Below are 57,282 nucleotides of genomic sequence, written 5' to 3'. Positions count from 1 at the left end.
AGGCTTGGACCCCAATATGTCAAAAACGGCATGCTCGGCACGGTCGTCTACACCGGCGACACGCACGGCGACCCACAACTATCGGTCCGTCTCGATAATGGCCGGGATGTCGTCATTAGCGAAGACAGCTATCGCAATGTCGATCACGGTTATGCTGCGACCATTCACAAGTCCCAAGGTGCGACCGTCGACAGGACATTCGTGCTCGCAACCAGCATGATGGATCAGCACCTGACATACGTGTCGATGACCCGCCATCGCGACCGGGCCGATCTTTATGCCGCTCGCGAGGACTTTGTGCCGAAGCCGGAATGGGGGAAAAGATCCCTGGTTGATCACGCCGCAGGCGTCACGGGCGAGCTGGTCGGAACCGGCAATGCGAAGTTCAGGCCGCAAGACGAGGATGCCGATAAAAGCCCCTACGCCGATGTGAAAACGGACGACGGAAGCGTGCATCGGCTCTGGGGCGTAAGCCTTCCGAACGCCCTGGAGGAGGCCGGCGTGTCGGAAGGCGACACGGTGACGCTGCGCAAGGACGGTGTCGAACGGGTGACGGTGATGGTGCCCGTCATCGACGAAAAAACGGGAAAGAAGAGGCTCGAGGAACGGACGGTCCATCGAAACGTCTGGACTGCCAAACGGATTGAAACGACAGAGGTTCGCCGGCAGCGCCTCGAGGAGGAGAGCCATCGGCCGGAACTGTTCAAGCAACTGGTGGAGCGTCTTGGCCGCTCCGGCGCCAAGACGACGACCCTCGATTTCGAGAGCGAGGCCGGCTACCGGGCGCACGCCCGCGATTTTGCCCAGCGTCGCGGTATCGATACGCTCTCTGGGGTCGCAGCCTGGATGGAGGACGGAGCGGCGCGGCAGCTGGCGTGGCTGGCGCAGAAGCGCGAGCAAGTGGCGAAGCTTTGGGAGCGGGCGAGCGTGGCGCTCGGCTTCGCGATCGAAAGCGAGAAGCGTGTTTCCTATAGTGAGGAACGAGCCGAAACCCGGACGGCAAAAATTCCGACGGATCGACAATATCTCATCCCGCCGAAAACATTGTTTTCCCGTAGTGTCGGCGAGGATGCCCGCCGAGCGCAGCTTCGCTCGGATCACTGGAAGGAACGCGACGCCATTCTTCGCCCAGTCTTGCAAAAGATCTATCGCGATCCCGAAGGTGCGCTTGCAAGACTGAACGCGCTTGCCTCCGACGCGCGGATTGCGCCCCGCGAGCTTGCCGACGATCTTGAGGCCTCGCCGCAGCGTCTCGGCCGTCTGCGTGGATCGAATCTTCTTGTCGATGGCCGCGCGGCCCGCTTCGAGCGCGATGCGGCGGTGTCGGCCTTGTCCGAATTGCTGCCGCTGGCGCGTTCCCATGCCACAGAGTTCCGCCGCCAGGTCGAACGCTTCGGCATGCGAGAGGAGCAACGGCGCGCGCATATGTCGTTGTCGATCCCGGCGCTTTCCAAACCGGCTATGGCGCGCCTTGCCGAAATCGAAGCCGTACGCGAGCGCGGTGGCAAGGATGCCTACAAGACGGCCTTCGCCTACGCGGCGGAGGATCGCCTTTTTGTTCAAGAGGTGAGGGGGGTCAACGACGCTCTCAACGCTCGCTTCGGCTGGTCCGCCTTCACCGACAAGGCAGACACTGTTGCCCAGCGCAACATGATCGAGCGCATGCCGGACGACCTTGACCTCGACCGGCGCGAAAAGCTCAATCGTCTTTTTGCCGCCATACGCCGCTTTGCCGAAGAACAGCATCTTGCCGAAAGGAAAGATCGCTCCAGGATCGTTACCGGCGCCAGCGTCCTGCCTGGGAAAGAGACGGTGCCGGTGTTGCCAATGCTTGCAGCTGTAACAGAGTTTGAAACCCCGATCGACCACGAGGCGCGGGAGAGGGCGCGAGCTGTTCCTCACTACAGTCAAAATCGCGCCGCCCTTGCGAACGCGGCAGCGCGTATCTGGCGCGATCCGGCAGGTGCTGTCGGAAAGATTGAAGATCTGATCCTGAAGGGCTTTGCCGGTGAGCGGATCGCTGCGGCCATCAGCAATGATCCCGCTGCCTACGGCGCGTTGCGAGGCTCCGGCCGTATCATGGACAAATTGCTCGCTGTCGGCCAGGAGCGGAAGGAGGCTTTCCGTGCCGTCCCGGAGGCGGCAAGCCGTGTGCGGTTATTGGCCACCTCATTTAGGGCCGCATTTGATGCAGAGAGGGAGGCGATCACTGAGGAGCGCCAGCGCATGAGCATTGCCATCCCGGGACTGTCGCCGTCCGCCGAAGATGCACTGAGAGAACTCTCAGTGGCGATGAAGAAAAAGAACTTCAGACTCGACGTCGCTGCCGGCTCGCTCGATCCCGCGATTAGTAAGGAGTTTGCAACCGTCAGCCGCGCCCTCGACGAGCGCTTCGGCCGCAATGCCATCCTGCGTGGAGAGCTGGATGTTATCAATCGCGTGCCGCCTGCTCAGCGCCGTGCGTTCGAGGTAATGCGGGAACAGTTGAAGGTGCTGCAGCAGGTTGTCCGCATGCAGGCAAGCCAGAACATCGTAGCAGAGCGCCAACGGCGTGTACTCGACCGCGCCCGCGGCGTTATCCTCTTTAACCAATGAATGGAAAGGAGATGAATATGGCTGGGAAGGAGATTTCTTACGACGCAATCGTCCGCGCTGAGGTCGGCGCCCAGGTGCGTCATATGCCTTGGTGGTACTCTGGATAGCCGCGATGCGTTGTTCAATTTCGACAAGCCGCGCCTCATCTGTCTCAATAGCAGGGTCGCCTTCAGCGCAGGCTTCGATCTGCGCCTGCAATTCATCGAAGGTCTCCCCAAGAGCCTAAAGCTCGGCCTGTTCTTCCTCTGTGAGCTCTCGTGTTTGCGGATAAATCTGCCCGTAGCCGTCTTCGGTGACACCGTCAACATCGCCGCGCGGCTTGAAGGAGTTGCTGAACCTGGAGGCATAGGTGTCTCGCGGTCCATCAGAGATCACGTCGTGAAGCAAAGAAAGCTAAAGTTTGAGGACGCTGGCTTTCAGTACGAGCCTTTCAAAACAATACGATTTCGGGATGGTCTTCTTCGCTGCGATCGGCGAAGTCTTGCTCATTGTGTTCGAAGGGAGAAGCGATTCCGATGCTTGGCTGACACCTGTGCTGAGCTTGTCCCTCATGCTGTTCGCTTGCGGCAATGCGTTGCGTGGCCGGAAGATGGTCAGCCGGCTCACGAGCGTCAACGACCGCGTCGCAAGCTGGGAGTTCTAATGTCAGTTATCTAACCCACTTTGATGGGTTGAATAAATTGAAAATATGCATTATTTGAACCATTGAAAGGGTTAATTAATGCGCCTAACGCTCCAAACCCATTTTTATGGCCAGTGGCATCACGCCGCGACGCTAGAACTTAAGGATGACGCGGCCGGCTTCCAGGGCGCGTCCATCGTCGATTACGATCTCGACTATTTCGTCACAATTGCATCTGCGGAGTTCGCGGGTGGAAAAACGGTTCGCGACCATCGCGCGTTATCTGTCCGATATCCCGTTGATCTCGAAAATCGATATAGCCGCAACTGGCCGCCCTTCCTCTTGGATCTCATGCCCCAGGGGCATGCGAGGCGAAAGCTTGCCGAGCATCTCAGTCTTGCTGAAGGCTCGCGCGCTTCTGATCTCCCGCTGCTTCTGCGATCGGCGGCGGGCGGCATAGGCAATATCCGGATCAAAGAAGCGGCGGAGGCCGAGACGGAACGGCTGCGCGGTGTTGAGCGCCAAGGCGTTACAGAAGCGGAAATCCTTGAGCGCTCGGATCGTTTCATGGAAGTCGCCGATCGCTTCGGAATGCTCGCCTCTGGCTCAAGCGGCCTGCAAGGCGAATGGCCTAAGGTCTCGATGACCCAAGCGAATGACGGTCTCTATTATCCCGACAGCTTCGTGACTGATGATGAAGCCGTGCGCCACGTCATTGTCAAGCTGGTCCGCAGCAACGAGCCCGTGGACCGCCTTATACTCGAAGGCGAAGCCCTCTATTCGCGGATCGCTCAAGAGATCGGCCTGAATGTGGACGAACCTTCGACCTATGCCGAAAGTGTCCTGATCATTCCTCGGTTCGACCGGAAGAAAAAAGAAGGTGGCGGAACCGTTAGGCTGGGCCAAGAAAGCCTGGTATCCGCGATCGGCGTTGCTGATTTCGGTCATGTCGGCTCGCACGAGGCCTACATCGACGTTTTGCGCCAATATTCTGCCAATCCCTTCGCGGACATTGTCGAATACCTGAAGCGGGACATCGCCAATTTGGCGCTCGGCAATCCCGATAATCACGGCCGAAATTCTGCACTGAGTAAGCACCAGGACGGCACGATCCGCCTGTCTCCGCTCTTTGATTTCGCGCCAATGCGGCTTGCCAAAGAGGGGATCGTTCGTTCCACCCGCTGGGCGATGATGCGGGACGTTGGTCGCGATCACCTTCCCGATTGGAAACGCATTTGCGCTGAACTGATCCCTGATCCTGATGAGCAGAATGCGCTCGCAGCTGACCTTTCCGTGTTTTCCGAATACCTCCGGCAAACACCGCCTATGGCGAAAGATATGGGTGGGTCTCCGGAAATTCTAGAGCGTGCAATGGGACGCTGCATTGAAATCGCGGAGAGCGTTCTGGCGGCGTGCCAGTGATGCCGGAGGACAGCTAAATGGCTCGATGGAGAAAGCCAACGAAAGAGGAAATTCTTGAGAACCGGCGAACACTGGCGGAACGCGCTCGGACTGGCGACTTGAGGTTACCTGAGGCTGTTGTTGAAATCCGAAGGGGGCTTGGTTTGACGCAGGACGAATTCGCCAAGACGCTATCGCTCACCAGGCGCCAAGTTGCTGAGATCGAAGCCGGGACGGCGAACCCAACGCTCGAAACTTTAGGGAAGATTGGCCGATTGTTCGGATTTACTGTGGGGTTTATTCCGAAGGCGCAATGATGGCTGAATTTTCTCGGAGGATGGGCGTTGGTACTAAGGGTCGAATAAGAGCAGTCCGAAATCGTACGATAAGGTAGATCGGAGCATGAACAACGTCGTAGGCTAGATCTTGCGCATTGGATCTTTGTGGATTGCCATTGACATACGCCAGTTTTCATTTTTCTGTCCGGCCCGACACGACAACGCGCAGCGCAGATTGGTCAGGGATGGAATCGGGCGATGGCAAAGCGCAAGCTTCTCAACGATCAATATCGACAGAAGCTTGTCGACATACCAGTCGACGAGGACAGCCTGATCCCACAAATTCGTTGTCATTGGCGGATCGCCTGGAGATCGAACTGCGGAGACGTGATCACAACCGGCAAGGCTTTGCCATTCCGCTATGTCTGATGCGATACCGCCGCTCTTGATTTCTCGCCTGCATCATTGCCCATGCCGTGTATCTTTTATCCCCGGAATCCGAAACGAAAACGAAAACGGCGAAGGAAACACATTCTTGCGACTAAGCGCAAACTATCCCATAAACATCATCTTGCATTTGGTCACTGGTCATCGTTCTGTTTCAGCTCATCGGTCTGACTTCATAAAATGACAGGCCCCGGTGAGGTGGACGGATGGATGTTGTTTGGCAGGAGTGACTTAAACTTGGGGCGACATTTTCGTAGAGTGGATAAACGCAACCCACATCATTGGTTGCATTTGCCGTCAGTCATAACACTCAGTCTGACGTTGCTCAATGCATGCGCCGGTCGCCCTACCGGTGTTCTTGAACCTGTGCCAGCCAGCCCGTCAGCCGCTCGTGTCGAAATGTTGGTCGCCACTACTCGAGATCGGGCGGCAACACCGGGCGAGATGTTCAGTGGCGAGCGAGCACGCACTCCAAAATTCGCAGACATCACGGTCTCTATTCCCCCTAAGACAGTTCGCAGGGTGGGTGAAGTCGATTGGCCGCGCAGGCTGCCGGCGAATCCGGCGACGGATTTTGCGACGCTCAAAGCCGACGAGATCGACCGTGACGCGGCGGAGGATTGGTTAGGTAGTCATGTGCGCAAGAGCTCTGACCGCAGCGTTCTCGTCTTTATCCATGGCTTCAATAACCATTTCGAGGATGCAGTATTCCGTTTCGCGCAAATTGTTCACGATTCGGGAACGGACAGTGTGCCGGTGCTCGCGACGTGGCCGTCACGCGGGAGCCTACTCGCTTATGGCTACGACCGCGAAAGCACCAACTATACTCGCAATGCAGTGGAACACTTGTTCCAGTCCTTGGCGCAAGATTCCGACATCAAGGAAGTATCGATACTGGCTCATTCAATGGGCAATTGGCTGGCGCTGGAGTCCTTGCGGCAGATGGCCATTCGAAACGATGGTCTACCGAAAAAGTTCAAGAATGTGATGTTGGCGGCGCCGGACGTCGACGTTGACGTATTCGGCTCGCAGATCGCCGACATGGGTAAACAACGGCCGCGTTTCACCCTCTTTGTCTCTCGCGACGACCGTGCGCTGGCCGTTTCCCGCCGAATCTGGGGAAATGTCTCCCGGCTGGGGGCCATCGATCCGGAGCAGTCACCTTATAGAGAAGAACTGGCAGCAAACGCGATCACCGTCATCGATCTCACTAAGGTCAAGGCCGGCGACAATCTACACCACTCCAAGTTTGCAGAATCGCCCGAAATCGTCCAGCTGATCGGTCGCCGCCTGTCCGACGGCCAGACTCTCACCGACAGTCGTCTTGGACTTGGTGATCATGTCGTCACGGCGACCGCCGGGGCGGCTCAAACCTTAGGAACCGCCGCGGGCCTGATCTTGTCGGCACCGGTGGCTATCGTCGATCGAAACACACGGGAGAATTATTCCCACCACGTTAAGACACTAGTCGGACTTTCCGACGGAGCAAGGCCGCGCAACGCCGCCACGACCCCCCTCGGTAAAGCAATACATGCGCACGGTGGCAGATCTGTTCGGAATTGACATGGTCCGGCCACTCTAAATAGCTTTGACGGTGGTCGTTGATAACTTGGTACGCCTTATCTTCACCGGGTTCCTTCAGTCAGCCATGCGCCATTGCCTGCGTTTCTAAACGTCGTGCTCACATTACCGCATTTTGGGCCAAATACGATCAGATGCACGCGTAGTACGATGTCGCTATTGGAAATAACATTCCTCATAATACGTAGTCTTTCAGTATGGACGGCGCAACTCAGAGGGAGTAATGCCCCAAGCGCGTTTCATCTGTGACGTCATGTGACTGTGGCTTGAAAAGCCAACCGCGGTCGCGATCTGATTCAGAGGTAAATCGCGACCAAGGATGAGTTTTCTTGCCTCATCAAGACGTGCGTTAAGTATGTATTGGTGAGGAGTCTGGCCCGTCGAATGTTTGAATGCGCGAATAAAATGACTGGGCGAAAGGGCTGCGACCGTGGCCAATTCTTCCGTTGTAAGAGTTCTTGTCTTATTCGCGTGGATAAAATCTCTAACCTTTCGCAGCGCCAACGGAGACAGTCCTCCGCTCGGAATTTTTCGTCCTGTCAGCGTCGAATAATTGCGAAGCACGTGGGTGTAAGAGACGGTGATTAATGCGTCCAGCAATTCTGGACTAAGAGCATCGCCGTCGTCGAGTTCCTTCAACATCCACAACGCAAGCGTATGGAGTTGTTTGTCGATGAAGCCAAATTGCGGGGGCTGAAGCTCAAATGAGCTATTGCTCAATTCCGCACCCGCCAACCGCTCAAGCCGCATGGGATCGATGTCAATACGGACGCCGTCGATTGTTCCCGTCCAAGTGCCCAAAACCTGACTGTTGCACGGGATTACGTCTACAGCTCCTGGCAAAATAGCGCCCGTATACTTTCGATCGGTATTTACCGCTAAGTTCCACCCCGAATCCGGCGACAGGTGTATAACCAACGCGTGTGCGTTCTGAATGTAGTTTATCTCATTGGAGCCGGTACGGGTATAGCATACGGCCGCACCGTTCAATACAATCTGAGGCCCCCAAGAGAGTGATCTACCCTTTAACATTGTTGTGCCCAAAATTTTTAGACGGCTACTAACGATAAACTCAGGGATTGGCCGGATTCGATATGGCAATGCGCTGCGGCTGGGCTGGCCATCTCGGCTTCGAGATACACTCCTAGCGCAACAATTACGACGATTACATCACCCCTCATCCTTCATACAACTCGATTTTGCGGATTATGTAAATATATCATTATGATACGGATCTCTACACAGAGCCAGCGCTATCAAGATTTTACCATTTTTCCACGTTCTTACCATTATCTGTTGCCCAACTCGCTCTGAGGGGATGATCCCTGACACTTTATGTGGTCTTTCTTATCCAAAAAATCGAAGCACCGCTTTGGCGGCTTGCATTCCTTTTTCCAGGGACAGTAGGAGAGAGCATGAGCAAAAGACAGGTTTGGTTGTCGAAAGTGAACATGTCTAATATTATCAGGCATGTTGGAAAACGAGCCAAGATCCTCGCTGTTAGTTTTGTCTGCCTGGGGCTTATGGTCCCATCTGCGTCAGCGGCGACCAAAGATTGTGATGGCGTCGAGCTTGAGCTAACAAAAGTGCGCAAGCAAGATTATGCCGCTGTGGTTGCATCGGCGGTCGATCACAAAGTCAAGCCTGTGCAGGTGGAATTCAATGCCATTCTGGAGAGTGACGACTGGGCTGCGGCGTATGTTTCCACGCCCATCGCCGACGACGGCATGATGTTTTTCCAGACCGTCAACGGAAAGAAGCAATTTCGAGACGTCTGGGCTGGATATGCTGACGATTCAGATAGGCCGGATCTGATTAAATGGGCGCGGAAACTTGGAGCTCCTGAGAAACTGGCCCGGTGTTTCGCCCAGATTGTTACTGACTGAACTTTCAGGAACCTGGTTCTCCTGCAGCCGCTGGCAGAGAAGTTGCGAGAAGTTTGCGTAGCGCCCTGGCCTTTATGTGAATTGGCAAAGTATTCGATAGGCGTTGGAAAGGCTTGGCCTGAAGTCGGGGATGCCCCCCCATCGTTGAAATCAAAGCGGTTAACGATCGATATCATTTCTGGGAGCAAGTCCAAATGTTCAGATACGCCCTGTTGGCGGCACTTTTTTTCGGTGCGCCGTTGACAAGTTTCGAGGCCAAGGCGCAATCGACGGTCGAGTGTCAGTCACGCAATTATCAATATGATGAATGCTGGGCAGGACCCCTCGCGAAACCTCAGCTAATTCACCAAGTTTCTGGTGCTCCTTGCATTTTAAACCGCACTTGGGGCTACAATCCCAAGTCGAAATACATTTGGGTAGCTCAAGGTTGTCAAGGCGTCTTTGCCGACGTCTCCGGCTACCACCATGGGCGGGGGGACACCTTCGATCAAAATGCGCGCATGTATGATCAGCGAGGACACGACGCGGGTGCCGTGGTTGGTGGCGCTATCCTTGGTGCTCTGATTGAAGGCATGACGGACGATTCAAAGCGTAAGCATCACCACACGACGAGCAACTACCGGGGAGACGATGGCTATAACGGCTGCCACGGCGTTGGCTGTATGGTCGACAACCCGGATCGAGCTGCCGATGATACGCCGCAATTTGACAACGAAGGTGAGCCGAATTTCGATACCCACGGCAACTATCAAGGATGCCATGGCGCCGGCTGCCTGGTTGATGATCCTGGAGATTCAGACAATTCGGAATGAGGCAAATTTAACGCGGTTCGTGCGGGTAGATACTTGCACTCCTTACACCTCGAGGGGCAGGACCTGCGTTGAAGTTTATCTTGGTTGAGTGAACCGATAGTCCCCTCCGCTGCACTCATCAATTTGGCAGTGGAGCTATCGCGCGTGGGCCTTCTATATTTGCGGCCACGTTGCTACGGGATTTGCATGGTTTTCAAGGGGAAATTATGAGCGCAGAAGTAGTGGAAGCAGTAAACAACTCCGGAGCACACGGTGGCCCGGACCTGATCGCGGTTGTGGTCTTGCTCGCAGCGGCGGTCATCGCTGTTCCTGTATTCCGGCGGCTCGGTCTTGGCTCAGTTCTTGGCTATTTGGCAGCGGGCCTTGCCATAGGTCCCTTTGGAATGGGGTTTTTCCACGAGGCGCAATCGATCCTCCATGTCGCGGAACTGGGAGTCGTCCTGTTTTTGTTCATCATCGGCCTTGAAATGCAACCTTCGCGACTGTGGGCTATGCGTGCTGATATCTTCGGGCTAGGGCTGCTACAGGTCGGAATAGCGATCGCGGCACTCGTCTGGGTCGGGTTGGCGCTCGGCTATCCAGTTGTTCCGAGCTTCGTCGCCGGCACAGGTTTCGTGCTCACCTCAACCGCGATCGTTATGCAGATGCTGACCGAGCGAAACTCGATGGCGCAGCCCAAGGGGCGGCGCATGGTGGCGATTTTGCTGCTTGAGGATCTGGCGATCGTCCCGCTCCTGGCGCTCGTGGCCTTCCTTGCTCCAGGTGGGGCGGAGGCGACGCTCTCGGACCGACTGACGAGCGTGGGTATCGGGCTCGCGGCGATTACAATTCTGGTCATTGCGGGACGTTATCTTCTTGATCCCATGTTCCGGCTTTTAGCCCGTTTCGGCGCGCGTGAGGTGATGACCGCCGCTGCGCTGCTGGTCGTGTTCGGTGCGGCGATTCTGATGCAGGCAGGCGGGTTGTCGATGGCCATGGGTGCGTTTTTGGCAGGGGTGCTCCTATCCGAAAGCAGCTTCCGCCATCAGCTCGAAGCAGATATCGAGCCGTTCCGGGGCTTGCTGCTGGGTTTGTTCTTTCTGAGCGTCGGCATGGTGTTGGATCTCGATACCATTGTGGCGAACTGGGGCGTAATCGCGATCAGCGTTCCGGCCTATATAGTGCTGAAAATGGGGGTCATATACGCCGTTGCAAGAGCGCTGAAAACCGAGAAATCGGAAGCGCTTGAGCGAGCCGTGCTAATGGCGCAGGGTGGCGAGTTCGCATTCGTCCTTTACGCGACAGCCACCCAGTTCGGAATTCTGACACCCGAATGGAATGCCAACCTGACGGCGGTGATCATCTGCTCAATGGCGTTGACCCCTCTAATGATCATCCTGCATGATCGGTTCGCGCCTAAACCAACGGGTTCGATGGACGGCGTAGACGCTGTGCGAGAGTTGTCCGGAAATGTCCTGTTAATCGGGTTCGGCCGGATGGGGCAGATTATCAGTCAGCCACTCCTGGCACGTGGGTACACCCTGTCGATAATCGATACTGATGCGCAGGCAATCCAAGATGCAAGCGTTATAGGTTTCAAGGTTTGGTACGGTGATGGGGCACGGCTCGACATCCTTCACGCGGCCGGGGCGGCGAACGCGAACCTGATCATTGCAGCGCCCAATGACAGGGCCGCTGTGACAAAAATTGTTGAATTGGCAAAGCATGAATTTCCGATGGTCCCCGTACTGGCGCGGGCTTATGACCGTCAGCATGCGCTGGAGCTTGTACAGGCCGGGGCGGAGTTTCAGCTACGCGAGACCCTTGAAAGTTCGTTTGCTATGGGGAAGCAGGCATTGCTGGCCCTCGGCGTCGATCCGAAGATTGTCGATGAGGTAATGGAGACGTTTCGCGAGCGGGATGTCGAACGTTTCGCTCTGGAATGCGTCGGAGGGATCTTCGCAGGGCGCGACCTAATCATCGGGAATAGCAAAACCCAGCACTGACAGGGGATCCTGTTGTGAACTGATCGAAACTTCAGAATGTCAAACGTGGATCGCGAGGTTTTCTTCATGGCCTGTTACGTTCGGGCCGCCACGTCCGTCTGTCTCGGGCCGCCATGATCGCACTCGAAGCAGGGGTTGCAGCCCGCCTGCCGCACGCACCACTCAAAAGGTCGCTCCGACTCCAGACGGCGCCGCTTGCTATGAAAGGTTTTAAAAATGAAACTTCGACTGTTGATGTTGGCCACTGCCGTGGTTTGGGCAACCCCGGGGTTCTCCTTTGCGGCAGACAAGTGCGCCAATGCCGAGGACCAGGCGACTTTGACCCAGTGTGCCGAAGCTTCGTTCAAGAAATCCGACAAAAAACTCAATAATCTTTACAAACAGATAGAAAGCCGCCTGAGCGACGACACAGATATCAAAAATCTTCTGGTTCAGACACAGCGTGACTGGGGGAAGTTTCGTGATGCCGAATGTGCTTTCCAAACCGCAGGGGCGGCCGGAGGGAGCATGATGCCAATGCTTGTGCTGATATGCCGGGATAGTTTGACGCAATCGCGCGTCAAGGACTTTGAAGGTTATCTGCAATGTCAGGAAGGGGACATGAGTTGCCCGGTTCCGGCAGCCAACTAAAAACTTCGAAATTTCTGAGGCCAAGATACCTGGAAAACAAGCACCCAGCACATTGGCTATTATGGTGCGGGATGCCTCGTCGCTGATCCGGGCGACACCGAGCAGTCGTATAAACGGTAAGCCTGCGGCTTTTGTTCAAGGAAAAAACAAATTGAAAAATATCGTGATTTATACGGCATTGTCTACACTGATCGTCCTCACGGGTTGCGTTAACAACGACAAGCCTTGGGTCAAGGATGAATCGGCCCGCTCCGAGACCGATCAGGCCATTGCTGAATGCAAGTACCAGGCCAAGGCCGCAACAATCGGGATCGGACAGGGCCAACAGTACAAATCTTTCGGTAGTGCAATCGCAGCCGGTATCGATGACGGTATAGAACAAGCCGTCGATCAGAAAGAACTTATTGCTGATTGCATGAAGGCCAAAGGCTTCAATCAGTAAGCGGGAAGTTTATGACAATGAAGATCAGGATAGGATTGCGCAGTGCTGCAACACGCCGACGGTGGAAACGATGAGAGAACAGAAGCGACCGACAGGACAGGCAGCATGTAATACCCTACCCGTCTTTTCGGGTATATCCCGCATCCGTTTTGTGCACCTCCTGCGTTCGCCTCCGCTTTGTGTGCTCATGTTCAAGTCATTCAATGCTGTGGTTGTGTTGATTGCAGGACTTGTAATCTTCCCGTTCATAACGTCGGCAGCCAGCGCACAAGCACAACTCTCCGAGGCACGTCTTGTTAACGTTGGTGTCTATGTCAGTCCGCCTTTCGTCGTCGCCGACAACAATAGATATGATGGTATGGCAACTGATTTGTGGGAAGCTGTTGCTAGTGACCTGAATCTGGCAACCCGTTATGTGGCCTATCCCACATTGCGTGAGCTCGTGGATGCGACGAGCAATGGCGAGGTGGACGCCGCTGTTACAAACCTCACTATCACCAGTGCCCGTGCTCAACTTCTGGCCTTCACTCAGCCTTGGTACGACGCCGGCTTGCGTCTCATGGTGCCGAGTGTGCGTTCATCCGGATTTGATCGCTTTCTGTCAGGGCTTTCAGATGCTGGCCATTTGCAGGCTTATGGCTGGCTTTTAGCTGTTATTGCTGCGGCGACGATTGGTTTTACATTGTTTGACCGGAAGTTCGATCCGGAATTTCCCAAGCGCTGGCATGAAGGTGCAGCGGAGAGTTTTCACCATGTCATATCGATCGCGACCAAGGGAAAGACAAGTGGCAGAAAAAATTTGTTCGGGTGGATCGGCCGTATCTGGCAAACGGTATGGATGCTCGTGGGCGTCGGTATAATCGCCTACGTAACGTCCTCAATCACAAGCGTCATGACGACGGTCGCCATCGAAAGAGGCATACATTCCGTCGCTGACCTGCCGGGAAAGACAGTTGGAGTGTTCAAGGGGAGCGCCTCCGAGGAGTTCATCGCTGCAACAGGGATCGTGTCCCGTTCTTACCAGGATATAGATGCAGCTGTGTCAGCAATGAACAAGGGAGAAATCGACGCTATCGTCGGTGATGCTCCGGTCCTCGAGTATTATGTACATTCCAGACCATTTGAAAACGTAGCAGCCGTCGGCAAAATCTTCCATCCGGACAAATACGGCTTTGCGTTTCGCGCCGACAGTGATCTCGTGCAACCGGTGACGTTGCAGCTGCTTAAACGCATGGAGGACGGTACTGTCGAAAAGCTGCGCAACCGATACTTTGGAAATACCGATTAACCCGGCCAGCGTTGATTGGCATGGAACGGAAAATCATATGATTCGTCTAGTTTTTCTTCTGCTTGGAGCACAGGCACTCAAACCTATCTGGCGTTTGTTGGCTGCGGCGGGCATCGTATGGATTCTCCTGGGCGTAGCTATCCTGTTTGACCTTAGCGATGGCGCTCTGTCAGTCGTACTTGATACTCTTGCCATATTCCTGATCGTCGAGGGATTGGTGGAGATCGCTGCAGCTGCCTCGCTTGGCCTTCGCCAACACTGGATCGATGCCATGCGTGGAGCAAGTTTTCTTGTTGCTGCATTTTTGGTGTTCAACGTTCCCTGGGATGACAATATCGGTGCAGCGATGGTGTTTGGCACTGCGTTTCTGATTGACGGGCTCTTTCGGATCGGCACAGCTTTCGTTGTCCATAGCCCGCGCTGGCGTGTCGGCATTGCAGCGGGCCTGATTGAAGTTGCACTGGCGACCGGAATTTTGATGTCATGGCCTGTGCCGCATCATCTTACAGTTCCGTTCTGTTTTGCGCTGTTGTTGCTGACCTCCGGCTATGGACTGGTGCGGTTGGCTCTTCCTTTGCGGCAATTGCCGGAAGGTGGCTCTGTAACATCACTGCCCCTTTATGCCGCGCGCAATTGGCAGGGAGGAGTTTCCCGGCCGGCTATTCCAGGAGGCGACGAGGCAGGGGATCTGAATAGCCATGCTTTGAATGTCTATGTCTGGACCGCAGTCGGTTCCATAAAGGATCCGGAGCGACGAATTCTGATAGACCGTTATATCGCAGCGGTCGACACGGATGGTGTAATCTCTACCGGACACGCGGCGCTTGAACTGGAGCCCGATCTTTATGTCAGTCACTATCCCGCTAGTGATATTGATCACAGTCCCGACGATTTTCGAGCTCTTCTTTCAGCAGGACATGAAAACGATGTTCCTGGAAAATTCAATGCATCGCTGGTTCAGGAAGCAGCCGACTGGTGCTTTCCGGATCAAAAAGTGACATTCCATAAATTCAATGCGACCGCGCTGCGTGCTTTTTGGGCGGCCTATTCGCAGGACAATACCTATAACTTGACAGCGCGTAATTGCTCGACGAGTGTCATCCAGGCACTTGATGCAGCTGTCGAGGGTGCCTCTTACACTGGCCATATTTGGCGGGACCTGTGGAAAATAACTAGTAATCCGCAATTTTGGTTACTCCGGATTGTCCGCGGCCGTGCCGAAGCCATGACGTGGACGCCCGGATTGGTTCTCGACTATGCACGCTTATTGCGCAGTACCGTGGAGCACAGCGACCGGCGCTGGCGAAGCAGACTTTCCGATGCCATTCACACGAGCCGGGATCTGGCCTCTGTAGCAGAAAGCAGCGAGAGCGAGGCCGTAGCCAAATGAGCGGATATATACGCACCACCAGTGTTGTCATTCTCACCGCAGCGATTTTCGGCCTGACGTACGGCCTCAGCGCCCCCCTCATCGCACTGGAACTGGCGGAAGCCGGCTACTCTGAAGGTTTTATCGGAGCCAACGGTGCCATGTACGCGATCGGCGTTCTTCTGGCAGCGCCCTATCTTCCGCACCTTGCACAACGATTGGGTTTCTCGGCCCTGGCAAAGGGTGCGCTGCTGGCATCGAGTGGCTTTCTTGTCTTGTTTCCTTTAGCTCCATTTTTGTGGATATGGTTTCCATTGCGTGCAGCGCTCGGAGCAGCATCCGAAACATTGTTTGTGGTTTCGGAAACCTGGCTGAACCAGCTCGTCGCGCAGAAAAACCGCGGTAGAATGATCGCCATCTACGTCACGGCTCTTTCGTGCGGGACTGCTCTGGGTCCTGCCATCTTGACCTTGGTGGGTCGACAGGAATCCCTCGCGTTCTTTATCGGCGCGGCAATCGCGCTTTTGGCCTGCGTCATTTTGTTTGTGGGTAAGCCAAAGGCAACGTCGCCCGCCCGAGAGGAAATGGGCAATCCATTCCGATATCTCAAGCTTGTGCCCGTGGCAGTGGCTTCTTCGGCACTCAATGCTGCGCTCGAAGCTGCCGGTCTCACCTTGCTACCACTTTATGCAATGCGGCTTGGCTGGACAGAGGATTCGGCGACGCTACTTCTGACCGTCCTGTTAATAGGAGCGATCACATTGCAATTGCCGATCGGATGGCTTGCTGACCGGCTGCCCCGCCAGCGCGTGTTAATCGTGCTGTCCATCGCATCTGTCATCGGGGCTCTTGTGTGGCCCATCGCGTTTTCCAACCCTTGGCTGGCCTATCCGCTGCTCTACTTCTGGGGCGGAGCCTTCGTTGGCATCTATACGACGACCATAGCCATTCTTGGCGACGCCTACAAGGATAACGAATTGCTTGGCATCTACGCCTTGCTGTCCGTCTTTTGGGGCATAGGTGCACTTTTGGGACCATTGGTTGGCGGGTTGGTAATGGAACTTTCTCCGCACGGCCTTCCCATCTTCGCAGCCGCCATCTGTGCCGCATTTACGTTGTTCTGCGCTTATCGCCAAAGAAAGAACAAGCTAGGCTCAGCGCGGCCGGGCATTTGACTGAAAACAGGAACGATTAAATGGAAACACCCGTCCCGCATCCTGAGGATTTTGCCCACGTTCGCATTATCATGGGAATGGTGCTTGGTCTCAGTCTCGCGCGTCTCGTCAATGGTCTGACGCGTTTTGTCCAGCACCCGGGAAGCATTCCAGTATACTCCGTACACATCGGCTGGGTGATATTCCTGCTGATCTCAATCATGCATTTCTGGTGGTATGAATTTCACCTGTCTTTCGTTCGTGCGTGGACATTCCCCATATATTTCTTCCTGATCGCCTATGCGATGATCTTTGCGGCTCTGACTGCGCTACTGTTCCCGGACCAGATGAATGAGTACAAAGGATTTGAAGACTATTTTGAATCCCGTAAACGCTGGTTTTTCGGGCTTCTATCCATCACGTTCCTCGTCGATCTCGTCGATACCTTCGTGAAAGGAGGCGATTACTTTCGCTCGCTCGGTGCCGAATATCCTATACGACAGGTGATATTTTTTGGGTTGGCCATTGTCGCGATGTTTCTTAAAAGCAAACGCCACCAGCTATGGCTAGTTGGTTTGGCTATTGTATATCAGGTGAGCTGGATTTTACGTACATACGATTTTCTACAGTAGCGTAGCATTTTGTTCAGAAGCGTACCCTCGATTCAACTGGAGCGCGGTGCAGAAATTTTGTTGACCGAATTTGAGCCGCCCAAACCGACGTGCGTGCAAATAGCGGCTCCGGGTGATCTGGGTCGCTGTCGCTCTGGGCATCGCGACGCCAGCCAAATAGCTGCGATGGACGAATTCCGATGCGATGTGCAATCGCTGAAACACAGGCACCCGGTTCCATCGCCTCTGAACCGCACCGGGTTGGCCGGAGGCTCCAACTTCTGAGAAAGTGGAGCCGACATGAGCAAGACAACAAACAAGTTTTCACCCGAAGTCCGCGAATGTGCCATCCGCATGGTGCTGGATCACGAGGCAGAGCATCCATCGCGATGGGCTACCGTTTCATCTATCGCGGCCAAGATCGGCTGCTCGGCAGCTACGCTGCACGAATGGGTGAAGAAGAGCGAGGTCGACAGCGGGCCTGCCGAGCGATGCGGCCGAGAAGATGAAGGCTCTTGAGCGGGAGAACCGTAAGCTTCGCCAAGCCAACGAGATTTTGCGCAAGGCATCTGCTTATTTCGCGATGGCGGAGCTTGTCTTATGGAATTCTTGGCTCCTGAGGCAAAAAGGAGCCGCTGCCCAGCACCGCAAATTGCGGGGCAGCGGCGGGGGCGGCGTCGTGCGGAGCTTGGTCTTGCAGGACCGCGGTCGAGTTTGACGAGCCCCCGTCTTTTCTAACGACCTGAACAGATACGTGGGCTGCGGGCCCGAACGACAAGCATAGGTAGGAAGAAAAGATGGCTAAGGATACCATCGGTATTGACGTTTCGAAAGACAGTCTTGACGCATTCTGGCATTCCCGGACGGAGGCGTGCTGCTTACCCAATACGCCTGAAGGCTTCAGGCAATTGTACGACTGGCTGGCAAATGAGGAAGACTTTCTCATCGTTTTCAAGGCGACCGGTGCCTATCACCGGGGGCTTGAGTGGTATCTCAGCTTGGCAGAACTGCCCTTCATCAAAGTCAATCCAAAGCAGGCGCGGCGCTTTGCGCAGGCCATCGGGCGACTGGCAAAGACCGACAGCGTCGACGCCAGAATGTTGGCGCGCATGGGCGTTGTGCTTGACCTGGCGCCTCAAGTCGCCGAGGGCGAAGATGTTCATGATCTCAGAGAGTTGCTGACTGCCCGCCGCGCTTTGGTCAAAGATCAGGTGACCGCGAAGACGCGGCTTGCTACTGCACTGAACCCGCTCGCGCGAGAGCAACTTGGTCGCCGCATTGAAGGCATCGGTGCCGATATCCAAGCGCTTGATGTGGTCATCGCCCAGATCGCCAAGCAGCGAGGTACACTTGAAGAGCGCATCTGCCGTTTGATGACCATCCTGGGGATTGGTCGGCCGACCGCGACCACCATGCTTATTGATATGCCAGAGCTTGGGCACCTCGACGGCAAGAAGATCACTGCTTTAGCAGGACTTGCGCCAATGACCAGCAATCGGGAAAGTGGCAGGGCAAGGAGAGGATCACCGGGCGTCGGTCATCAATTCGGCGCGCGATCTACATGCCCGCACTTGTCGCCATCCGCTTCAACCGGGACCTTCACGACAAGTATCAGCAACTACTAAAGGTCGGTAAAGCCAAGAAAGTCGCCATTACCGCCATCATGCGGCCCATCATCATCCTTGCAAACACCTTGCTGCGCGAAAGGCGAGATTGGTTGCCTGACCGCCCTTGACCAAGACAGATACTTGTCTTTCCGGGAGAGTTGAGAGGCTCCCTGATCCGAAGCCATCTTGTGTTATCCTCAGCGGGCGCTCCCTCCCTGGGGCCCCGTCACTCGAGTGTCTCGCCATCGGCGCGGTGCCATTCGAGCTCCGGGAGCATATGGGTAGCGACCTGAGAGAAGGTTGCCTGCAGCACGGACCGCATCCCGAGGAGTGTCAAAGGTTCCTCGGCCTCAATACGAAGGTGAAGGCCACCGACTGCGTGGGTGATGATGACGCGCCCGTCGTCAAAGGCAATAAGTGGTTCGGAATGATTGGTGGTGATTGAAAAAGACCAGCCGCGCAGGGTAGCGCACAGCAGATCGAGCGTCCGATCCGGATCCGGGATCGACACGAACGTTTCGGAAATGTGTTTGGCCATAAGAAATTCTCGGTGACGGGTCAGACAAATAGCAAAGCCGGAGCAGGGGCAGCGCGTGACGCGAATAGCGGTCGGCGATAAAGTGGCTCATACACTTGGAGTTTTCCGCAAATCGCAGCGAGGAGGCTGCATGAAACCTTTGATGCGACGCACCAGACGATCATAGGCACGGAAATAACCGTTTGACGTTCATTATTCCTTCCTGGATTCTTCATTCGGCACTCCACCAAGGCGCGGCTAGTGAACGACAGTGCTGCTAGCCGCCAAGGTTCACCACCAACATAAAGGTACTTTCGGAAAGCGCTTTAGCCCGGCATTATTCAGCCACGTCTTGCTCGGCAGTATCACGAGCGGCGTCTGCCTCAAGTGCCGATATATGGTCACGGCATACCTCGTCCACCAGACCGAGCAGTACCGTTGCTCGCTCGCCAATCCAATCAAGCGCCTCTTGGCTGATTTTGTAATGGCTTGAATAACGTGCCTTTACATATGCTTCGTTGATCGTATTGAACCATGCTCTCTCCCGATGGTGATCGCGAGGGAATGCCTCGATCAGTCGACGGTCCCGTTCTTCTGCGAATGATCGCAGGACTTTCAGGTTGTGGGACGCCGGCGTGTAGTTCGTCAGCGTCAAAAGAACGCTGGCATAGGCCTGCTCGATTGCCTGATGTAGGAGGAATGCAGCTTCACTGATCATTTCCTTTTGTAAAGCAGCGTCAGAAAGTGCCGCAAAGTTTCTTCCCGCGCCAAAACGCTTCTCAAAATGCTCTTTTGCCACTCGTAATTGTTCTTCCGGCGTCAACGTCTTGGGCTCTGCGAGCGGCTTGTCGTCCAGCTCGTAAAGCGTGATGCCTTCCTTGCGAATGTCGGAAAAGAAATGCTGGCTCTCCTGCAGAGATGTGTTCACTTCTCGCAGCGAGTGGACGATGATCTGCACGGGTCTCTTTATCATCTTGTCACGGATCAACCTGTCGGCAGCCTTGTACCAATACTCCGCAAAATCCGTCAGCTTGCGGTTGTTGACGATCACAAGAAGATCGAAATCAGATTTATACCCCTTGGATGTGAACGGTTCGTCCACCTGCGTACCCCTGGCATAGGATCCGAAGAGGATGATCTTCAGGATGCGGCCACGCTTTTTGAATTTCGCCGTGCCGCCCTCCAGGGCATCCTCGAATTCTTCGTGAATAATCTCCAGCGCGCGCTGGAGCTCCGTTTGTATTTGCGGAGGAATATGATCGAGCGATGTTTTCATGGTCGGCAAATGTCTTCTCTTCTCCGCAACAGGCTGGATTCGTCCGCCTCAATCTGTAGTTTACATCACACTTTGCTGGCAACAAATGTTGCTATCCGCAAAACCCGCCGCTCATTCTCTTCGCAAGACCGGCCTTCTGAGCGACTACAGCCTGATGCGGACTTACGATATTGCCTGGTCATCCATGATCTCTGACAGAGCTGCGCAAAGTCCCGTGATTTCCTCAGGTGTATGGTCCGAGGTGACACAAACGCGAATGCCGGCCTTCCCCTTCGCAACTGTCGGGAAGAAGATCGCCGAGCCGTAAATTCCCCGATCGAGCAGCGCCCGGGTCCCATTGACGGCACGCTCTTCGGTGCCAAGGTTCACCGTCCGAATTGGCAATGGAGCTCCGCTTTGCTCTGTCACCAACATCGAGTCCAAAAGTTCGATATTGGAACTGAGAGCCAGCTGTCTTCGCAAAAGCTCGTCGCTGCGGTGTATTGTCAACGAACCTGAAACTGCACCAATTGCCGCAACATTCAATGACGCAGAAAAAGCGTGCGCGACAGCAAAACGACGGAATAGTTCTTCCTGACGCGCCGTACCAAGCATCAACATTCCGCCCGAGGCGCCAAAACCCTTTCCGAGCGACGCGGCTATGATAGTTCGCTCGCCGAGTTCGTTTCCGTATTGTGACCTCACAAATCCTTCACCGTTCTTACCGCAGATTGATACGCCGTGGGCGTCATCGATATAGAGAAACAGACCGTATCGATCCTGCAAGTAGCGCAGATCCCGAATGGGCGCATTTCCACCCATCGAGTAGACGCCGTCGCAAACGTAAGCCACGGCCCTGTTGGACCGGCACAACTCCTCTAATGCATCTAGATCATTATGGGCCAACGTACGGACCTGCGTTTCCAGAGCAATTGTGCCCTTGTGGAAGGCGAGTGTTGCGTGCGCGTGGCGGTCAAAAGCCATCATCGGCCTGATGCCGCCGGTGAGGTGTCCGGAGGCGACGATAGGTAATGCTCCCATGTTCGCCGCCAGCACGGTTGTGTAGGTGATGACCCTCGCCTGGAAGAGATCTGAAAGCGAGTTTTCCAAGTCGCGGAGGATTGCAAAATTCAGTCGGGTCCTTGCACATGACCAGTGCAGTGCCCGGTATTCCTCAATCGCCTTGATCGCGCCGTCTATGACGAGCGGGTGATTGTCGAGGCCCAGATATGAACAACGCACGAAATCAGTGATGCGCTGTGATGGAAAGCCGTCAAAAACGATGTCTACCTGCCTCGCAGCCCTTGGCCGCGCATATAGGGCCATCAAGCCCTGCTGGTGAGCCGCGTTGAAGTAGTCTTGCGCATGATCTATCAATCCTCCGGTGTTTCGGCTTGCGTGCTGCTGCGTTTTGTCGGTCGTCATTTCTCAGGTCCCCTAACCAAAAAGATGCATGCAGGATCGGCAAATAATCGCAACGATCAACAAACGCTCTCGGAAGATTTTGAGAAATCTCTGTAAACCTTTGACGTCATAAACCAGAACGGCGCATATGCTGGCTACGCGGCTAAATCGATGGCGTAGCCGCTTGATCTCGCAGTTCTGATGATGTCGAAGCCCGCCGCTTTCTTCAGATGCCGCCTGATACGGCCAATGTGAACGTCAACCGTCCTCGGTTGCACGTAGACCTCATTCGGCCACGCCGCTGTTATCAACTCGTCTCGACTGAACACTCTCCCTGGAGCTGTAAGAAGGTGTTCGAGCAATTTGAATTCGATCGGCCCCAAAGTGAGCTCGATGCCGCTAACCGAAACGCGTTTGCGTTCTGGCCAAAGTTCGATTTCGCCCAGTTTAAGGGATGCGTTCTGTGACGTTGTCGCAACTGGTTGTTGCCGCACAGGGTTTATGCCTTCGAGAAAGCCCAGCAGATGTGGCGGCCAGAATGGGCGGATCAGGCACTGATCCGCGCCTGCCCGCATGAGTTCCATATAGGCTTCGGTGTCACCGTTGGGAATGATGGCAAGTACTGGCAGTTTTTCCGTCTTGTCACACGATTTGATGCGTTGGCAGATGATGGCTGCCCCATGGTGATCGCTATCCACATCGAGGATAAGTCCGATGATGTCCGGCTGGGCAACTTTGTCGCCGATTTCGTTTCTATCGCAGAGAACCGCCCGCGTGCCCTCCGTAGAGAGAATGTGCTTGAGCATCGCAAAATAGTCCGCGTTCTCCGTAAGAATTGCGACTGCGGCTTTGGTTTCTATCCCGTGCTGCATCTCAGATCCTCAATACATAACTGCTGTTCGTAGCCGTCATATGATGTCACAAAAAATAATGCAATCACCGGTAGTCATCTATGTAAAATAGAATAATCAGCAAATTATCCTCGATATTCCGCCAGTTCGCTTGAAGTCGGAGCATATTATGTGACATCATAAAGATGCTTTCTTGAGGCCCATTGCGCTTCATGGGCGGGAAAGCCGTAACCTGATCGAATAGCCATGGGCGAACATGCAGGCGCTTGCGCTCTGCATCTCTGAAACGAGCCTGAACGCCCGGCATATTCGTTGTTCCGCGCCGGGTGGCTCGGAGGTTACATGCGTAGTTGGAAAAATGCAGGCATTGCCGATAGCGCCGGCGGTGACATTCTCACGTCTTGCGATGAAGCCGACGCCACGGCAATTGCCAGAATGATTTTCGGTACGGATGCCGCGCTCGCCGTCGCCTTCAGTGCTATTGATGCACGTCTCGACGGGAGGAATCGCGATTTTCTTTTTTGGGCCAGAGTTTTTCGGTCGCTTACTGACGGATGAATTGTGCGCGCCGGATTATAATTTTGTGGCCGAATATCCTGCGGAGCGCACGGTTCTGATGACGTTGTGGCCGTGTCGGTTCAAAGACCGTCTTATTTTGCCAATGTGAATGTCCACCGTACGCGGTTCGACATCGGCATCCTCGGGCCAGCAATTCCGGATGAGTTCGTCACGGCTGACGACCCTGTCTGTGTTTCTTGCAAGATACAACAGGATCCTGAAATGCAGGGGCGACAGACTGATGTGCGTCTCACCCCGCCGGACCCGGACGGATCCAACATTGATTTCCACGTCATCGAGAAAAACGCTGACATCAGTTGGTGCGGTTGTGTTGCAACGCAGGCCAAACTTGAGAAACTCAAGCAGGTTGCCGGGGTCAAAAGGGCGCCTCACCAGATAGTCAAATACGGATGATTGAACGCCGTCTATCTTTTTATTGTCAAGTGGGAAGCCGACAACTCGAATGTCCGGCTGTTCTTTCTTTATAAGAACCGCTGAGCGGAGCAGATCGTCCATTGCAAGGCAGATCAGTACCGTGCGGCGTTGTGGCTGACTATTCGCATCATCCGGTAAAAACATGTCGAGGCTCGGCAGCAGGTCGACGTCGTGGCCGGCCTGCTCGAGAATGTAACGCAAAATCAGGTAGAGCTCTGGGTCAGTCGTGTGGATTAAGATCGAGTGACGCACGAGCATCTCCCTTCGCTTTGTTTTCTGCGTCTGACAATTTGTGGGTTAGGCGGGCGTGTACTCGCCGCCGTTGATGTCTATGATCGCTCCATTGATGAAAGCGGCTTCATCGGAGACTAAAAAGCCGACCAGCCGTGCCACTTCTTCCGCCTCTCCTAGTCGCCCGGTGGGTATTCGTTTTGCTGCGTCGAGATTGACTGGCGTCGCCGCGGTTCCCGCCATTGGCGTCAAGATGCGACCCGGAGCGGCGACATTGATTGTGATACCGTCGGCTGAAAATTCGCTGACGAGCGCACGGGCCAGGCCAGCGAGCCCGGCTTTTGATGCTGCATATGCCGCGCCGGCGATCATAGGCCGTGTTCGACCTGCAAGCGAGCCGATGAGGACAATCCGGCCAAATCCCTTGTCGACCATACTTGGTAAGGCTGCTTGACAGCAGAGCATGGCGCCCGTCAAATTCACGTCCAGCACATCATTCCACTCGTCCAGGTCAACCGAGGTAAATCGCTTGGCCACACCGTCTGTTGCTTTCGGCGAAATGCCCGCGCAATAAACCAGTAGCGCAGTGGACGACCACAAGGTTTCGACATCGCGAAAGAAATCGGCAACCTCGCCTGGATTTCTGACGTCGCAACAGCCGACCAATAGCTGGTTAGATGTTATCTCAGCCTCGAAGGACGAGCGCGCGGCCTTCGCCGCGCTTTTTGTCTGCCCAAAAACCGCGACCTTGTGGCCAATACCGAGTAAATGTCGTGCAACCGACAGTCCGATACCTGACGTGCCTCCGGCGACCACTGCGACTCGGCTCTGGCGATCCCTCGTCATGCCGCACTGTCCATCCGAGCAAAGAGAGAAAGTGCCGGGTGAGCTTCGGGATCGGTCATAACCTCTATCAGCAACGGCAACTTTCTTTTCTTGACCTTTTGCATATGGGCCTTGAGGTCCTGCGGTTGCGTGACCCGGACCGCATCGCATCCGCACGCGTGTGCAATCTTGACGTGATCGACCTCTGCAAAATGGCAGGCGGTTGTGTACCTTCCGAATTTTACAGTTTCGGCATCACGCTGGAAGCCAAGAATTCCGTTGTTCAGCACGATGATCGTGATCGGAATTTGCATGCGGACCAGTGTTTCAAGCTCGGCCCAGCTGTGCGCAAATCCCCCATCTCCCACCAGCGCTACAACATCGCTCTCAGGTGCGGCGACCTTGGCTCCGATTGCAAGGGGAACTCCCCACCCAAGTCCTGCAAGACCCCGGGGGGTGAGCACACGTGTCCTTTCGGAAGAAATTCTGAGTTGTCCGAGGACCCACATCGATGAATAACTTGCGTCCGCCACCACTGTGGTGTTTTCATCGATAACTCCCTGAAGTTCGGCCATAATCCGTTCGGGACGAAGCGGTGAGGCCTCAGAGCTGTAATAGACTTGGCGATCATCATTGAATTTACTCCAGCTGTCCCGAAGACGGTTGCAGACGGCCTCTCGGGAAACGGTTCTGAGGCGCAAGTCACAAAGCCTGATCGTTTCGCGTAGGCCGGCCAAGGTCTCCCGTGCGTCACCAACAAGACGAATTGCCTCAAAATTTCGGCCGACCTCCTGTGGATCGGTATCTATGTGAATAATCTGGGCATCGGGACTATACTGGCGCCAGTTGTCTGTTCCATTCTGGTTCGTCCTCGTGCCGATTAAGACGACAAGATCCGCTTCGCGAACGATCTCGACCGTGTGTTGACCCAGTGACTTCGGACCGACAAGAGATGCCAGTACGCCTCCTGAAAGAGGGTGCCACTCATCAACTGCGCCCTTGCCCATATTCGTTGTGAACACAGGTATCGAGCATTCGTCCTGCAGCAGTCGCAACTGCTGGGCAGCCCCGGAGGCGTGGATGCCGCCGCCTGCTATCACGACAGGTGCGCGTGCGTTCGCAATCGCTTTCGCAGCGATATCAAGATCTTTGTCGGCGGGACGTGATCTGTCGAGCGGCCAATGGCCGAGATTGTTCGTTCTTCTCCTTGAAGGGGTAGTAGATACGGATCGCAAAAGATCCGCAGGAAGAAGCAGGACTGCGGGACCTGCTCTGCCAGACGAGGCGGCGGTGAACGCGGCATCGATGTAATCGTCTACCCGCTCTTCCACGGAAACACGACGAACCCATTTTGTGCATGACTGAAAGAGGCTGATGTGATCGAGGTCCTGAAACGCGTTCCGATCAGTCTGATCACGCTCCACATCCTGGACAAGTGCAACGACCGGGACGCTAGCCTTGAGTGCTTCAGCCAGCGGAGCAACCAGCAGCGCCGCCGCGGGCCCGTTCTGGGCTGCCACGATCCCGATTTTGCCCGAACGCCTGGCGTAACCATCGGCCATGGCGCCACCCATGTTTTCCTGACGATAGGCTATCTGCGTTATACCGATCTTTTCGGCCGCCAAAATGACCGCCGACGGAAGGCTTTGTCCAAAGATTACCTCCACATCATGGCGCCTCAACGCTTGGGCAATACGCTCAGCGACGGTTGTTTCATGAACTGCAGTATCCATTATGCGGCCTCCCAGGCATGTCGATCGAGATTCACGAGGAAATCGTCAAAGACGGAAACAATGTCACCCATGTCATTGTCCGTCATGGGCGTTGATAGCGACGCAGCGGCGCCGTAGGGCATCAAGATCCCATTATTTGCAAAGTGCCTGCGCAGCAGTTTCAGAACGACGTCTTCCGAAGCTGTCGGAATGCTGTCCTGATAAGAAACCGGCGCCACTTTCTTGGCGTGTATTCGAAAAAGCGAAGCCGCTCCTGTCACGCTCAGATTTGCGCCGTGACGTTCGATGCGTGACCTCAACCCCTCGCGAACCAGGTTGCCCATATGTTCGAGACGTTGGAAAGCATCCTGCGTCAGGGCTTCCATCGCAAGACGGCCAGCGACCATCGACACGGGATTTGCAGCAAAGGTTCCGCCTTGCGTTAATGGTGCCTTACTTCCTTGCTTGCCAAAGGCCGACATGATCTCCTGACGTCCACCGACTGCCCCTACTGGAAAGCCACCGCCGATGATCTTCCCCATTGTGACGAGATCCGGCTCCAGACCATAGCGCGCTGACGCTCCAGCGAAGCCCTGGCGGAGGTTCAGGACTTCATCCGCGATCATGACGATCCCATGTTGCTTCGCCACCTTGTTGATTGTTGCGATGAACTCCTCTGTCGGCTCTATGAGACCTGCCCGGCTGGGCATCGGATCGATAAGAATAGCCGCAAGGCGCCCGGCATTCATCGCGATCTGTTGCTCCAACTCCGCGGGGCAGTTAAATTGGAGGAGCACGACGTCATCTATGACGCTTGCTGGCATTCCTGGATAGGCGGCGCAGGGCGTATTCGACGATGCGTACTGGCCCGCCTCCGCCCAGTCATATGCGCCGTGGTACGCACCCTCCACCCGAGCGATTGCGACCCGGCCGGTCGTTGCTCTAGCGGCTTTGATGGCAAACATGACGGCTTCCGTTCCACTCGCGACGAAGCGGACCTGCTCAACAGCCGGAATCCTGCCTACTAGCAATTCGGCCAGATCGATTTCATGGTTCATCGGATTAGCAAAGCAACTGCCTGTTCTTAGTAGTCCGGCAATCGCTTCAGTTATTGGGGGATAGGCATGTCCGTGGATCAGGGTCGTGAAGTTATTGTTTAGATCCAGCATACGGTGCCCGTCGACGTCGGTCACAAACGCGCCTTCCCCGTAGGCAACAAAGATCGGGTGGGGATCCAACTCAACTGTCGCGCGTGTGACACCGCCTGGAAAAACGGTGGAGGCGCGTTCAAAGAGCGCGATGGACGTTTGCCGGTCGGTGGGACCTGTTAGCGGGGTATTCGACGATGACAGCATTGAACCATAAAACCCTTGTCCTAGAGGAAGACAGGCACTCTGCGCCCGCCATTTGCAATTTTGTTGCAACAAAAATTTGATGAGTCAATATGTGACGTCAATTTTAAGTTCAGGTTATAATTCGTCTGTCACCGATACGGCGTTGCGAAGTTTGCGGTAACCCTCCCTGATATCGTTCTCTATCGCCGCCCGCACGCCGGCCGGGTCTTTGTCAATAAGAGCCTCAATCGCGACCATGTGATTGTGGACGCCCTGGCGGTTTTGCGCGTATTCGGGGTAGAGGTTGAGAAGTGTAGGGCCAATGCGCGCCCACAGGGTTTCAATCATGCTGAGCAGGCCGGTCAGTCCTGATAAATTATAGATGGCAAAGTGGAATTCCTTGTTGTGCCACAGAGCATCGTGATACCGGCCCGCTGCTAAATTCTCGTTTATAACTCTTTGTATATCAATGAGTTTTCTATTTGTCGCTTCGTCGGGATTCCTTGCTCCGTATTCCGCGGCGGTTCCTTCCAGGGCGATCCTCGTAACGGTGATATCGCGTAATTCCGCCTTTGTGAGCGTCGGAACGATGAGCGTCTTGGGGCCGGAAAAAACAAGTACCGATTCCGTTGTCAGGCGGTTCAACGCGTCGCGCGCAGGCGTCGTGCTCACGTCGAGTTCACTGGCTATCCCCCGGACAGTAAACTTGTGCCCGGGAGGGTAGCTGCCGCGGATCATTCTCTCCCGTAGCACGTCATAAACCATGCTTCCCATTCGCTGGCCTTGAGCGCCGGTATCGCTCTCATCACGTAAAATGTCGATCATTTTCCCCTCTTGTTCCGTTGACTCACCGCATTTTTGATGTCACAAAAATGGAATACAAAGTTTTTGCGAACGCTATGTGACATCATAAACGCTATTAGCATCTAATCTGTTACGCGTCGCTGGCTTGGCAAGATAATCTTGAAAGCTGCTCCGAGCACTCGTTTTCACGTTCGTCGCGGCAATAAAAACGGAGGGGTGAGGTATTGATAGGTGAGACTCTAAATCTTGACGGGCTCGCGAAGAGCTATGGCAACGTCGTTGCAGTCGCTGGTGTTGACGTCCGCGTGGAGCCAGGCGAGTTCGTGTCAGTGCTGGGCCCATCTGGGTCAGGCAAGACCAGCGTCCTGACGATGATTGCCGGTTTTGAGCGTCCCACGGCAGGCAGGATCGTGATCGGCGACCGAGACGTGACCGACCTTGCGCCGAATAAGCGAAATATCGGGATGGTCTTTCAGAAATACGCGCTTTTCCCCCATCTCACTGTCCGTCAGAACATTGCTTTCCCGCTAAAGCTCAGATCGCGGTGGCGCTCCCGATGGAAGCAGCGGGCAGACGACATGCTTGACCTCGTTCACCTTGCCGGTTTTGCTGACAGGTTTCCTTCTGAACTGTCGGGTGGCCAGCAGCAGCGTGTGGCGGTCGCACGAGCGCTTGCGTTTGAGCCGCCCGTTATGCTGATGGACGAGCCCCTCGGCGCGCTTGACAAGAAATTGCGTGAAGCCATGCAGTTCGAAATCAAGCGCATCCAGAGACAGGTGGGAGCAACCGTCCTTTACGTAACGCATGATCAGGAAGAAGCGCTGACGATGTCCGATCGCGTTGCGATAATGCAGGGCGGAAACATCGTCCAGATAGGGGCTCCTTCTAGTCTTTACCACGCGCCCGCAACCCGTTTTGTTGCTGATTTTGTCGGAAAAATGAGCTTCGTCGGAGGAGAGATTGTTTCTTTTGAAGACGACGGGATGCTCGTGCGATTGGCCGACGACGTATTTGTCCGGACCGCTTCTGTCGATGCGGCACGGGCGGCACTCCGGCTTGGTGACGAGGTAATTCTTGCCATGCGTCCCGAGAGGATCGCCTTGAAAAAACGAGGTCCTCGAGGTTTTGGGGCAATACCAGCTCAGATCGAGAGCCTTGCATTCGTTGGATCATTCCATGCGTTCATGGTCCGTCTGGACCTGCCTGGATCACCGCTGGTGGAGGTTCAGGTCGTGACCGGAAGTGAGGTAAATTTCCGCGCCGGTGATACGGTCGATCTCTTACCCGACCCGCAGGCTGTCAGCTTTTTTTCAAAAGAGGAGACGTCTGCGGCATGAGCGCTTCTTCACTCGCTTCCAGAGCAATCGCCAATTTACAAAGTGTGATGTTTTCTACGCCCACTGCAAAAACATATTCCCATGCAGGCGCATTGCTTTTGCTTCTGCCAGCTGCACTCATGCTTTTGACAGGGTTCGTTTATCCTCTGGCAAGGCTCGTCGCACTCAGTATGCCGGACATGAGCCTCGAGCTGTACATCCGCATCTTTCGCGACCCGCTTTATCTAAACGTCCTGTTCTCCACGACGGTCGTGGCACTTGCGGTTATGTGCTGCTGCCTGCTCCTAGGCTTTCCTGTAGCCTACGCGATGGTCCGGCTCAAACACCCCTGGGCCCTCATATTGACGGGATGCGTGCTCATTCCGCTCTGGACATCGGTCCTGGTCCGATCATATGCCTGGATTGTGCTGCTTCAGAGAACCGGCATTATCAACCAGGCACTTCTCTCGACCAAGCTCATCGACGAGCCCCTGCGCATGATCTACACACAGGGTGCGGTCATCGTCGCAATGACCCATGTCCTTCTTCCCTTCATGATCATGCCTATTTTTGCGGCGCTGCGGGCTATCCCTCCGGAGTACGTTCAGGCGGCAATGAATCTTGGCTCAACTCAATTGCACGCCTTTCGCGCAATCATTGTTCCTCTGAGCCTTCCTGGGATATTTGCGGGCTGCGTTATCAGTTTCGTTCTTGCACTCGGTTTCTACGTCACCCCGGCGTTGGTAGGGGGAGCAGGATCGCTCATGATGGCAACGCTCATCGGTCAACAGACGACTGTCCTGCTCGATTGGCCTTTTGCGGCTGCGCTCTCAACCTCACTGTTGGTCGTCACGCTTGCCGTCGTAATCATATTTCGAAGAACACTTTCGCTAAGCAAGGGGCTGAACAGTGGCATCTGATAGTTCAACATTTCGGGTCCGGCCTTCTTTGGCGCGGCCACTGCGCAATGCCGTCGGACGGTATCGCAATATCGTACGGATCTATACCGCAGGCTTCTTCGTCTTCCTGATAACGGTATTCTTGATCCTGCCGACATTTCTCGTCATCCCGATGAGCCTGAATGACGGCAGCTACCTTGCGTTTCCACCGCAAGGCCTCACTTTAAAATGGTATAGGGCGTATTTCTCTGATCCTGACTGGATGTCGGCAACATTGTTCAGCCTGCAGGTCGCATTCGCGACAGCTATCGTGGCAACAACCATCGGCACGACAGCAGCGCTAGCGCTCGCAAAGAGCAGATTGCCTTTTAAGGGGCTTCTGCACAGCCTTGCGCTTGGGCCAATGATCGTCCCGCACGTGGTTCTGGGTGTATCGCTTTACCTGGTGTTCTCACCGTGGAGAGTAACGGGGACGTTTGCAGGCTTTGTTCTCGCGCACACAGTTTTAGCCATCCCCTATGTCTTGATCGTGGTGGGTGCTGCGGTGCAGAAGTTTGACCCTTCGCTCGAACTCGCGGCTCTCAACTGCGGCGCAAATCGATTCCAGAGCTTTTTCCTCGTGATGCTGCCTAATATTGGCCCGAGCGTCGCCGCGGCTTCGGTCTTTGCATTTCTTGCGTCGTTCGATGACGCGACGGTTTCGTTCTTCATCTCTGACATTGGCGGGAAGTCGATTGGACGCAAGATGTTCGAAGATATCGATTTCAATCTCACGCCAGTGATCGCCGCCGCGTCAACCGTGCTCGTCGCGATCTCGCTCGTGCTCATGACGGCGGCGCAACTTCTGACTACTCGAAGCAGACACTAACTCCACATTAACTGAAGAGGATTTGAAATGATCAGATCGGATCAGACGCCGAAGGCTTGCCTGAAATCCGCGTTTTACGTGTTCGTCGCCTTTGCTCTCATGTTCGCTCTTGGGCTTGAAAAGGCGAGTGCCGAGCAACGTGTGGTCATTGCTACTACGGGAGGTACCTACGAAAAGGCCCTGCGTGAAGCGTGGTTCGAGCCCTTCACGAAAGCGACAGGAATAAAAGTCGTCACTGTTTCTGGAACAGATGCGGAGAAGCGGGCGAAGGTCACTGCTATGGTTCAAACAGGCAATGTCACCTGGGACCTCTATCTGGATGGCGAAATCCAAGCTGGATCCGACGCACACTTCGCCATAACGGAAGACCTGTCAGACTTTTGCAAGCAGTTCATTAACAGCACGGACCTGCTGGCCGACTCTTGTACGCGCGGCGGGGCAAAATTGCAGTCAACCTCCACCCTTTTGGCTTACAAACTGAATGAGAACGGCAGCAACCCTCAAACTTGGGCTGACATGTGGGATCTGGCGAAGTTTCCGGGTGCTCGAAGTTTTCCTAATTTTGACGATCCATGGCGAGTGTTGGCCGCAGCATTGCTCGCGGACGGAGTGCCGAGAGAAAAACTTTTCCCACTTGATGTAGATCGAGCATTTCGCAAGCTTGACGAAGTCAGGGACAGTGTACAGGTTTGGTGGAGGACGGGAGATCAAAGCGTTCAGGCGTTTCGCAATGACGAGTATCGCGTTGGACAGATCTGGTTGACGCGCGCGAAGGCCTTGAAAGCAGAAGGTTACAAGATAGGCTGGAGTTACGATGGCGCATTTCTTGTGGGCGATCGCATAGCGCTCGTGCGTGGCGCACCGAATCGGGAAAATGCGCTGAAGCTCATTGAGTTCTGGCTAAGGAATCCTGCGGTGCAGGCCAAAGCCTGCGAAACGCTTTCTTGCACTCCTCCAAGTCAGAAAGCGATTTCGCAGATGTCATCTGAGGCTCGCGCCACCCTCCCATCTGCGGCAGATGTTGAAAACCGGATCATCGTCCCTGATGCACAATGGATCAACGCGAACATGGGCATGCTGGTACAGCGCTGGAACTCATGGATACGCTGAAAAAACCGAGGGCGCCAAGGCACCTTCCTTGACGCTGCGAGCGGATGCGCAGGCGGCTCTCTTTTGGCGCCTGCGCCGACCGCGTCACCGCGTTCGCAAGACCACAGCAGAGCAAGAGCGGGTTCAGACGTCGCGTCTCTCTTTTATGCAGAAGAGATTTTCGCACGATGAACCCGTCATTGTGCAGTCCGCTGTCCGGATGGTGCCCGGCTCAGAAATGATCTAAGGGGCCGCGACATAAACCGTCACGTTGATCATGTAGTTCGTCGGTCAATCCGGCCCCCTGGAGCCGCCATGACTGTCGGAAGGCTACGGCGGGTGTTTTTTGTGTCGGGTGCCATCTCACGCTCGGAACGGGAGGGGGTAGACGCAGAGGGGAGGGCGACTTTACAGCCAGAAACGGTGCGGTCGTTTAGGCAGCGCTCGGAATATCGGTATCTAAACCGGTTGAGATCCGCCAGCATATCGGTCCATATAGGACGAAGCAGAGATCGAAGAGCCATGGTCCTTTCACTTTCCGGCATCAAGAAATCCTACCAGACAGCCGAAGGCATTATCCCGGTCCTGAACGGCGTCGACCTTTCACTTGAAGCCGGCGAAAGTCTTGCCCTGACGGGGGAATCCGGCAGCGGAAAGAGTACGCTTTTGCATCTGGCCGGCGGCCTTGATTTGCCCGACAGTGGCATCATCACGGTGGGGGGTCGGAAAATAACCGATCTCGACGAGGCCGGTCGAGCGAGCTTCCGACGCCGGGAGGTGGGCTTAATCTTCCAGCAGTTCAATCTCATTCCGAGCCTCGATGTCGGATCCAATATCTCGTTTCACGCCCGGCTGGCGGGCCGTTTCGACCCGGTCTGGGAAAAAAGCCTGGTCGAGGCGCTGGGGATCGGAGAGCTGCTTGCACGCTATCCCGAACAGCTCTCCGGCGGTCAGCAGCAAAGGGTGGCGATCGGACGTACGCTTGCGGCAAGACCGCCCCTCATTCTTGCCGATGAGCCGACAGGTAATCTCGACGAGGCGACGGCTGATATCGTCATCGATATCATGTTGAGACTGACAAAGTCCGCGCAGATCTCACTCCTCCTGGTGACCCATTCCAGCCGGCTGGCGGTAAAACTCGATCGGCGTATCGCGCTGAGCGGCGGGAAGGTTTCGCAATGAACTGGACCGCCTTCCGGGCGCTGCTCTCACACTGGCGCTACCGACCGCTTCAGCTTCTCACCCTCATGGTCGGCGTCACGCTTGCAACCGGCCTCTGGTGCGCGGTCCAGGCAATCAATGCCGAAGCCAGAGCAAGTTATGACCGGGCGGCCTCGGTCCTGGCGCAAAACCAGCTGGATCAACTGGTGGCAAAGGACGGCGGCAGAATTTCCTCGCAAACATATGCCCGGCTTCGAAGGGCGGGTTTGCACGTCTCTCCGATCATTGAAGGCGATTACAGGTTTGGTACGACGCGTATCAGGCTTATCGGCATCGACCCCCTGACCATGCCGTCCGACGGAATGGTGCCTGCACCATCTGATCCGTCCGGGCTGGTGGAATTCATCCAGACGCCCGGACAGATGATCGTTTCGCCGGCAACGGCTGCCACATTGAAAGATACCTCTGGCCTTTCCCTTAAGGTACGAGCGGATCTCCCCGACGGCGCAGCATTTGTCGATATTTCCACGGCTGACCGCCTGTTGAAACGCAATGGTGAACTGAGCCGGCTTATCGTTTCGCCATCGCAAGACCCCGATCTTCCGACGATCGGAAACATAGCCCCTGAACTTTCCCTCGAACAGGCAAGAAGCAGGCCCGACGTCGCAAGGCTCACGGACAGTTTTCATCTCAACCTGACCGCCTTTGGTTTTCTTGCCTTCGTTGTCGGTCTCTTCATCGTGTATTCCGCAACGGGCCTGTCGTTCGAGCAACGGCGTGGGTCGTTCAGGACCATGCGGTCGCTCGGGGTCTCGCTTCGCTCCCTGACCACGATGCTGGTTGTCGAAACCGCGCTTTTTGCGCTGGTATCGGGAGCGCTGGGCATTGTTGTCGGATACGTGGTCGCATCGGCTCTATTGCCGGGCGTGGCCGCGACCCTGCGTGGCCTTTACGGGGCCAGTGTTGCCGGTTCACTCTCGCTGCGGCCTGAATGGTGGATCGCCGGCCTTGCAATGGCGCTGGTGGGGACCGGGCTCTCCTCGCTTCAACATCTCCTCCGCGTCTGGCGGATGCCGATACTGTCCACGGCACAGGGCAGGGCGTGGGCGATGGTGTCCACGAAAAGCCTCCTCCATCAGGCGGCCGCCGGGATGGTTCTGCTTTTTGTATCTGGCGCGCTTGTGCTGCTGGGCGGCGGTCTCATTTCAGGTTTCGCAGTGCTTGCAGCGCTTCTTCTGGGCGCTGCACTCATTCTTCCAACCTTGCTGGCACTGGGCATGAGAGCGGCCGAACACATCTCCGGACACGGACTGACCCGCTGGTTTTTCGCCGATACGCGCCAGCAGCTGCCAGGTCTTTCCCTTGCGCTGATGGCATTGCTGCTCGCTTTGTCGGCCAATATCGGGGTCGGCACCATGGTCTCAAGCTTCAGGCAAACCTTTGTGGGATGGCTCGATCAGCGCCTGGCCGCAGAGGTCTATGTGACGGCCCGTGACGAGGCTGAAGCTGCGCGTCTGCGGCAGTGGTTTCCACACCAGGCAAGGGCGGTTCTACCCATCTGGAGTACGGAAGGGGAAATTTCGGGGCAGAAGGTCCGCATCTTCGGCGTCGCCGACGATGCGACATACAGGGATCATTGGCCGTTGATTTCGGGCGCGCCCGCAACATGGGACGAGATTGCGAGCGGGAAGGGTGCGCTGGTCAACGAACAGTTCTGGAGGTCAGGAAAGGCGTCGCCCGGCGCAGAGATAGAAATGCCAGGTGGCTGGAAAGCCCGCGTCGTCGGGGTGTTTTCCGACTATGGCAATCCGAGGGGCGAAATCATCATTGGTCTTGATGCCCTTGTCCAGCACTACCCGGACGTGGAAAAGCTGAGATACGGCCTTCGCATGGAGCCAGAGGAGGTTGCGGGCTTCGGACAACGCCTCATGACGGAGTTCGGCCTGCCCGAAGCCAATATTGTCGACCAGGCCTCGCTGAAACGGCAGTCTGCTGCAATCTTCGACCAGACGTTTGCGGTCACCGGCGCGCTGAATGTGCTCACGCTCGCGGTGGCGGGTTTTGCCATGTTTTCGAGCCAGCTTACGCTCGCTTCGCTTCGGTTGCCGCAGCTTGCTCCTGTCTGGGCACTTGGACTTCGTCGCCGCGACCTTGCGATGCTGGAGGTCCTGCGAACTTTTGCGCTATGGCTTGTGACATTCATTGCCGCCATTCCTGTCGGGTTGGGACTGGCCTGGGTTTTGCTGGCAATCATCAATGTGGAAGCTTTCGGATGGCGACTGCCGCTGATCCTGTTTCCGCTGGACTGGCTGAGGCTGGGTCTTGTTGCCCTGCTCGCCGCCATCATTTCGGTCCTGATCCCTGTTCGACGGCTTGTTAAAACCGCGCCGGCCGATCTTTTGAGGATATTCGCCAGTGAACGCTAAAGCCGTCCTCCTGCTCCTTTGCGCTTCATGCACTTCCTTGCCCACGCCGGTCATAGGGCAGGGCTTTGCGGGCCTCGGGTCAAATGCCGAAGGCTTCAGCATTCCCACACGAGGCGTTGAACTCGTCTTTCCAAAAGACCACAAGGCACATCCCGGTTTCAGGATCGAGTGGTGGTACGTTACTGCAAATCTGCGGACGGCCGATGGACAGCGCATGGGCGTCCAATGGACACTCTTTCGTTCTGCACTTGAACCTGTCGAGCGCCCCGGATGGTCCGACCCTCAAATTTGGATTGGCCACGCAGCCGTGACGACTGCGAGCCGCCACCATGTTGCCGAACGGCTGGCGCGGGGAGGCGTGGGGCAGGCGGGGGTCAAAGGCGAACCCTTCGAGGCCTGGATTGACAATTGGCAAATGAAGGCAGGAACTGACGATGCACGGGACGACCTCGATCAGCTTGATTTGAACGCCAGTGGCGAGAGCTTCCGGTATCGTCTGAAACTTCAGGCCCACGGGCCTTTGGTGCGTCAGGGGGACAACGGCTACTCGGTTAAATCGGCAGAGGGCCAAGCAAGCTATTATTACTCCCAGCCATTCTACAGTGTCAGCGGCAGCGTCTTTCTTGATGGTGAAACTCATGAGGTAACGGGCGAGGCGTGGCTCGATCGGGAATGGTCGTCGCAACCGCTAGCCTCGAGCCAGACGGGATGGGACTGGTTTTCCCTTCACCTCGCATCCGGCGAAAAACTCATGGCCTTCCGTTTGCGTGACGACAAAAGCGGCTACATCTCCGCTAACTGGATTTCCGCCGATGGAAGGCCGTCTCCCGTCGATCCGAAAGACGTTTTGCTCAGTCCGTTGCGAACCGCGGATATCAACGGAAAGAGCATTCCGGTCGAATGGAGCGTGAAGATACCCAGCCGTGGCCTCGACATAAAGACGAAGCCCCTGAACGAGAAAGCCTGGATGGCGACGTCAACCCCCTACTGGGAAGGGCCAATAGAGTTTGATGGAAGCACATCGGGACAAGGTTATCTGGAGATGACCGGATATTAGCCTGTCCCACTGTCCCAGGCGAGATATCGGCTGGAACGGTGCCTAAGCTTACAGGCGCCGTCCTATCCGGGTAGGCGCGACACCCAGGACACGCTCCGAAGGAGTCGTCTCGTGATGACAACCCATTGTTCGGCTTCGTCCCAGCGAGGAATAAGGCAACGCGGTGGATCGTGCATCTGCGGGCCGAGGTCTTTTCCCTTGGTGCTCAATACATCGATGATGTCTTTTATGTTCTCGACCCGAACTGCGCTCGGCGCAGCCGTACTTGGGACAGGGGCTACCTGGGGTATCGGTGCACTGGCGCATACAGCAAAGCTGGGCTGGTCGGCATCGACTATACCGCTACGGGTTACGACTAGTCTTTCTGCGATCGGTACCCAAGCTTTTCTGAAAGCGCGTTGGCTGTGGTGCGAAGCTCCTCACCAAGGCTAGCGATTTTTTCGTCGCTGGCTTCGCTGCGGATCAGACTGATTGCAATGCCGGCAGATGCGGCTCCCGAGTAATCGCGTATGGCAGCCCCAATGCAAAGCATACCTTCGCGGATCTGACCATCGTCGATGGAGTAGCCACGAGCGCGCGTCAGAGCCAGTTCCTCTTCAAGCTGCGAAAGGCCAGCAACGCTCCTTGATGTCAGAGGCTGTGGAAACTGAGAAAACAGCATCCTCAATTCACCGGGCCCCAGATCGGACAGGAGGATCTTCCCGGTGGCCGTAAATGGCGCCGGCAGACGCATACCGATCCGAAACGTGTGTCCAAGCGGCTGGGCCGAGTTGCGACAGCCGATGTAAACGACTTCGCCACCCTCGCGGACGGTGAGGGTCACCGTGTAGGGATCGAGGTCGTGGCGCTGGGCGAGATGGTCGTTGAATGTCGATACGATGTCGAGGTGCGACAGAAAGCCGTTCGCCCATCTGAGCGAGTGGGGTCCAATACGCAGGGTTCCATCGGCAGATCGCGCCAGAAGATCAAGCTCAGTCATCACCGCAAGCAAGCCATGCGCGCTGCTTTTGGGCAAATCCAGAAAGCGTGTCAGCTCGGCGGCTGTGAGGTCCCGCGGGGAACCTGCCACAAGATCCAGAATACGCACGGCGCGTCTGAGTGCCGGTACAGTGTCTGATATTTGCGACGATTGTTGATCTTCAGCCATGCACCTTCCTTGACACACTTGGCCGCTTTGGCCCATAGTTCACTCTAATGATTCAAGTTCAATTAGTTGAACTCTAGTGCGGGAGAGGTCGATGATCAAGCTAAAAAATGCGGCGCTGTTGCGTGATGCCTGCCTGGTGAATGGTCGCTGGCTGAAAGCTGCGGATGGCAAGACGATTGCGGTGGAAAATCCCGCCAACTCGATGATCATCGGTCACGTTCCTTCATTGTCGGCAGATGAGGTTGAAGCTGCAGTCGAGTCAGCAGGCAAGGCATTTTCCGAGTGGAGCCGCCGGGCTGCGAAGGACCGCGCTGCCATGTTGCGCCGATGGTTTGATCTCATGGTGGCGAACGCTGACGATCTTGGTGCGTTGATGACTGCCGAGCAGGGAAAGCCGTTTGCGGAAGCAAGGGGCGAAGCCCTTTATGCGGCATCTTTCGTGGAATGGTTCGCGGAGGAAGCCAAACGTGTTTACGGCGATACCATTCCTTCGCCGACCACCGACAAGCGCATTACCATCCTGAAGCAGCCGATCGGTGTCTGCGCCGCGATCACGCCATGGAACTTCCCGGCCGCGATGATCACTCGCAAGGCGGCCCCGGCACTTGCCGCAGGCTGCACGATGATCGTCAAACCGGCTGAGCAGACCCCTCTCACCGCACTTGCTCTGGGTGTTCTCGCTGAAGAAGCGGGCGTTCCCGCCGGTGTCTTCCAGGTGGTGACGGGCGCTGCACGCGATATTGGCAAGGTGTTTACCGAAAGCGACACGGTGCGAAAGATCTCCTTTACCGGATCGACTGAAGTCGGTCGTCTGCTGATGGCGCAATCGGCCCCGACGATCAAGAAACTGTCGCTGGAACTTGGTGGCAATGCGCCTTTCATCGTCTTTGATGATGCCGATCTGGATGCGGCCGTTGAGGGCGCGATCGTGTCGAAATACCGCAATGCCGGACAGACCTGCGTGTGCTCCAACCGGATCTATGTCCAGGATGGTGTTTACGACGCATTCGCGGAAAAGCTGGTCAAAAGGGTCGAAAGCCTGTCCGTCGGTGAGGGCACGGAACCTGGTGTTCTGATCGGTCCACTGATCGACCAGGATGCCGTGGCAAAGGTCGAGGATCACGTTGCTGATGCCCTTGGCAAGGGAGCAAAGATCGTCACCGGTGGAAAGCGCCATGCTCTTGGAGGCACATTCTACGAACCAACGGTTCTGACTGGTGCAACCCAGGCCATGAAGGTTGCCCGTGAGGAGACCTTTGGACCCGTCGCCCCGCTCTTTCGGTTCGGGACGGAAGACGAAGCGGTCGCCATGGCGAACGACACCGAATTTGGTCTGGCGGCCTATTTCTACACCGAGAATGTCCGCCGGACATGGCGTGTCGCAGAAGCGCTCGAATACGGCATGGTGGGCCACAATACAGGCCTCATCTCCAACGAAGTCGCACCATTCGGTGGCGTGAAGCAGTCCGGCTTGGGCCGCGAAGGCTCGCACTACGGCATCGATGAATATCTTGAAATCAAATACCTGTGCTCGGCCATCGGCTGAGATCACGCTGGGAGGATCAGATGACCATCAACCCTTTCGAATTCCGCACCGTTCCCTCCATGCAGGTTGCCTGGGGTGGCGCCCAGCGTCTCGGAGAGATTCTCTCCGGCAGGTTTCAGGCGCGCAAGGCGCTGCTGATTACCGATGCAGGTCTCATCAAGGCCGGCCTCATCAAGCCGATCGCTGACGCCCTTGCGGCCAGCGGCTTTGACGTCACGATCTTCGACAAGGTCGTTGCTGATCCGCCAGAGCACATCGTTGCCGACTGCGTCGAGTCCGCAAGGCAGATCGGGGTCGATATCGTCATTGGTCTTGGCGGGGGCTCATCGCTCGACATCGCCAAGCTCGTGGCTGTCCTTCTGGTCTCCGACCAGACGCTTGCCGACATGTATGGGATCGGAAACGTTAAGGGATCACGCCTGCCGCTCGTGCTGGTTCCGACCACGGCCGGTACAGGTTCGGAAGTCACAAACATCTCGATCATCACCACGGGCGAAACCACCAAGATGGGGGTCGTTTCCCCGCAGCTTTACGCTGATTTCGTTCTTCTGGATGCTGAACTGACGGTGGGGCTGCCGCAGGTCCATACGGCTGCCACCGGTATCGATGCCATGGTGCATGCCATCGAGGCTTACACCAGCAAACACAAGAAGAACCCGCTATCAGATGCTCTGGCGCGCGAGGCACTGCGTCTGCTCGGTGCAAATCTGATCGCCGCCTGCAAGGACGGCACCGACCGGAAAGCCCGTGAAGGCATGCTGTTGGGTGCGACATTGGCAGGTCAGGCTTTCGCCAACTCACCGGTGGCCGCCGTCCACGCGCTCGCTTATCCGCTTGGCGGCCATTATCACGTGCCACACGGGCTTTCCAATGCCCTCATGCTGGGGCCGGTTTTACGCTTTAACGCGAAGGCTGCAGCGTCGCTTTATGCGGAGCTTGCCGACGTGCTGGGTGTTCCGGGTGAAGGGGATGCGGCAACCCGTTCGGATGCGTTCGTTCAGCATATGGAAACGCTGATGGACGAAAGCGGCGCGCCGCGGCGTCTGCGCGATGTCGGCGTGACGGACAACACGCTCGCCATGCTTGCGTCCGACGCAATGAAACAGAGCCGTCTTTTGGTCAATAATCCGGTCGAAGTCCGCGAAGAGGATGCGCTTGCGCTCTACCGCGAGGCGTTCTGACCCATTTCTTACAGCAATATCTTCAGTCCCAAGGGAGGAAAACGAGTGACCGATATCAGACTTTACATGCTTCAGTCGGGTACGCTGAAATGCAAGGTACACAACATCAAGATGAACCAGGGGAACGGTGCAGACTATGAGATCCCCGTTCCGTTTTTCCTGATTACCCATCCGGCCGGGCACACCGTGATCGACGGCGGCAACGCGATTGAAGTTGCAACAGATCCGCGTGGCCATTGGGGCGGCATCTGCGATGTCTATTGGCCAGTACTGGACAAGGACCAGGGCTGCGTTGACCAGATCAAGGCGCTTGGTTTCGATCCGGCCGATGTCAAATATGTTGTGCAGTCGCACCTGCATCTCGATCATACCGGCGCCATCGGTCGCTTCCCCAACGCAACCCACATCGTGCAGCGCTCTGAATATGAATATGCCTTTACGCCCGACTGGTTTGCTGGCGGCGGCTATATCCGCAAGGACTTCGACAAGCCGGGTCTGAAGTGGCAGTTCCTCAACGGTGCGCAGGACGATTATTACGATGTTTACGGCGACGGCACGCTCACCACGATCTTCACGCCCGGTCATGCGCCCGGCCACCAGTCCTTCCTGGTGCGTCTGCCAAACAGCAAACCGCTTCTCCTGACGATCGATGCTGCCTACACACTGGACCACTGGGAAGAGAAGGCTTTGCCTGGCTTCCTTGCCTCGACCGTTGACACGGTCCGTTCTGTTCAGAAGCTCCGCACCTATGCCGAAAAGCATGATGCGACAGTCGTCACCGGCCATGACCCTGACGCCTGGGCGAACTTCAAGAAGGCTCCCGAATTTTACGCGTAAATAGAACGCGCAAGTCAACCGCCAGATACGGCGAGGTTGCATGCAGCCTCGCCGATTTTTATCATATGAGCCAAGGGCACCGAGCCGAGCGGGACCGTGTATTTCGGCGCATCGGCCTTTTCCGGATATACGCCTTCGTTCAAGTCGCTCGCGTTGTCGCTTCGAATGCCTGAAAGCTATCCTCTAGCTGCGCGAGTGTGCTCATACGGCGTTTTTCGCCCCGGCGTTACGTTGAGCCATCGGGGTTCGGGCTGACAATTTGCCAATACCGGATGGCTTAGAGTGAACTTGTCTCTTTGATCCAAACTGTCTGCAAATCGAGCAGATTATGGCGCTCACTTAGCGTTCCCCACGTGTCGGGCAAGCCATGCTCCCCAAAACAGGCTTGCAAAAAACCGAAGCGGTTCGTTGAAACCAACGCCCTCCAGCAACGAAATGACCTCGTCTTCCGATCGGGGTGGCTCCGCACCCTGCAGAATCTTGCCCATTTTGGCCTGGACCTCTTCAGGCCCGGCGCCGTTCATACGCCAGCGTGCTGCCCAGGCTGCCATGAGCAGGGGCTGAGAGGCATACGCCCGATAATTCCCCGCCACAATCAGGGGCGCGTCAGGATACAGCCGCATTGCAATCTGCGCCAGAACATCCTGCTTTGCGGCGTTCCCTGGCAAATGGTGCAGCACGCCGATCATGATTGCAGCGTCAAACGATGGAGCTCTATCCAGATCGGAGACGGTTCCGAGGACGGTCTCCACCCGGTCAGACACTTCGGCCCTGACCAGATGATCGCGTGCAAGGTTGAGCATCGGTGCTGAAGGATCGACGGCGACAAAGGACCATTGCGGTTCCAGCCGAGCGGCGGCGATGATTTCGCCCGCCGTACCGCCAGCCCCGACAACCAGCACCCGTGCCGACGTTCCTTCGCCCAGAGCTGCAGACAGCATGCAGGCGGAAAGCTCGTGGCAGGCGTCATATCCGGCCAGCGCTATCCTGCTCTGTCGTGCGTATTCCCCTGCGCGGGAGGCGTCAAATTTGGCTGCAGAATCCTGTGTCATGCTGTCTCTTGTCTGTTTAGACGTGCTGGCGTGCTTCGCTCAAGGAGGATACAAGATTTGCGATCAGGAAAGGCAGGAAATACATGACTGAAAGTTCAGATTCCGGGCGAAAACATGATCGGTTGACGGCTTTCCTGAAAGCCTTTCATCTTGGCGCATCACGTTGCGATTGTGCTGAAGCCGCTAACCTCCTGATCATCAATGTCCATGGCGCAGGTGAACCGACCCATCTGCTTTATCGCGCCAGATCCACGGCGTCGCTGCCGGATGGCGCAGCTATATGCGCTGGCGCCACAGTGGATTTTGGCGGTAGTGCCAATCCGTTGGTCGGTGCACTGCCAGACGAATTGTGCCTTTCACTGGCTAACGAACCGGAATTGCGCGGTTTGTGTCAACTGATGGTGGCCGAGGTCGAGGTCGCCCGCTGTGGTGGCGGTACTATCGAGGCGCGTCTATGCGAGATCATCGTCGTGCTCGCGATCCGCAAGGCAATAGCGATCGGCACGGTCGATGCGGGATTACTGGCGGGTCTGGCGCACCCCGCACTGCATCCCAGCCTTGTGGCCATACATGACAATCCGGCGCGAAATTGGCGGATTGCGGACCTTGCCGCCATAGCGGATATGTCGCGCGGACAATTCATTTCCACCTTCACGCAAACCGTTGCCCAGTCGCCTATCGCCTACCTCAATGGCTGGCGCCTGGCGCTTGGACGAGCAGAACTGCGCGCCGGACGAAGTGTCAAATCGGTCGCCACCGGGGTCGGCTTCGGCAGCGCCGCCGCATTTTCCCGCGCCTATTCCCGCAAGTTCGGCTCACCGCCGGCCCAGAGCAAACCACGACCATGAGGCAGAGGATATTAATTCCCGACAGTGCTCCTGCCCTCTCGGCCAATACTGAGGCCACTTTCCAGGGCACGACCGCCGATGCTCGTGTCGAGTGGCACGATCTGGGAGAGAGTTTCCCAGAGGAACGTCCGATTTGGCGACCGTCATGTTTCTCACACGAGATCTTGGGGAAGCTGCGAGCGCGGTATAAGGACGGAGCGCAAGGCAAGCTTTTGGATTAGTTGCTCGCGGCGGCTTTTGGGCGTTGGCGTTCTGGCGCCAAACGGCCAGAATGGGATCGGGTCTGGCAAGCTGGCAAAGCGGCTTCAATCGGTCGTTCGGCCCGCATTAAGTTCACGGAAGCTTCCGTTCGCTAAACCAGCCGATCCTCACAGACGCATCGGTTCACCTTTGAATGCGAGCTAAGCAATGGCGTCGACCAGGGGACCCACCGGTTCCTCTTCAGGCGTGCGATCGACCTGCGCGAGAACGCGGAAATGGCAACGCTGCTCTATTGCATGCGTCGCTACCTTTACAGCTAAGGCCCCCCCGCGATGATTGCTTCCGGGAAGTCAGCCCGCATAGCGAACGGCGATAATGGGGTCGGCTCCGGCCAGTCGGCAAAGCGCCTTCGTGTCGGTCACAGAGGCCGTCATGGGACGCGCCTGAAAGCAGGCAACGCTTCGCAGCGGCGTAACACGTCACCTGTGCGCTATTTGCTGTCATTCACGAGGAAGCTTTTCTGCAATTTCTTGAAACCTCGCAGCAGTAAATCCCGTCAGCGTCGGCATCTCCCAGTCAAAAAATGACTTGTTAGAGATCGCATGAAGAATCAGCAGTCGTACACCGCGCATTTCTTCTGGCGTGAGGTCAGGATTTGGCACCATAGACCTTAGTTTCGCGGCAATTTTCTCGGCGGCCTTTCGAGGTGATGGCCCTAGAAGGATGACATCGTCTTCTTGTTCCAGCTCTTTCAGAGCACCGATGATGATTTGAATGATCGTCGTATTATAGGGTTCGTTCACTTTGGCGGCCTGTCAGCAATGAAATTTGGACAGAGAGTCCATGACAGCTACAGTACCTGTGACAACCAAAAGTCCGCAATGGGCCGAAAGTTGTTACGGCTGGATTGCGCCACAAGCGGTCGTGCTTGACGATGGAGCCACAGGAAGCTAGCTTGGTTCTGTCTAAAACAGGTTAGGCTCGGGAAGGTTGGCCCGACCCCCACGATGTGGGTCCTTCCGCTCCTATCTAGCGGCCCAAGACTACGACGGCATGAGCATGGTGCGCGCGCCGAGAGTAGGAGTATGGGTATGAAAGCTAGAATATCAGTGTTGACGCTAGGCGTTTCCGACCTGGAAAAATCGGTTTCATTCTACCGCGATGGTCTCGGGCTGCCGACTGAAGGGATCATCGGACAAGAGTTCGAACATGGCACGGTCGCGTTCTTTGATCTGGGTGGAGGTTTAAAGCTGGCGCTTTGGTCGCAGAGCGACGTTGCTCACGACACTGGGTTGCCCTTACAGCCGCCTAGCTCCACGTCCTTCACCATTGGCCACAATGTGTCAACGATGGAAGAGGTCGAGGAGGTGATGGCTGCCGCTGAGCGGGCCGGAGCCGAGATCGTGAAACGCCCCGTGTCCACCTTCTACGGCGGCTACGCTGGCTACTTCCGTGATCCTGACGGACATTTGTGGGATGTGGTTTGGAATCCTCATCTGCTCCCTCCAGCAGACTGAGCTTTTTGAACGGTGCGCCAACACCGGAAGTTGGACGCTTGAACCTGCTTCGGCTTGTCCGCTTCAGGCCGACAGCCGCCATACTCCAATTTCCTAATCAGTCTGCCAGTTTGAACAGCAACGTTGTTATCAGCTTGCTTGGATCAGGTTCAACTGAAGGATTGTTATCGTGGACCTCGAGCCGGCACGCGAACAGCTCTCCAGCCTCTGTGCTCGATGAGTCCCATACTAAGCCCTTCTCCTTTGCCCATCCGACGAGCATGGCAGTAGCATCATATAGTCCTTCATAGGGCCATTGTAGGTCATTCGGACATATCGTCCTCCAGGCAGGACGCCTTCGACCAGACGGCCCGAAAGTGGAATTGACCCATCTGTGGTCATACCTGTTTCAATCTCGAGGCGCGGCATATCAATTAGGTTGAACTTGATGAACTCGACACCGTCTGGTGCAACTCCCGCTCGCGCGAAAGCATCGAACAGTTCATCGAAAGCTGGATCGACGTCTTCGTCGAAAGGGATCACAACTGGCAGACGAACAGCGACATAACGCTGTGGTTCGCGTTCGACCATTTCGGGCATCGTTAGCATTGGCCTCTCCTGTTGTTCTTGTTTAAGACGTACAGAATACAACGACTTCGACAGGCCTGCTCCTTGGTTTTTGTTGGGGCACCACTTACGGCATTTTCGAGGTCCGTTTCGGGCCGACGGCCGTCATGGCGCAGAAGCGCCAACAACGGACATCGTCGGCTTTGACACAGAAGTTATTCTTGTGCATGAGTTCGATGTGTCAGGGAAAATGAAATGACACTTACCAGTCAGATAACGCCGTACAACGACCAGTGGCCGTCCATGTTTCTTGCCGAAAAGCGGCTGATTGCTGATGTCTTCGGGTCCGATCTGATTGAAATCCACCATGTCGGCAGCACTGCCGTCGTAGGATTGTGGGCAAAGCCAGAGATCGACCTATTGGTCGAAGTTCGCGAGCAAACAAACCAGGTCGAGCGCGATCAGTCGATGGTTTCATTGGGATATGTTCGCGGCTCAAACCTGTCACACGGGCACCACTTTTATCGTAAGGATGTTGATGGGGTGAGAACGCACAAAGTACATGTTTGCTTGACTGGCCATTGGCAGATCGAACGCATGATACGCTTCAAAGACCTGTTGATCGACAATGCTCAGATACGCCAAGAATATCAGCGATTGAAGCTTCATTTAGAGGCCTCTAATCGCGATGGCATTGCGGAGTATCTCGTAAAGAAAGCTCCCTTTATCGATGATTTGATGGGGCCACGTCCTGAATAGTCGGGCGAGCTGAAGTCCACCGGGCCAATTGCTGCCTCGGCAGTGTCGCGCCGATCGCTGACACCTTGAACCTCTCACGCAGCCCCTGCCGACCAAATTTGGGGTAAATTCGACCTTCAGGGCATTTCCCTTTGATACTGGATTATATCCACAAGAGTTGGAGAAGTAGGAGACGATACTTGCATGCTAAAAATGATTGCGGCGGCGGCTGGATTGCTCATGATCGCCGTCTTTTTTGTTGGCGTTGACCTGGACCATCGAGAGCATGAAACGAAGATTACGGCCTTCATCAAACAAACTCCTTCCCCTCAGGTCATGTTCAGAAATCCATTCGCCTGTGGCGAGTGCGATGTTGAGATTTTTGAAATGGGAGCGGCAGAACGCATTGATGAAATGCGCAAATTTTGCAGTGCGCGTTTCGGCCTCCACAATCTGCGCGCCTGTCACGCAATATTTGCGGAGAGGCAGCGGCAGGTTCGCAGCCAAATGCAGTCTTTGGCAGCTATCGACATTGTCGCTGAATCATTCATAAATTCAGCGAACATAGAGAATGGCAGCAATCTGGTCGCGCTGCCCGTCAATAGAAAAGTGGCCTTGACCGAATGTGCGGTCCCCCTCAAAGCCACTTGGCGGAATGATGCTGACAATATCCGGCGCGTAAATATCCATTGCAATGATGCAGGCAAGCCGGGATCACTGCCGTGGGATATCAGCCTGCCTGTGAAAGGCAATGTCGGTGCGCCCGAGAGATGAAGAATCCAGCCCGCGTTGCGTCCACCTTTTTGAACATGTCACCGTCCGACTTCTGAGTCGGGCTTCCAAAAGTCGCCGTTGCCCTTCTCGCCCATCTCAGACAATCAGGCCTCGTCCTGCAATGTCCGCAGCGGGCCAACTGCTGCCTCGGCAACTTTGCGCCAAAGCGGTCATAAGCCCACAGACCGTGGATGGTACAAAGATCATAAGGACGGGTCGGTTTCGAATGTGGCGTGCATGACCTGCCGCATCCGGTCCGGCAAGCTCTTCGAAGTCGCATAAGGCTGACGTACGTCGCGAAGCCGCAACCCCTGCATTGGACAATGAGCTTGCAGCAGGCGCTTTGCTATCTCTCCAGGATCGCCGTCCTGCTCGTTGAAGATTACAGTAAAGGTCGAGGCGGTGATTGTCCCGACGATCCGGAACGGGTCCAATCCGGAGCGTTCGTCTATGCCCGGCCAGCAAGCCCCGAACCATTCAAACGGAAAGCGCTGCCCTTCGCGTGAGCCGATGCGCAGTGTCGAGACCGCGAGCCTGTCACCGCCACTAATGGCAAAAGTTGGCACCTCTTGAGAGGGATCGCTGGTGTCGTGGTCGTAGACAATTTGCTGTCCATCCCAGTCCCGCCAGTCGCGGACAGCGACTGTCGGGTTCTGGTGCGAGAACACAGGCTCTATCATCGTTATCAGATTGCCGTCTTCGTCGGTCAGCGGATATTCCTCCGCACGCACCTCGATTTGCCAATTCAGGCCGTAGCCGCTCGCCATATTCAGGTTGGTGCCATCATCCGCATCCACCTGGAGCCAGCCGGTGATCTCTGCGCGCGCAATCCGGAAGGTGTAGTCCGCAACTGTTATCGTATCGGGTGTCATTGTCCTCGCCCTCCTTGCACTGGCAGCGCCTACCACACTATGCCCCCGAAATCAGCGCTTCAAGGGTCGCAAATCTAGGCTCAGGACCTATTAAATAGCTTGCATAGGCCTCCCCTTCTTGATTCATTGTGATCGAAAGGAGACGCTGTGATGAATGATTTGATGCTTCTGTCAGAGGCGCAGATGCGCCGCATTGAGCCGTATTTTCCATTGTCGCACGGCGTGCCACGCGTTGATGACCAGTTGATTTTGAGCGGCATCATCTTCGTCTTGCGCAATGGACTGCGATGGCGCGATGCGCCAAGAGAGTATGGACCGCACAAGACGATCTATAACCGCTTCATCCGCTGGAGCAGGCTCGGCGTATTCAATCGGATTTTGGCTGAACTGACTGCCAAACGCGGCAAGCCGGAGCAGTTGATGATCGATGCTACCCATTTGAAAGCCCATCGCACCGCAGCCAGTCTGCTAAAAAAGGGGATGTTCCCCGACGTATCGGACGAACCAAGGGCGGACTGAACTCCAAGCTGCACGCTGTTTGCGATGGTCACGGTCGTCCGCTGATCCTGCTTTTGAGCGAGGGGCAGATGAGCGATTACAAAGGTGCCGCACGGATGATCGAAGCCTTTCCAAAGGCCAAGACCTTGCTGGCGGACAAAGGTTACGACGCCGATTGGTTTCGAGATGCCCTGGCGCAGCGCAAGATCACCGCCTGCATTCCTTCAAGAGCAAACCGCAAGGTCGTTATCCCGCATGATCCCACGCTCTACAAAAAGCGCCACAAGATTGAAAACATGTTCGGCAGGCTCAAGGACTGGCGGCGAATTCACACCAGATATGACCGCTGCGCCCACACTTTCTTCTCAAGCATATGCATCGCAGCCACCGTCATCTTCTGGCTTTGATTTAACGAGTCCTGAGCCTAGGCGTCTCCTGCGCCAAATTGAGCCCTGAACCGTTCGCAGGCCGCCGCTTCAGTCAACGTGGCAATCAGAGATGCATTCCAGACGGCCTCATGGCTGGACCACGCGGGGTGCTGACCTGCTAAGCAGTAACAGTGGACTTTCACTTCTCGGAGTGATGCCAGGTGACTGGTCTGCTCTCGTTGTGGACGTTTCCAAGCCAATTTGCTGTAAAGGGTAGTCGAATCCCATTCCATTTTAGGAACGTATTTTCAGTACTGGAAATGACCGCTCAGGGCCGCACAGCGACTAGCGTGCTATAGTCCGGCTGCCTGACGGAGGCGACGAGGTGGGAGGAGTGGCGGAGGCTTTGGCATGGACACCGCCGTGCAGCGTAATCGATATCCATGGAACAAGGGAATCCTGGTGGGCCAAAAGCGCCCACTACAGCCAAAGAACGTATGGTCGATCCGCGTTCGATTAGAGATGAGCGGAGCGATCCGGGAACTGGCGCTCTTCAACCTCGCCATCGACAGCAAGCTTCGCGCTTGTGACCTCGTCAAGCTGAAGGTTGAGGACTTATGGTCCGGTAGTGCGATCCGAGATCGAGCCACCATCATCCAAAAGAAGACGAAGCGGCCCGTGCAGTTCGAGGTCACCGAACAGACCAAGATCGCGCTCGTGGCGTGGCTCCCCTTCGTTCGGAGAAATGGCGGCAGCTATCTGTTTCCAAGCCGTCGGAAGATGTCGTATCATTTGTCCACGAGGCAATATGCCCGGATTGTCCACCGATGGGTCGCGTCCATCGGGCTTGACGCTAATGCCTATGGCACCCACTCCATGAGGCGAACCAAAGCAGCGCAGATTTACAAAAAGACAGGTAACCTGCGAGCCGTCCAAATTCTCCTCGGTCACACGAAGCTCGAAAGCACAGTTCGCTACCTTGGCGTCGAGGTAGATGACGCTCTGAGAATCGCTGAGCAGATTGAGCTGTAGAATTCTGACCATCGGCATTCGCCGATGGTCTCCCTCGCGCCATTTGCGGTCATAGGTAATAGCCAGTAATCTGACATTCTAACGCGTAGAGAGGGCCAGATGGAGTTCAAGCAAGACCAGTTCTTTCAGGCGGTTGCATCCCGCAAAATTCCAAGGATTAGGATCGCCGGTATCGTCATCGCTGACGATGCTGTCCTCGTCCAGCAACCCGCTGATGATCCCTGTTCGTGCTTCGCATTCATCGGCGGCGAATATGAGGTCGGAGACACCTTTGAGACACGTCTTCGAACGGAATTTGAAGAGGAAACAAATGCCAGCGTTGTCGAGACGCAATATCTCTTCTGCGTCGAAAATCATTTTCGATATAAAGGCAATCTCATCCAGCAAGCGGAACATTACTACTCCGTGAAGCTGGATAGGCGTGATATCGAAAGCCGAGAAGCACATCTGAAGCAAGTGTGGATACCACTGTCTCAGTTCGGAAAAGTAGACGTGCGGCCAATAGTCGTTAGGGATGCTGTGGCTGACGGAAGCTACACTACCAAACGCCACGTTGTTCAAATACCGGACTAGACCCAATGATCGCTTCAGGCCACATGCGGTTTTCCGCTCTGCGCCATTTGCGAAGGAAGTAAATAGCCGTCAGGATTTCGCCTGTTCATAGGCGACGAACAAATCGGTGACGAGAACGCCGTTGATCCGCATGCCAGTTAAATCGGCGTCTTTGATGTCCGTATCTGCCAACGTCACGCCGCTTATTGTTAAGCGCGATAGGTTCGCATTTGTGATGGCGGCTCCAGAGAGATTGACGTTGTTAAAGCTCGCATCTGCAAGGTTAATATCGTCAAAAACGGCTTCGCTTAAATTAGTGTCAGTGAACCTTGCCTTGCTCAAACAAGCGTAAAACTGTGCGTCGGCGAGGTTTACGCCATCGAAATGAGACCCTGCCATATCGGCGCGCTTGTAATGCGTTCCCTGCATCTGAGGGCCATCAAAATCAATGTTTTTTTGGGGTTCGGCCATCTTCGTATCCTCCATTCGATCATGATTGCTGCTCGAAGAATGCCAGAATGTCCGGTTATTTGCGACCGGCGAATCCAAAATAGAAACAAATCCGAGCTGATCCCGAAGAAACTCCCGTGACTTTCCTCGTCGCCAAGCCTGTCGCGAATGTTAGGGCTTCACGGCTATTGCACCCACGGCGAATGACCGGTTTGAGCCGAGTGACATCATTAGTTTGCGCCAACGGCAGTTAGTGTCGACAATAGCCTCAGAGACCACGCAAGGATTTTTGACAGATGCAGCACGATGCCTTTTTGCTTCGACAGGCGAATAGCGACGATTCAGATACAATCGCATTTGTTGCACGGCAATCGCGCGGGCACTTTCTCCCATACTTGCCCGACCTTCATACGCCCGAGGAGGATGCATGGTTCTACAAGAACATCGTGTTTGCGCAGGATCAGGTATGGGTAGCTGAGGATCATGGCGCGATCGTGGGCTTTTGCGCTTTCAAAGCGGATTGGTTGGACCACCTGTATCTCTTGCCCTCACACGTTGGGAAAGCGTTGGGCGTAGAGCTTTTGAAAAAGGCGAAGCAGAGCTGCTCCTATCTTCAAGTCTGGGTATTTCAGCAAAACGTCCGGGCGATTAGCTTTTATGAACGTCACGGATTTATCAGGGTCAGGGAAACAGATGGCTCCGGAAACGACGAACAGGTCCCTGATGCCCTGTTCGCGTGGCGCAAATAGTACATCCCCTCGGGACACCTCGGCGGCTTCGCGCCAAGAGCGGTCATGTGCAGCATGCATCCAATTGACGTTATCTAGCGGTCGTGGCAGTAAAATCCGGCCGATATGTGATCAGTCTCTATTGAGGAGAAATATTATGAGGCAGGTACTTCTGCTGAGGCAGATCGAACTCTAAGCGCATAGGCGCAAGTTCACTCTTCCGCTTGTGCGCCAAGCCCGAACTTTTCGAGCATTTGGAGTACTTATGCGAGCTATCACGACCACGCCGGTTGTCGGCGGAGATGTCTTTGATGTGAGTTCCGAGATCGGCGGAATTTTCACAGTATCCATCATTGAGGATTTTGGTAACGGCTCCGTTCTTGTTCGTATTTTATACGGCGAGATTTCGGATGGTGGCTGGAAATCTTTCGGTCTATTTGACGGAAATACTTTCTGCATCAACAGGGAGCGGCTTACCAATAGGCGTACTTTGCGCTGAATGTCTCCTGGCCATCCCTCGCATCTAGGGGGATGGCCGCTTAGGGCAGAGTAGCGACGAGATATGCTACTATCTGTTGGCCTGATGGAGGCGACGCGGTGGGAGGAGTGGCGGAGGCCTCAGCATGGACACCGCCGTACTGCGTAATCGTTTTCCATGGAACAAGGGAATTCTGGTCGGACAGAAACGACCGCTGCAGCCAAAGAACGTTTGGTCGATCCGCGTCAGGCTCGAAATGAGCGGGGCGATCCGAGAGCTGGCGCTGTTCAACCTCGCCATCGACAGCAAGCTCCGCGCTTGCGACCTGGTCAAGCTGAGGGTTGAGGACTTATGGTCGGGTAGTTCGATCCGGGATCGAGCCACTATCATCCAGAAGAAAACGAAGCGACCCGTGCAGTTTGAGGTGACGGAGCAGACGAAGACTGCGCTCGTGGCATGGCTTCCCTTCATTCGAAGGAACGGCGGCAGCTATCTATTCCCAAGCCGTCGGAAGACGTCGCATCATTTGTCCACGAGGCAATACGCTCGGATTGTCCACCGTTGGGTCGCGTCTATCGGACTTGATGCTAGCGCCTACGGCACCCACTCGATGAGGCGAACCAAGGCAGCGCAGATTTACAAGAAGACAGGGAACCTCCGGGCCGTCCAGATTTTGCTCGGTCATACAAAGCTGGAAAGCACCGTTCGCTATCTCGGCGTCGAGGTGGATGACGCCCTCAGAATTGCCGAGCAGATCGAGCTATAGGCTCTTGACCATCGGCGACAGCCGGTGGTCTCTCTCGCGCCAACAGCTGCCATTGACATGCAGGTCGATATAGGTTCGTCATCTACCAGTTAGCCTATTGAGCTGAGGCCGGAGATGGCAACGCACGACATTGATCAGTTGGAAGCGCAAGGTACGTTATTCGCATCGCGGCGCGGCGAGATCGCCGCTGGCATCTATGAAGCCATCCGGTCTTGCTTTGCGCACTGGGAGGCACTCCCCAATTTCGATTTTGAGGCTGCGTTCAAGGACTATCTCGATGAAGCTTTTGAAGCGCCGGATCGCCTCGGTTTCGATCTAGCCACGATGCGGCTCATTGCGAACCTGAGGAACGGTCATACCGCATTTGCCGATGAATGGCTGTGGCGGGAGCACGGTGCGCCTATTGGATTTAACGCAACACACGATGAAGCGGGATGGCGCGTCACCAAGTCAGCTTACAGTGATATTGCCCCTGGAACCCGTCTTGTCCGGATCGACGACCAGCCCATAGATGAGGTGGCGTCAAAGCTTTTGGTGTTCGTGTCTGGTTCTAGCGTTCGTGAGCAACGCAACCGCCTTTTCTCGAAGCCTTTCTTGTTTCCACCTTCTTTTGAAATCATGACGGACGACGGATCAAAGAGACAAATCAACCGTGGCACGGAGCTACCTGAAGACGGGGCCGCAACGACTGGTCGTTGGCTAGAGGACGAGCGCTACCTTCTGACGATACCAAGCTTCGCTCAACCTCACTTTGAAGCTGACGCTATCGAACTTATGAAACCGCTGAGCGACACCGTTCATTTGGTGATCGATGTTCGCGGCAACTCCGGCGGCCATACGCCAAACGAACTCGTGGCCGCTCTCATGCCTACTCGATACCGCTTCTGGAATCACGTTACGCCCGCATCGAACGCCCTCGCACGCGCTCAAGGGGAGCCAGCTTACCTGGTTGCCTCCGAGGCAAAATGGATTCAGCCTCTCGACGGTGCATTCAAAGGAAAGCTGACCATCCTAATCGATAGCCGTACGTTCTCAGCTGCTGAGGATTTCGTCGCGCGTTTCAAAGACAACAAACGAGCTGAGATCGTCGGTGAGACAACTGGTGGAAGCAGCGGACAACCTTACATTCGCGATCTGGGCGATGGAATTCGATTGTGGGTCAGCGCCAAGAGGCAAATATTTCCAAATGGCTCGTCATTCGAAGACTTGGGGATCGAGCCTGATACTACCACGAAATGGCCGCCGGGTGCGGATTTCGGGATGTTGCCAATCTAGCCATTCTGTTCTTTTGGCACTCATACCCTAAAAACGACCATGACCAACCGCGACAGCCCAACCGCTGACTTATCCGCTTCATCACTTTCGGCAACAAGATCAGTTGCGATATCCGTATTCGGTATTTACTTTTGCGAAGAATGACGCAGTTCTGTCTATGAGTTCATTGAGAGTATCAACACCGTTTGACGTGTTGAACGCGTGGTCCATTTCGGCAATCCAGGTCTCATTCTGTGCCCTATGCGAATTGGCGAACTTTGCGGCCGTTCCAGAAGGAATTGCTGTGTCGAGTGTCCCCTCCGCAACAAACAGTGCCCCCTCGTAGGAAACGATCTCATCTATAGGCTTGGTTTCAGATACTTCATGAAAGAAGTTTTGCCCCAAACGTATTTTGGCTCCCCAAGGCAACTCAACTATTGTCGTTTCTGTGCTTTGTAGTCCCCTCAAGTAAGTGTCGATCCCGATTAAGTTCTGGAAGCTCACAATTGGTTCTCCGACTGCCGCCCAGAGAGCGACGCCCGCCGGACGGTTAGTCCTTGCGGCAGCGAGAGCAGCAACCAACCCGCCTTGGCTCCACCCCAAAAGGAAAATTCGATGTGAATCGATCATTGGATATGTCGACAGGAAGTCCATTGCTGCTAGGCAATCTACGACCTGACTGCTGTACGTTGTTTCTTCGAAACACCCTTCGCTCCCTCCAACTCCCGCAAAGTCGATCCTTAGAGTTGAGAATCCGCGTTGTGCAAGTCGTTCCGCGGTATAGGAGAATACGCCAGGGCCATTACCTCTAATTGCGAGTTCGTCGCGATGGCCTCCGAACCCGTGGAGAAGAAGGACCACAGGGGAAACAGCCTCCGATGCCAATCGTAGGGTGCCAACGACACGTTTTTGCAAAACGTGGAAGCTTATTTGTTCTTCTGGACGAGTGGGAACCAGTGTTTTCATTCGTCCGTCCATTCGAACACGCTCCTCGAAATTTAGACCTGGAAGTCAGAAACAATGGACGAGCGTTCTGATGAATACAACTGGGGCCCAACGTTTGTTAAAGAACACGGAAAGTGGCTTTATATGCCAATTTCCGATTCATTTCGTTGGTTTACTCTGATCAGAAAAGTTGCGGCTAGGATCGATTTGATGAGATTTATGGAAGGCACAAATGTACGGCTGCGCCGCGCTGATCCGAATGATGCCGATGCACGCTTCGCATTGGGGACCGACATTGACATAGTAAAAATGTTCGGTGTCAGCGCCGCTGACGCAAAGCCTTTGACAAAGCAAGCGGCCGAGCAGTGGGCGATGGGTCAAGCGAATAATCCCAACGCGTGGGTAATCGAGGTTGAAGGACGCCTGATTGGAGAAATCAAGCTCCACAGCATCAACACGCAGGATCGGCGGGCATCCATGGCAATCGGAATCTATGATCTGCAGCGTCTTGGAAAAGGCTTTGGAACGGAAGCCATCTATTTGCTCCTACGACACGCTTTCACAGAGCTGAACCTACATCGCGTTGGAATAAGAGTGCTTGCCTTTAACCAACGCGCAATCAGAGCTTACGCGAAGTGCGGTTTCAAAGTCGAAGGACGAGAGCGAGAGACCGCATATGTAGACGGCGAATGGCACGATGACATCATGATGGGGCTCCTTGCGACTGAGTATTCGGCTATGCAAGATTTGATTATAAATTCAGATCATTGAGAGGATGGGCCGCTTTCAGGTGAGCGCCAGTAGGGGACATTGAAAGACAATTCTGTTAGTTTGGCAGTGGCATGGCGGGAATCAACAATGCTTGTAATTTTCGGCGGACTGCCTGGATCAGGAAAAAGCACCGTTGCTCAAGCGTTGGCACGGAGAATAAAGGCGCTTTATCTCAGGGTGGACACTGTCGAGCAGGCAATCCGTACAACCGCACCATTGGTGGAAGGGCTGGATGTTGGCCCAAGCGGGTATGTGACACTCTTTCGATTGGCGGCCGATAACCTGCGGCTCGGGCACACGGTTTTCGTAGACTCCGTCAACCCTTTGCCTCTAACCCGAAATGCGTTTCGAGACGTCGCCGCTGAGTCTGGCACTAGATTCATCGAGGTCGAGATCTTTTGATCCGATGTTGCGGTTCACCGCCATCGCGCAGAGACAAGATCACCTTCTGTTGACGGGCTATCCCCGCCATCATGGGCGGCAATCCAGAATATGCACTATGAGACTTGGATACCCGATCTGCGCTTAGATACCTCTCTCCTGTCTGTCGAACAAAGTGTTGCGGAGATCGTGGAGAAATTAGGCCGATGAACGAGATGGCCCGATTGCTGCATAGGCAGCTTCGCGCCAATTGCGTAAGCGCGATTTTCGATGCGCCTAGACGGCCTCTTCAGGCGTAATCGCGCACGGGTTCTAGCGGTACCTAGCTTTATTGGGCATTTGCCCTGGAG

Annotated in this window: 55 protein-coding genes and 3 pseudogenes (1 of these 58 only partly in view); 40 read left to right on the top strand and 18 right to left on the bottom strand. The window is 55.4% G+C overall.

All coding sequences use genetic code 11. From position 1 onward, the window contains the following. The 6 genes and pseudogenes from traA to ASD46_RS09770 all read left to right on the top strand — a co-directional run. A protein-coding gene (gene traA / locus ASD46_RS09795; protein ID WP_060642147.1) for a Ti-type conjugative transfer relaxase TraA crosses the window boundary here: on the top strand, positions 1–2,595 show its 3' portion. The gene continues 2,034 nt to the left of window position 1, outside the view; 2,595 of the gene's 4,629 nt are visible here — the last part of the coding sequence; the start codon falls outside the window, past its left edge; it ends in the stop codon at positions 2,593–2,595. A gap of 400 nt (positions 2,596–2,995) precedes the next feature. Then, the gene (locus ASD46_RS09790) at positions 2,996–3,238 is read left to right on the top strand and encodes a hypothetical protein (protein WP_236762011.1); all 243 of its coding nucleotides are present in this window, start codon (positions 2,996–2,998) and stop codon (positions 3,236–3,238) included. Positions 3,239–3,316: 78 nt separating this feature from the next. Beyond that, complete coding sequence (locus ASD46_RS09785; protein ID WP_060642146.1) at positions 3,317–4,639, top strand: type II toxin-antitoxin system HipA family toxin; 1,323 nt, start codon at positions 3,317–3,319, stop codon at positions 4,637–4,639. Between the two features lie 17 nt (positions 4,640–4,656). After that, positions 4,657–4,935 carry a helix-turn-helix transcriptional regulator gene (locus ASD46_RS09780; RefSeq protein WP_003517384.1) on the top strand — a complete coding sequence of 93 codons (279 nt, stop codon included), beginning with the start codon at positions 4,657–4,659 and terminating at the stop codon, positions 4,933–4,935. Between the two features lie 219 nt (positions 4,936–5,154). Continuing rightward, positions 5,155–5,333, top strand: a pseudogene (locus tag ASD46_RS27015) (DUF4158 domain-containing protein); the annotation flags it as partial. A 247-nt stretch (positions 5,334–5,580) separates the two neighbouring features. Then, positions 5,581–6,906 (top strand): alpha/beta hydrolase, encoded by a 1,326-nt coding sequence (locus ASD46_RS09770; RefSeq protein ID WP_373371965.1) that lies wholly within the window; start codon positions 5,581–5,583, stop codon positions 6,904–6,906. A 210-nt stretch (positions 6,907–7,116) separates the two neighbouring features. Here ASD46_RS09770 and ASD46_RS09765 read toward each other — a convergent pair whose 3' ends face one another. Further along, positions 7,117–7,914 (bottom strand): helix-turn-helix domain-containing protein, encoded by a 798-nt coding sequence (locus ASD46_RS09765; protein ID WP_162248383.1) that lies wholly within the window; start codon positions 7,912–7,914, stop codon positions 7,117–7,119. 425 nt (positions 7,915–8,339) lie between these two features. Between ASD46_RS09765 and ASD46_RS09760 the strand changes: the two genes are divergently transcribed. From ASD46_RS09760 to ASD46_RS09720, 9 genes are all read left to right on the top strand, one after another. Then, a complete protein-coding gene (locus tag ASD46_RS09760) occupies positions 8,340–8,810 on the top strand; it encodes a hypothetical protein (RefSeq protein WP_323455110.1) in 471 nt (156 codons plus the stop codon). Positions 8,811–9,004: 194 nt separating this feature from the next. Then, positions 9,005–9,622 (top strand): DUF3011 domain-containing protein, encoded by a 618-nt coding sequence (locus ASD46_RS09755; protein ID WP_060642143.1) that lies wholly within the window; start codon positions 9,005–9,007, stop codon positions 9,620–9,622. A gap of 206 nt (positions 9,623–9,828) precedes the next feature. Beyond that, a complete protein-coding gene (locus ASD46_RS09750) occupies positions 9,829–11,607 on the top strand; it encodes a monovalent cation:proton antiporter-2 (CPA2) family protein (protein WP_060642142.1) in 1,779 nt (592 codons plus the stop codon). Between the two features lie 216 nt (positions 11,608–11,823). Further along, on the top strand, positions 11,824–12,237 hold the full coding sequence (locus ASD46_RS09745; protein ID WP_060642141.1) for a lysozyme inhibitor LprI family protein: 414 nt from the start codon (positions 11,824–11,826) through the stop codon (positions 12,235–12,237). Between the two features lie 151 nt (positions 12,238–12,388). Then, a complete protein-coding gene (locus ASD46_RS09740; RefSeq protein WP_210173797.1) occupies positions 12,389–12,679 on the top strand; it encodes a hypothetical protein in 291 nt (96 codons plus the stop codon). A gap of 70 nt (positions 12,680–12,749) precedes the next feature. After that, positions 12,750–13,967, top strand: coding sequence for a transporter substrate-binding domain-containing protein (locus ASD46_RS09735; protein WP_323455109.1), 1,218 nt, complete (start codon positions 12,750–12,752; stop codon positions 13,965–13,967). A 37-nt stretch (positions 13,968–14,004) separates the two neighbouring features. Beyond that, positions 14,005–15,357: an HdeD family acid-resistance protein gene (locus ASD46_RS09730; RefSeq protein WP_082546172.1), complete on the top strand. Its 1,353-nt coding sequence runs from the start codon at positions 14,005–14,007 to the stop codon at positions 15,355–15,357. After that, a complete protein-coding gene (locus ASD46_RS09725; protein WP_060642139.1) occupies positions 15,354–16,511 on the top strand; it encodes an MFS transporter in 1,158 nt (385 codons plus the stop codon). Before ASD46_RS09730 ends, ASD46_RS09725 begins: the two co-directional genes overlap by 4 nt. A 20-nt stretch (positions 16,512–16,531) precedes the next feature. Then, on the top strand, positions 16,532–17,122 hold the full coding sequence (locus ASD46_RS09720) for a hypothetical protein (RefSeq protein ID WP_060642138.1): 591 nt from the start codon (positions 16,532–16,534) through the stop codon (positions 17,120–17,122). A gap of 13 nt (positions 17,123–17,135) precedes the next feature. On the opposite strand, the gene ASD46_RS27705 is transcribed toward ASD46_RS09720, so the two are convergent. Next, positions 17,136–17,342: a transposase gene (locus ASD46_RS27705; protein ID WP_236761981.1), complete on the bottom strand. Its 207-nt coding sequence runs from the start codon at positions 17,340–17,342 to the stop codon at positions 17,136–17,138. 59 nt (positions 17,343–17,401) lie between these two features. Here ASD46_RS27705 and ASD46_RS09715 point away from each other — a divergent pair. Then, a pseudogene (locus ASD46_RS09715) lies at positions 17,402–17,681 on the top strand (transposase); the annotation flags it as partial. Between the two features lie 217 nt (positions 17,682–17,898). Continuing rightward, positions 17,899–18,836: pseudogene (locus ASD46_RS09710) on the top strand (IS110 family transposase). A gap of 98 nt (positions 18,837–18,934) precedes the next feature. Here ASD46_RS09710 and ASD46_RS09705 read toward each other — a convergent pair. The 9 genes from ASD46_RS09705 to ASD46_RS09655 all read right to left on the bottom strand — a co-directional run bounded on the left by ASD46_RS09705 (position 18,935) and on the right by ASD46_RS09655 (position 28,655). Then, entirely contained in the window at positions 18,935–19,246 is a 312-nt protein-coding gene (locus ASD46_RS09705) for a DUF2218 domain-containing protein (protein WP_060642137.1), read from the bottom strand. Between the two features lie 316 nt (positions 19,247–19,562). Then, on the bottom strand, positions 19,563–20,501 hold the full coding sequence (locus tag ASD46_RS09700) for a nucleotidyltransferase and HEPN domain-containing protein (protein WP_060642136.1): 939 nt from the start codon (positions 20,499–20,501) through the stop codon (positions 19,563–19,565). 162 nt (positions 20,502–20,663) lie between these two features. Then, positions 20,664–21,905 carry an aminotransferase class I/II-fold pyridoxal phosphate-dependent enzyme gene (locus ASD46_RS09695; protein ID WP_060642135.1) on the bottom strand — a complete coding sequence of 414 codons (1,242 nt, stop codon included), beginning with the start codon at positions 21,903–21,905 and terminating at the stop codon, positions 20,664–20,666. A 134-nt stretch (positions 21,906–22,039) separates the two neighbouring features. Continuing rightward, complete coding sequence (locus ASD46_RS09690) at positions 22,040–22,756, bottom strand: winged-helix domain-containing protein (protein ID WP_060642134.1); 717 nt, start codon at positions 22,754–22,756, stop codon at positions 22,040–22,042. Between the two features lie 552 nt (positions 22,757–23,308). Beyond that, a complete protein-coding gene (locus ASD46_RS09675; RefSeq protein ID WP_060642131.1) occupies positions 23,309–23,986 on the bottom strand; it encodes a winged-helix domain-containing protein in 678 nt (225 codons plus the stop codon). A 39-nt stretch (positions 23,987–24,025) separates the two neighbouring features. Beyond that, on the bottom strand, positions 24,026–24,805 hold the full coding sequence (locus ASD46_RS09670) for an SDR family oxidoreductase (protein WP_060642130.1): 780 nt from the start codon (positions 24,803–24,805) through the stop codon (positions 24,026–24,028). Continuing rightward, positions 24,802–26,517 (bottom strand): acetolactate synthase catalytic subunit, encoded by a 1,716-nt coding sequence (locus tag ASD46_RS09665; protein ID WP_060642129.1) that lies wholly within the window; start codon positions 26,515–26,517, stop codon positions 24,802–24,804. Before ASD46_RS09665 ends, ASD46_RS09670 begins: the two co-directional genes overlap by 4 nt. After that, a complete protein-coding gene (locus ASD46_RS09660; RefSeq protein ID WP_060642128.1) occupies positions 26,517–27,851 on the bottom strand; it encodes an aspartate aminotransferase family protein in 1,335 nt (444 codons plus the stop codon). Before ASD46_RS09660 ends, ASD46_RS09665 begins: the two co-directional genes overlap by 1 nt. A gap of 114 nt (positions 27,852–27,965) precedes the next feature. Continuing rightward, complete coding sequence (locus ASD46_RS09655; protein WP_010974389.1) at positions 27,966–28,655, bottom strand: GntR family transcriptional regulator; 690 nt, start codon at positions 28,653–28,655, stop codon at positions 27,966–27,968. Positions 28,656–28,858: 203 nt separating this feature from the next. Here ASD46_RS09655 and ASD46_RS09650 point away from each other — a divergent pair, with 203 nt between their 5' ends. The 7 genes from ASD46_RS09650 to ASD46_RS09615 all read left to right on the top strand — a co-directional run bounded on the left by ASD46_RS09650 (position 28,859) and on the right by ASD46_RS09615 (position 37,450). Further along, positions 28,859–29,971, top strand: a complete 1,113-nt coding sequence (locus ASD46_RS09650; protein ID WP_060642127.1) for an ABC transporter ATP-binding protein — start codon at positions 28,859–28,861, stop codon at positions 29,969–29,971. Continuing rightward, on the top strand, positions 29,968–30,870 hold the full coding sequence (locus ASD46_RS09645) for an ABC transporter permease (protein WP_060642126.1): 903 nt from the start codon (positions 29,968–29,970) through the stop codon (positions 30,868–30,870). Before ASD46_RS09650 ends, ASD46_RS09645 begins: the two co-directional genes overlap by 4 nt. Before the next feature lie 40 nt (positions 30,871–30,910). Continuing rightward, on the top strand, positions 30,911–31,717 hold the full coding sequence (locus ASD46_RS09640) for an ABC transporter permease (protein ID WP_414890253.1): 807 nt from the start codon (positions 30,911–30,913) through the stop codon (positions 31,715–31,717). A 27-nt stretch (positions 31,718–31,744) separates the two neighbouring features. Beyond that, positions 31,745–32,827, top strand: coding sequence for an ABC transporter substrate-binding protein (locus tag ASD46_RS09635; protein WP_060642125.1), 1,083 nt, complete (start codon positions 31,745–31,747; stop codon positions 32,825–32,827). 501 nt (positions 32,828–33,328) lie between these two features. Continuing rightward, positions 33,329–33,988 carry an ABC transporter ATP-binding protein gene (locus ASD46_RS09625; protein WP_060642123.1) on the top strand — a complete coding sequence of 220 codons (660 nt, stop codon included), beginning with the start codon at positions 33,329–33,331 and terminating at the stop codon, positions 33,986–33,988. Further along, entirely contained in the window at positions 33,985–36,393 is a 2,409-nt protein-coding gene (locus tag ASD46_RS27330) for an ABC transporter permease (RefSeq protein WP_060642122.1), read from the top strand. The genes ASD46_RS09625 and ASD46_RS27330 overlap by 4 nt, the downstream gene beginning before the upstream one ends. Further along, positions 36,383–37,450, top strand: coding sequence for a lipocalin-like domain-containing protein (locus tag ASD46_RS09615; protein ID WP_060642121.1), 1,068 nt, complete (start codon positions 36,383–36,385; stop codon positions 37,448–37,450). The genes ASD46_RS27330 and ASD46_RS09615 overlap by 11 nt, the downstream gene beginning before the upstream one ends. Before the next feature lie 355 nt (positions 37,451–37,805). Here ASD46_RS09615 and blcR read toward each other — a convergent pair whose 3' ends face one another. Beyond that, positions 37,806–38,633 (bottom strand): IclR family transcriptional regulator BlcR, encoded by an 828-nt coding sequence (gene blcR / locus ASD46_RS09605; RefSeq protein ID WP_081626729.1) that lies wholly within the window; start codon positions 38,631–38,633, stop codon positions 37,806–37,808. Positions 38,634–38,688: 55 nt separating this feature from the next. On the opposite strand from blcR, the gene ASD46_RS09600 reads away from it, so the two are divergent. From ASD46_RS09600 to attM, 3 genes are read left to right on the top strand one after another with little or no spacing between them, the layout of a single operon-like run. Further along, entirely contained in the window at positions 38,689–40,143 is a 1,455-nt protein-coding gene (locus ASD46_RS09600) for an NAD-dependent succinate-semialdehyde dehydrogenase (protein ID WP_060642119.1), read from the top strand. A 20-nt stretch (positions 40,144–40,163) separates the two neighbouring features. Then, positions 40,164–41,324, top strand: a complete 1,161-nt coding sequence (locus ASD46_RS09595) for an iron-containing alcohol dehydrogenase (protein ID WP_060642118.1) — start codon at positions 40,164–40,166, stop codon at positions 41,322–41,324. Between the two features lie 45 nt (positions 41,325–41,369). After that, the gene (gene attM / locus ASD46_RS09590; RefSeq protein ID WP_019565706.1) at positions 41,370–42,161 is read left to right on the top strand and encodes an AttM family quorum-quenching N-acyl homoserine lactonase; all 792 of its coding nucleotides are present in this window, start codon (positions 41,370–41,372) and stop codon (positions 42,159–42,161) included. A 335-nt stretch (positions 42,162–42,496) separates the two neighbouring features. Here attM and ASD46_RS09585 read toward each other — a convergent pair whose 3' ends face one another. After that, a complete protein-coding gene (locus ASD46_RS09585; protein ID WP_060642117.1) occupies positions 42,497–43,213 on the bottom strand; it encodes a class I SAM-dependent methyltransferase in 717 nt (238 codons plus the stop codon). An 83-nt stretch (positions 43,214–43,296) separates the two neighbouring features. Here ASD46_RS09585 and ASD46_RS09580 point away from each other — a divergent pair, with 83 nt between their 5' ends. Next, the gene (locus tag ASD46_RS09580; protein ID WP_060642116.1) at positions 43,297–44,061 is read left to right on the top strand and encodes an AraC family transcriptional regulator; all 765 of its coding nucleotides are present in this window, start codon (positions 43,297–43,299) and stop codon (positions 44,059–44,061) included. Positions 44,062–44,762: 701 nt separating this feature from the next. Here ASD46_RS09580 and ASD46_RS09570 read toward each other — a convergent pair. Then, a complete protein-coding gene (locus ASD46_RS09570) occupies positions 44,763–45,065 on the bottom strand; it encodes a hypothetical protein (RefSeq protein WP_060642115.1) in 303 nt (100 codons plus the stop codon). Positions 45,066–45,353: 288 nt separating this feature from the next. On the opposite strand from ASD46_RS09570, the gene ASD46_RS09565 reads away from it, so the two are divergent. Then, a complete protein-coding gene (locus ASD46_RS09565; RefSeq protein ID WP_060642114.1) occupies positions 45,354–45,779 on the top strand; it encodes a VOC family protein in 426 nt (141 codons plus the stop codon). Between the two features lie 228 nt (positions 45,780–46,007). Here the strand turns inward: ASD46_RS09565 and ASD46_RS09560 are convergent, their stop codons facing one another. Next, positions 46,008–46,367 (bottom strand): GyrI-like domain-containing protein, encoded by a 360-nt coding sequence (locus ASD46_RS09560; RefSeq protein WP_060642113.1) that lies wholly within the window; start codon positions 46,365–46,367, stop codon positions 46,008–46,010. A 213-nt stretch (positions 46,368–46,580) separates the two neighbouring features. On the opposite strand from ASD46_RS09560, the gene ASD46_RS09555 reads away from it, so the two are divergent. Both ASD46_RS09555 and ASD46_RS27000 read left to right on the top strand, forming a co-directional pair. Further along, positions 46,581–47,084: a GrpB family protein gene (locus ASD46_RS09555; protein ID WP_060642112.1), complete on the top strand. Its 504-nt coding sequence runs from the start codon at positions 46,581–46,583 to the stop codon at positions 47,082–47,084. 183 nt (positions 47,085–47,267) lie between these two features. Further along, the gene (locus tag ASD46_RS27000) at positions 47,268–47,837 is read left to right on the top strand and encodes a hypothetical protein (RefSeq protein ID WP_143239473.1); all 570 of its coding nucleotides are present in this window, start codon (positions 47,268–47,270) and stop codon (positions 47,835–47,837) included. A gap of 203 nt (positions 47,838–48,040) precedes the next feature. On the opposite strand, the gene ASD46_RS09540 is transcribed toward ASD46_RS27000, so the two are convergent. Next, a complete protein-coding gene (locus ASD46_RS09540; RefSeq protein WP_060642109.1) occupies positions 48,041–48,709 on the bottom strand; it encodes a hypothetical protein in 669 nt (222 codons plus the stop codon). Between the two features lie 150 nt (positions 48,710–48,859). On the opposite strand from ASD46_RS09540, the gene ASD46_RS26395 reads away from it, so the two are divergent. The 3 genes from ASD46_RS26395 to ASD46_RS27935 all read left to right on the top strand — a co-directional run bounded on the left by ASD46_RS26395 (position 48,860) and on the right by ASD46_RS27935 (position 51,180). Further along, a protein-coding gene (locus ASD46_RS26395) for an IS5 family transposase (RefSeq protein WP_156390015.1) occupies positions 48,860–49,614 on the top strand; the annotation gives its coding sequence in 2 pieces (ribosomal slippage) (positions 48,860–49,193 and positions 49,193–49,614; 756 coding nt in all). A 372-nt stretch (positions 49,615–49,986) separates the two neighbouring features. Continuing rightward, on the top strand, positions 49,987–50,607 hold the full coding sequence (locus ASD46_RS09525; RefSeq protein WP_060642107.1) for a tyrosine-type recombinase/integrase: 621 nt from the start codon (positions 49,987–49,989) through the stop codon (positions 50,605–50,607). A gap of 99 nt (positions 50,608–50,706) precedes the next feature. Further along, the gene (locus ASD46_RS27935; protein ID WP_082546169.1) at positions 50,707–51,180 is read left to right on the top strand and encodes an NUDIX domain-containing protein; all 474 of its coding nucleotides are present in this window, start codon (positions 50,707–50,709) and stop codon (positions 51,178–51,180) included. A gap of 69 nt (positions 51,181–51,249) precedes the next feature. Here ASD46_RS27935 and ASD46_RS09515 read toward each other — a convergent pair whose 3' ends face one another. Continuing rightward, positions 51,250–51,630 carry a pentapeptide repeat-containing protein gene (locus ASD46_RS09515; protein ID WP_156390013.1) on the bottom strand — a complete coding sequence of 127 codons (381 nt, stop codon included), beginning with the start codon at positions 51,628–51,630 and terminating at the stop codon, positions 51,250–51,252. A gap of 275 nt (positions 51,631–51,905) precedes the next feature. Between ASD46_RS09515 and ASD46_RS09510 the strand changes: the two genes are divergently transcribed. From ASD46_RS09510 to ASD46_RS09495, 4 genes are all read left to right on the top strand, one after another. Beyond that, positions 51,906–52,358 (top strand): GNAT family N-acetyltransferase, encoded by a 453-nt coding sequence (locus ASD46_RS09510; protein ID WP_060642104.1) that lies wholly within the window; start codon positions 51,906–51,908, stop codon positions 52,356–52,358. Positions 52,359–52,602: 244 nt separating this feature from the next. Beyond that, positions 52,603–52,836: a hypothetical protein gene (locus ASD46_RS09505; protein WP_060642103.1), complete on the top strand. Its 234-nt coding sequence runs from the start codon at positions 52,603–52,605 to the stop codon at positions 52,834–52,836. A gap of 124 nt (positions 52,837–52,960) precedes the next feature. Next, positions 52,961–53,581, top strand: a complete 621-nt coding sequence (locus ASD46_RS09500) for a tyrosine-type recombinase/integrase (protein ID WP_060642102.1) — start codon at positions 52,961–52,963, stop codon at positions 53,579–53,581. A 114-nt stretch (positions 53,582–53,695) separates the two neighbouring features. After that, a complete protein-coding gene (locus tag ASD46_RS09495) occupies positions 53,696–54,856 on the top strand; it encodes a S41 family peptidase (RefSeq protein WP_060642101.1) in 1,161 nt (386 codons plus the stop codon). 99 nt (positions 54,857–54,955) lie between these two features. Here the strand turns inward: ASD46_RS09495 and ASD46_RS09490 are convergent, their stop codons facing one another. Continuing rightward, positions 54,956–55,801 carry an alpha/beta hydrolase family protein gene (locus tag ASD46_RS09490; protein WP_323455107.1) on the bottom strand — a complete coding sequence of 282 codons (846 nt, stop codon included), beginning with the start codon at positions 55,799–55,801 and terminating at the stop codon, positions 54,956–54,958. Positions 55,802–55,855: 54 nt separating this feature from the next. On the opposite strand from ASD46_RS09490, the gene ASD46_RS09485 reads away from it, so the two are divergent. Both ASD46_RS09485 and ASD46_RS27695 read left to right on the top strand, forming a co-directional pair. Continuing rightward, positions 55,856–56,551, top strand: a complete 696-nt coding sequence (locus ASD46_RS09485; RefSeq protein ID WP_082546168.1) for a GNAT family N-acetyltransferase — start codon at positions 55,856–55,858, stop codon at positions 56,549–56,551. Positions 56,552–56,638: 87 nt separating this feature from the next. Beyond that, positions 56,639–56,953, top strand: a complete 315-nt coding sequence (locus tag ASD46_RS27695) for an AAA family ATPase (RefSeq protein WP_323455106.1) — start codon at positions 56,639–56,641, stop codon at positions 56,951–56,953. Positions 56,954–57,282: the final 329 nt, after the last annotated feature.

Origin of the sequence: Rhizobium sp. Root491, from assembly GCF_001427205.1 — a bacterium.
Classification (GTDB): Bacteria; Pseudomonadota; Alphaproteobacteria; order Rhizobiales; family Rhizobiaceae; genus Agrobacterium; species Agrobacterium tumefaciens.
The sequence above is the reverse complement of the archived record's forward strand: the minus strand, read 5'-3'. Positions and strand labels throughout refer to the sequence as shown.

Bases quoted from the DNA above. Each gene is read 5' to 3' on its own strand.
- blcR (WP_081626729.1), bottom strand. From the start codon at position 38,633: ATGGGCCAAAGCGGCCAAGTGTGTCAAGGAAGGTGCATGGCTGAAGAT.
- ASD46_RS09505 (WP_060642103.1), top strand. From the start codon at position 52,603: ATGCGAGCTATCACGACCACGCCGGTTGTCGGCGGAGATGTCTTTGAT.
- ASD46_RS09500 (WP_060642102.1), top strand. From the start codon at position 52,961: ATGGACACCGCCGTACTGCGTAATCGTTTTCCATGGAACAAGGGAATT.
- ASD46_RS09655 (WP_010974389.1), bottom strand. From the start codon at position 28,655: ATGATCGACATTTTACGTGATGAGAGCGATACCGGCGCTCAAGGCCAG.
- ASD46_RS09525 (WP_060642107.1), top strand. From the start codon at position 49,987: ATGGACACCGCCGTGCAGCGTAATCGATATCCATGGAACAAGGGAATC.
- ASD46_RS09675 (WP_060642131.1), bottom strand. From the start codon at position 23,986: ATGCTCGTGCGTCACTCGATCTTAATCCACACGACTGACCCAGAGCTC.
- ASD46_RS09755 (WP_060642143.1), top strand. From the start codon at position 9,005: ATGTTCAGATACGCCCTGTTGGCGGCACTTTTTTTCGGTGCGCCGTTG.
- ASD46_RS09510 (WP_060642104.1), top strand. From the start codon at position 51,906: ATGCAGCACGATGCCTTTTTGCTTCGACAGGCGAATAGCGACGATTCA.
- ASD46_RS27000 (WP_143239473.1), top strand. From the start codon at position 47,268: ATGCTAAAAATGATTGCGGCGGCGGCTGGATTGCTCATGATCGCCGTC.
- ASD46_RS09670 (WP_060642130.1), bottom strand. From the start codon at position 24,805: ATGACGAGGGATCGCCAGAGCCGAGTCGCAGTGGTCGCCGGAGGCACG.
- ASD46_RS09625 (WP_060642123.1), top strand. From the start codon at position 33,329: ATGGTCCTTTCACTTTCCGGCATCAAGAAATCCTACCAGACAGCCGAA.
- ASD46_RS09540 (WP_060642109.1), bottom strand. From the start codon at position 48,709: ATGACACCCGATACGATAACAGTTGCGGACTACACCTTCCGGATTGCG.
- ASD46_RS09560 (WP_060642113.1), bottom strand. From the start codon at position 46,367: ATGCTAACGATGCCCGAAATGGTCGAACGCGAACCACAGCGTTATGTC.
- ASD46_RS09580 (WP_060642116.1), top strand. From the start codon at position 43,297: ATGACTGAAAGTTCAGATTCCGGGCGAAAACATGATCGGTTGACGGCT.
- ASD46_RS09600 (WP_060642119.1), top strand. From the start codon at position 38,689: ATGATCAAGCTAAAAAATGCGGCGCTGTTGCGTGATGCCTGCCTGGTG.
- ASD46_RS09565 (WP_060642114.1), top strand. From the start codon at position 45,354: ATGAAAGCTAGAATATCAGTGTTGACGCTAGGCGTTTCCGACCTGGAA.
- ASD46_RS09785 (WP_060642146.1), top strand. From the start codon at position 3,317: ATGCGCCTAACGCTCCAAACCCATTTTTATGGCCAGTGGCATCACGCC.
- ASD46_RS09705 (WP_060642137.1), bottom strand. From the start codon at position 19,246: ATGGCCAAACACATTTCCGAAACGTTCGTGTCGATCCCGGATCCGGAT.
- ASD46_RS09780 (WP_003517384.1), top strand. From the start codon at position 4,657: ATGGCTCGATGGAGAAAGCCAACGAAAGAGGAAATTCTTGAGAACCGG.
- ASD46_RS09555 (WP_060642112.1), top strand. From the start codon at position 46,581: ATGACACTTACCAGTCAGATAACGCCGTACAACGACCAGTGGCCGTCC.
- ASD46_RS09660 (WP_060642128.1), bottom strand. From the start codon at position 27,851: ATGCTGTCATCGTCGAATACCCCGCTAACAGGTCCCACCGACCGGCAA.
- ASD46_RS09485 (WP_082546168.1), top strand. From the start codon at position 55,856: ATGGACGAGCGTTCTGATGAATACAACTGGGGCCCAACGTTTGTTAAA.
- ASD46_RS27935 (WP_082546169.1), top strand. From the start codon at position 50,707: ATGGAGTTCAAGCAAGACCAGTTCTTTCAGGCGGTTGCATCCCGCAAA.
- ASD46_RS09490 (WP_323455107.1), bottom strand. From the start codon at position 55,801: ATGAAAACACTGGTTCCCACTCGTCCAGAAGAACAAATAAGCTTCCAC.
- ASD46_RS09515 (WP_156390013.1), bottom strand. From the start codon at position 51,630: ATGGCCGAACCCCAAAAAAACATTGATTTTGATGGCCCTCAGATGCAG.
- ASD46_RS09665 (WP_060642129.1), bottom strand. From the start codon at position 26,517: ATGGATACTGCAGTTCATGAAACAACCGTCGCTGAGCGTATTGCCCAA.
- ASD46_RS09690 (WP_060642134.1), bottom strand. From the start codon at position 22,756: ATGCAGCACGGGATAGAAACCAAAGCCGCAGTCGCAATTCTTACGGAG.
- ASD46_RS27705 (WP_236761981.1), bottom strand. From the start codon at position 17,342: ATGGAACCGGGTGCCTGTGTTTCAGCGATTGCACATCGCATCGGAATT.
- ASD46_RS09495 (WP_060642101.1), top strand. From the start codon at position 53,696: ATGGCAACGCACGACATTGATCAGTTGGAAGCGCAAGGTACGTTATTC.
- ASD46_RS09700 (WP_060642136.1), bottom strand. From the start codon at position 20,501: ATGAAAACATCGCTCGATCATATTCCTCCGCAAATACAAACGGAGCTC.
- ASD46_RS09750 (WP_060642142.1), top strand. From the start codon at position 9,829: ATGAGCGCAGAAGTAGTGGAAGCAGTAAACAACTCCGGAGCACACGGT.
- ASD46_RS27330 (WP_060642122.1), top strand. From the start codon at position 33,985: ATGAACTGGACCGCCTTCCGGGCGCTGCTCTCACACTGGCGCTACCGA.
- ASD46_RS09745 (WP_060642141.1), top strand. From the start codon at position 11,824: ATGAAACTTCGACTGTTGATGTTGGCCACTGCCGTGGTTTGGGCAACC.
- ASD46_RS09760 (WP_323455110.1), top strand. From the start codon at position 8,340: ATGAGCAAAAGACAGGTTTGGTTGTCGAAAGTGAACATGTCTAATATT.
- ASD46_RS09720 (WP_060642138.1), top strand. From the start codon at position 16,532: ATGGAAACACCCGTCCCGCATCCTGAGGATTTTGCCCACGTTCGCATT.
- ASD46_RS09695 (WP_060642135.1), bottom strand. From the start codon at position 21,905: ATGACGACCGACAAAACGCAGCAGCACGCAAGCCGAAACACCGGAGGA.
- ASD46_RS09645 (WP_060642126.1), top strand. From the start codon at position 29,968: ATGAGCGCTTCTTCACTCGCTTCCAGAGCAATCGCCAATTTACAAAGT.
- ASD46_RS09735 (WP_323455109.1), top strand. From the start codon at position 12,750: ATGAGAGAACAGAAGCGACCGACAGGACAGGCAGCATGTAATACCCTA.
- ASD46_RS09635 (WP_060642125.1), top strand. From the start codon at position 31,745: ATGATCAGATCGGATCAGACGCCGAAGGCTTGCCTGAAATCCGCGTTT.
- ASD46_RS09730 (WP_082546172.1), top strand. From the start codon at position 14,005: ATGATTCGTCTAGTTTTTCTTCTGCTTGGAGCACAGGCACTCAAACCT.
- ASD46_RS09595 (WP_060642118.1), top strand. From the start codon at position 40,164: ATGACCATCAACCCTTTCGAATTCCGCACCGTTCCCTCCATGCAGGTT.
- ASD46_RS09725 (WP_060642139.1), top strand. From the start codon at position 15,354: ATGAGCGGATATATACGCACCACCAGTGTTGTCATTCTCACCGCAGCG.
- ASD46_RS27695 (WP_323455106.1), top strand. From the start codon at position 56,639: ATGCTTGTAATTTTCGGCGGACTGCCTGGATCAGGAAAAAGCACCGTT.
- ASD46_RS09585 (WP_060642117.1), bottom strand. From the start codon at position 43,213: ATGACACAGGATTCTGCAGCCAAATTTGACGCCTCCCGCGCAGGGGAA.